Raw genomic sequence first — 57,671 nt, forward strand, 5'->3', positions numbered from 1 at the left:
ACGGATGATGACAACAACAACATCGCCTTTAAAAATATTCAAATAATTGATAATGTATTCAATCAGTTTGACAACATGATATTGGAAATTTCTAATGTTGATGGATTAGTGTTTGAAGAAAACAAGATTACCAACTCAGGCACCTTTCCAATGTTATATCCTGAAAACCCCGCTATACGAGTGAAGGCTTCTAAAAATGTTGTTTTCAAGAAAAATGAATACAAAGGAAAAGCTGAAAACATTCTGGAGAAAGATGACTCCATACCCAAACTAAAGTTTAGATAATACAACATTCCAGTAAACCTAAATTAATAGCATGTCACATTTAAAAGCTGCATCACGATTATTAACAGCAATTCTATTTGTAACCGGATTTTCTTCTTTTGCCCAAGAAAAACCGAATATCATCTATATCCTTACAGATGATTTAGGCTATGGAGATGTTGGTGCGTTTTTTCAAAATCAAAGACAAAAAACAGACGATCGTAGTGAACCTTATGCCTTAACCCCGCAGTTAGACAAAATGGCCTCAGAAGGTGTTATGCTTACCAATCATTACACAGCTGCACCTGTTTGTGCTCCTTCGCGTTCATCAGTTCTTTTAGGAGTTAGCCAAGGACATGCCAATGTACGAGATGGTCAGTTTGACAAGGCTCTAGCCGACAATAACACCCTTGGAAATGTAATGCAGCGCGCAGGATACAAGACGGCAGCAATTGGTAAATGGGGCTTACAAGGGTCTAATAAATGGTCAGAAAATGGAGATTCTTGGCCCGCACACCCAAATAATAGAGGTTTTGATTACTACTACGGTTACATGCGCCACCGTGACGGTCATGAACACTACCCAGTTGAAGGCATTTACAGAGGCAAAAAAGAAGTGTACGAAAATAAGAACGAGGTAAGTGCGGGTCTAGATAAATGTTATACAGGTGATCTTTGGACGGCCGCTGCCAAAAAATGGATTGTAGAACAGGTTCACGACAATGAAAAGAAAGAACCTTTCTTTATGTATTTGGCTTTTGACACGCCACATGCCGTTTTAGAGCTGGCCACACAGGCTTACCCCGAAGGAGGAGGTTTAAATGGCGGATTGCAATGGGTTGGAAAACCAGGAAATATGATTAACACAGCTTCAGGTGAAGTTGATTCTTACATTCACCCTGATTATGCCAATGCTACTTATGACCATGATGAAGACTCAAGTACGCCAGAAGTTGCTTGGCCGGATGTTTACAAACGTTACGCCAGCAGTACAAGGCGAATTGACAATGAAGTGGGCGACGTTCTTCAATTATTGAAAGACTTGAATATTGACGAAAACACGCTTGTCATATTTAATTCCGATAATGGTCCTTCCATGGAGTCCTATTTAAAAGAAGAATATGCAGCCGACTTTTTCAATAGTTTTGGTCCGTTTGACGGAATTAAAAGAGATGTTTTAGAAGGTGGCGAACGCACACCACTTATAGCACGTTGGCCAACAAAAATACCCGCAGGCAAAGTCATTGAGTCGCCAAGCATAGCTTATGATTGGCTACCTACATTTACTGAAGCAGCTGGCTATCCTGCTCCTGTTAACAGTGATGGTGTTTCACTTCTACCTAGCCTAACTGGCAAAGGCAAACAACAGGAAAGCCTTATTTACGTAGAATACAATCAAAGCGGTAATACTCCCGAATACGAAGAATTTGCCATCAATAATCGTGGAAGACTAAGAAAACAAATGCAAATGATTCGTGAAGGGGATATTGTGGGATTGCGTTACAATATCCAAGGAGCAGATGATGACTTTGAATTTTACAATGTAATAGAAGACACGCATCAAACGGCAAACCTTGCTACTTTACCGCATATGGAGGCACTACAAGCACAAATGAAAGAACACGTGCTTAAAGTTCGTATGCCAAATAGTACAGCAGCAAGACCTTATGACAATGCTTCTGTTTCGGCAGTTTCAATACAAGACTTATCTAACGGCTTAAAATGGACTGCTTTTAAAAATAGTGCTCCCTGGGTACCAAAAGCAGAAAACTTAACTCCCATCGCAAACGGAAAATCAAATACACTAACATTAAAAAAAATAGAAAGTCAGGGTGATGTTTTTCTATTTGAAGGTTTTATTAAGATTCCTACGGAGGGTAGTTATACTTTTTCTTTAGCCACTTCTGGCAATGCTTTTGTACGTATTCATGAAGCTAGTGTAATAGATGCTGACTATGGTTATGAATCTGGCACGGTTAGAGAAGGCAAAATGATTTTAAAAGCAGGTTATCATCCTGTTAGGATATACTACATGAAGAAAGCAGGAACAGAAAATACTCTTGATTTACAGTGGAGTGGACCTTCAATTGAAAAAGACCAAATACCTGAATCCGCATTTTTCGCGATCAATTAAAAAGGACTATAATCAAATGAAAAACACCTTTATATTAGCAGCGCTCATAATTAGTATTTTTAGAGGCATAGCACAAGAACAACCCAATATTGTACTGCTTTTTGTAGATGATTACGGTTGGGCCGATGTTGGTTTTAGGAATCCTAAATTCCATACCCCCAATATTGATCAACTTAAAAAAGACGGGGTTAATTTCAACAGAGCCTATATTGCCACTCCTACATGTAGCCCTAGTAGAGCTTCGCTTCTAACGGGTAAAGAACCCGTTCGTTTTCAGATGCCCCGCCATATCATAGACAGTAAAGAAAAGGCTGCTAAAAATAATATAGAAGGAGGGGAATTCAATCTTTGGCCTACGGACCCGGTTCAAATGCCTTCTAGAAACTGGCTACCTTTAGAGGAAGTCACCTATGCCGAACGCTTAAAGGAATTTGGATATTACAATATGTTCATCGGAAAATGGCACTTGGGCAGTGAAAAATACCATCCGGTACATCAAGGTTTTGATGCGCAATATGGAACCGGTGACCACGGTCATCCTGGAAACTATTATGCTCCTTTTTTCAAAACAGGAAATCCACTACCTGATTCGCCAGAAGGCACTTATCTAACCGATGTTCTAACTGATGGCGCAGAGAAATTCATAGGCGAATATGACAAAGACCAACCTTTTATGCTATCCCTTTGGTACTACAATGTTCACGGACCGCATGTAGGTAGAAAAGACTGGGTAGAGCGTTATAAAAAAGAAGGCCTAACCGGTAAAGATGCCGAGTATGCAGCCATGGTAAGTGCTATGGATGAGTCTGTAGGCAGAGTAAGAAAGGCACTTGACGAAAAGGGAATTGCGGACAATACCGTAGTTATTCTGTTATCCGACCAGGGAGGTTATTTCAGTAATGCACCATTATCCGGTGGAAAAACAGGTGGTAACACTTTAGGTGAAGGTGGTGCTAGAGTTCCTTTTATCATCAAGTATCCTGGAGTTACAATGCCCGGCATTTCATGTGACGTTCCCGTACAATCAATTGACGTCTTCCCTACTTTGGTAGAAATTGCATCAGGTAAAAAATCAAAGTCAAAAGATATTCAAGGCAAAAGTTTGATGCCCCTACTACAAGGCAAGAAATTCAAAGAACGTAATCTATTTTTCTTCCGCAGTTATGAAGATCAATATACCGCCATTATGAACGGCGATTGGAAAATGGTTAAATATCACAGTGGTCGTCACGATTTGTTCAATATAAAAAACGATAGAAGCGAATCTAAAAACCTCATTGATATAGAAGTTGATCAAGCCAAGAAAATGAAGAAACAGCTTGAAAAGTGGGAGAAAGAAGCCGTCCCAGAGTTTTAGACCAAATACACAGAGATATAATACATGAAATTGGAAGCAATGAAAAAAATAATAACGACTGGTATTTTTATAATCTTTACCTGTTTGACCTTCGCTCAAGAGAAGCCAAATATTATCTGGCTCATGGCAGAGGACATGAGTATTGATCTTGAGTGTTACGGCATGAAAGGTGTAAAAACTCCCAATCTGAATAAAATGGCAAAGGAAGGCGTTAAATTCGAAAACTGCTTTGTAACCAATCCTATTTGCTCACCTAGTCGTTCTGCTATGTTAACAGGTACACATCAGGTAAAAATCAATGCACATCATCATAGGAGCAATAGAGATGTTCCTCTAGACCCGCAGTTCAAACCTTTTACTTATTGGCTACGAGAGGCAGGTTACACCACTATTCTAGGACACCATGGCGTAATGGGAAAAGGTCGTAAAATAGATGCTAATTTTAAACATGAACCTATAGGTCCGTGGGATGGAAAAACACAGTTCGGGATTTTCGACAAGTACGATACGTTTGAGAAAGAAGACCAACCATTTTTTGCCCAAATTCAACTTGTGGCAAGTCACAGAGGTGATTGGTGGGACGAGGTTCGAGAAAATTCAAAGCACCCTGTTAACCCTGCAGATATAGAATTACCTAAATTTATGGCCGATGACCCAGTAATTCGTTTGGACTGGGCGAAATATCTAGACCAAATAGAATTTTTGGACAATGAGGTAGGAATGATTTTTCAAGAATTGGAAGATAAGGAAATGGCCGACAATACTGTTGTTATCTTTATTGGGGATAACGGCCGGTGCAATATTCGTGGAAAAGGATATCTTCAAGACCCAGGATTGCACATTCCACTTATCGTTTATTACCCAAAAGATTTAAAAGCAGGCCAAATTAGGAAAGATGTAGTTTCTGCCACGGATATTACGGCAACGGTATTAGATTATGCCGATATAAAAGTTCCCGAATACATGACCGGAAAACCGATTTTCGATAAGGATTTTAAACGCGATTATGTGTACGGAGCCCGTGATCTTTGGGACGAGATAGAAGAAAAATCCCGCGCTATTACCTCTGGTGATTGGAAATACATCCGTAATGATATGCCAGAAGTTCCGTATGATGCGCGTCAGGCCTATTTAGAGTTCTACCGCCCTGCAGTTCATAGAATGCGTACGCTAAAAGCAGAAGGAAAACTTAATGAAAGTCAAGAATTATTCTTTGCCCCTAACAAGGATAAAGAAGAATTATATGACCTTAAGAACGACCCACAAGAATTACACAACTTAGCAGAAAACCCTAAGTATGTAGATGTATTGCAAAAAATGCGCGATAAGACCTTGGCGTATGATGAAGAAATGAAGCCGGTAAGTTCTGAGTACCACCCTGATCATGCTATTTCTGTTGATGCTTTAAAATGGCTAAAAGAAGAAAGACCGGAAGAATACCAAAAAATGCTAGAAGGTGAAGAAATAGGTTTTAAAAAGGCCGTTAAAGGATATAAAGAAAGCCTGAAATAAGAAGTTTAATCTAGTCATGTTAGTTAGTTAGTTTGTTTAGAAGTCCTTGGCACTTATAGTGTTGGGGACTTTTTTCGTTAATATACCTAGCTATCCTTTTCTTGGTCTGCTGTTTAGTTTATGCATATAACTAACAATAAAGTAACGACCCAGACTTTCGGAAGTAGTTTCTTCAAAATAGTTAGTGGTACTACGTCTGTAGATGTCAATATTTTTATCCAATAAATCAATAAACAATAACTTTAAAACATGGCTTTTTTGCTTTGAAAAAGAATAGGAAACCGTTGCGTTCCAAAGCGGAATATTCTCATTAGACGCAAAAGCATCATCCGTGTAAATAAAATAATCGAACTGCGTATTAAAGTTCACTTTCTTTCCTAAATCACAATCCAACATTGAGAAATATTGTTGTTTGGTATATTTTCTATCTAAATCGCGTTCAATAGAAAATGAGGTGTTATTCACACTATACATAGCGCCAGCTTTTAAATCTACAAGACTTTTATTGTTATTCTCTAACGTTGCACTGAACAAAAAATCCTTGGAAGTAACCTCATTCAGCTGAAAATTAATAATAGCATTGTTCGTATTAAAAAAGTTTCGGTTTTTGAACGAGTAGCGCACACCTAACCTTTTTATTTTCTGGCTAAAACCTAGAGAAGCGTTCAACCTACGCTTGTAGCCATTATTCTCATAGCTCAGCGTTCTAACATAATCATCATCTACATCAACACTTTTAATAATCGCATCCTTTGAATATTGATACTGTAACCGGGTATTAAAGCTAAACGAGGATTTGAAATCATGAATTACGGCAGATAGGGTAAGTGCGTCCATCTTTTCAGCTACAAGGTCCTGATTCCCTTTTCGGATAGAAAAAGGATTTAAATCGTTAACCACCGTAGAACTCTCAATAGGGCGTGGTCTTCGGATGTTCTTTTTATAATTAAACCTATATTTCTGACCTCTTTTAGGAATATACTGCACGGTTGCCATGGGGTTAACGAACAACCGATCCGTAACTGCTGCCGTCTCATTCACCACACCAAATGAACGTATCACATCTTGCAACTCCATTGCTGCGTAGGTATTGATTTTTCCTGCAGTATAACTATGTGCTAAACGGGTCTGATAATTATTTTCATTATGATCGTAGTCGTATTCTAAAATCTCTTCTTTGTTATTGGCACTTATAGTGGTCTTATTCTGATAGACATTTTCCCTATCTACCTTATTGCTCATGTAAGACTCTATCTTCATGTAATGATTGCCCCCAAGAGGTTCGGTATATTTGAAGTTGAAATTTACAATAGAAGTATTCAGTTTCTGATCACGAATAGTATTGAGTTCTTTTATTGATTCCTTAGGCGTATTTACACGTCTGGTTATTAACGTATTCTGGTCGTTTTTCATGGCAGAACTATTAAAAGAAGTTTTGAGTCCCGTAGCTAGGCTCCTGCCCTTCTTTCTTAGTTTTTGATAAAAATTGATACCCAAATTGGCGCGTTTTCTATCCCTATCAACATTAGAGAGGTTATCATTTTTAGTACTGAGTTCTTCCTCTTTAAAATAGCGCCCCATACGATTAGAGTAGCTTTTTATATCATCGGATATCAACTGCCCTTTAAGAATAAGGCTGTTGTTTGGGTTAGATTTATTCTTGTAATCCAGATTTACATTGTGATTATCTTTTGTATTTATATATTCATTTTCGGCCACATAGTCAAAGTTATTGGCATTTGAAAAAGTGATTCGTTTGGATACTGAAGTACCATCATTCTTAGAATGGTTATAGAAATAATCTCCGTTTAACGATTTTTTCTCCTTAAACTCATGACCCACATTTATTCCCGCCACTCCTGTATTTAAGAATCCGCTTAAGCTTTTTGTTTTTTGGGCCGAGTTCTGTTCTTCTTCTTCATCACCATCGCCATCAACACCATCTGCATTCTTTAAAAAATCTTGGATATTAGACCCTGTTATATTGATATTATTGGTTTTACCGATTATGGCAAACTGTGTTTTTGAAGTGAATTTATTATAGTTGAGATTCCAAAAATATCTATTATCAAGTCCAGCTCCTGCAGACACCTTTCCGAAACCATTATTCTTTTTGGATTCTTTTAAAGTAAAATTTATAACCACTTCTTTGTTTCCATCAGCAACGCCTGTTAGTTCAGATTCATCGCTTTTCTTATCTATAATTTCCACGTTGGATATGGCATCTGCAGATAAATTTTTAAGGACAATAGATGGATCACCTCCAAAGAATTCCTTACCATCGATCATAATTTTGGTGACCTCGTTGCCTTGTGCATTTACCTTGCCATCAGAATCAATTTCCAATCCCGGAATTTTATTCAATAATTCTTCCAGGTTATCATCTGGGTCTACCTTAAAAGAGTTGGTATTGAATGCTATGGTATCCTGTTTTATCTGCACTGGCACAACTGCAGTTAAGGTAACCCCTTCCAATTCATATGTATCTTCTACAAGAGTTAAGTTTCCAAAATCCAGCTTTTCTCCCGTGTACGAAATGTTCTTGTATAATGAGATATAACCCAATGAAGAAATATTCAATATGTAATCTCCCTTCTGCGCATCTGTAATTTTGAAATCTCCATGTACATCTGTAACGGTATAATCTACATAAGTAGAATCCTTCACACTCAACAACACTACCGCCACTGCTTCCAGAGGCTCCGTTTCTTCTGAAACCACTCTTCCCAAAATACCTTCCCCAGATTGGCCCTGTGTTGAGAAGAAACATAAAAAGAATAGCAAGAGCATAAAAACATTCTTCCGCAGACAATTCATCATGAAACCAGTATTGAATTATAGCTCATACGAGCAAAGCATAAATATAATTTGAAGTAAATGAACAGGTGTACATAAGAATACAAGAAATGTATTGTGGAGTACAAATTCTGCCTAACTTATGATCAATTTGCTTTAACTATGCAACATATGGTCAAGGGCATAAACTATACGAGGTAAAATAACTACATTGCCTAGTGCTTTACTTTGTAGGATATTGGACTAACAATACAACTTATTTTAAGTAGTTGTAAAACCCAAAAATTGATCATATCGATTTTAAAATTAAAGAACACCACTATGAAATTACGCTTTACATCTATCTTTTCATTTCTATTTGTCATTACCCTATTCTTATCTTTAGGCTCTTGCAAAGAAGAATCAAAAACGGTAAACAAAAACGACGCAAAAAAAGAACAGAAGCCCAATATCATCTATATTTTAGCCGACGACCTTGGTTATGGCGACCTAAGCTCCTATGGACAGGAAAAGTTTCAAACGCCCCGTATTGATGAATTGGCAAAAAGAGGTATAACCTTTACCCAACACTACAGTGGTGCACCAGTTTGTGCGCCAGCAAGATCATCTCTCATGACGGGACAGCATACCGGTCACACACCAATTAGAGGAAATAAAGAGCTTGAAGGCGAAGGGCAAACGCCTTTACCCGGCAATTCCGTTACCATAGCGGAAATGATGAAAAAAGCAGGCTATACCACAGGAGCTTTTGGGAAATGGGGATTAGGTTTTATTGGTTCCGAAGGAGACCCCGTAGCACAAGGTTTTGATGAGTTTTATGGGTACAACTGCCAGCGTATGGCCCACAGGTATTACCCAACTCATTTATGGCACAATGAAGATAAGATTCTATTGGAAGGCAACGATTGGACAAAAACAGAAACGTATGCACCAGACAAAATCCAAGAAGCCACATTAGAATTTATTGAAAAAAATAAAGAGAAGCCATTTTTTGCTTACGTACCTTTTGTACTACCTCATGCAGAGTTAATTTCACCCAATGATTCTATCTTCAACAAGTTTAAAGATTCATTCGATGAAACTCCCTTTACCGCAGAAAACGATTTCACATCAGATTACGGTCCTGATATTGTTCACATGGAATACGCGCCACAACTTAAGCCACACGCCGCATTTGCTTCTATGGTATATCGTATGGATGTATATGTTGGCCAAATTTTAGACAAACTAGAGGAACTTGGTATTGCAGATAACACCATTGTTATGTTCGCAAGCGATAATGGACCACATGCAGAAGGCGGTGCCGATCCAGCATTTTTTAATAGTTCCGGTGGTTTAAGAGGAATTAAAAGAGACCTGTACGAAGGCGGTATACGCTCTCCGTTCATAGTAACATGGCCTAATAAAATTAAGGCCGGAACAACATCTGATCACGTTTCCGCTTTTTGGGATGTTATGCCTACGCTTGGTGAAATCACTAAGGTAGATGTTCCCGCCAGTAGTGATGGTATCTCATTTTTACCTACTCTTTTGGACAAAGACAATCAAAAAGAACATGACCACCTGTATTGGGAATTTCCAATTCAGCAAGGTCGAAAAGCCGTACGTAAAGGAGATTGGAAAGGAGTTATTTATAACTTCAATAAAAAACCACAAGGTATATTTATGCTTTACAACTTAGCTGATGATGAATCGGAAACTAAAAACGTAGCCAACCAACACCCAGAAATAGTTGATGAAATGAAGCAAATCATGGAAAGTGAGAGTGAGGCATCAGAGCTGTTCCCATTTAAATAATTCTGAATCTCATAATAAACCAACCAGCCATGACCTCTTATAAATTTACTTTACTTTTTATACTTTTCTCGTTTTGCCTTACTGCTCAGGAGATAAACCATATTACTCATGGACCAATTCTTGGGCATGTTACCCAAAATTCGGTTCGGGTTTGGGGCAGAACAGCTTCACCAGGAACGTTTGAAGTGCAATACAAGAAACAAGAAGGTTCAGATAGCTTCAAAAACATTCCGGTCAAAACCCTCTTAGCAGATGATAATACAGGTTGGGTAACCTTAACCAATTTATCTCCTGATACCAAGTACACCTATCATCTTTCTATCAACGGAAAGCAGAGCAAAGAAGGTAGTTTTAGAACATTACCTGCTGCAGCTGACTACGCCAATAAAAAATATAATCCTGAAGGTCTCTTTAATTTTAAATTTGAGTTTGGTTCTTGTGCAAGTCAGAATCCGGCCAATGGCATTGGTCCTAGTCTACCCACCTACACTACCATGTTGGACGAGGTCAAAAACGATATCAACTTTGCGGTTATGAATGGCGATTGGCTGTACGAGGAAAAAAGAGACTACCCTGCTTCCGAGTGGCGCAAAACTCAAAATATTAAAGAAAAAGAACAGCCAGACCTTGTTACCAATGCGCCCACGGTAGTTGGGGTTTGGGAAAATTATAAATCGTATTTAGACAAAGCCGATAATCTAGCGGAATGGCACCGAAATGTCCCTTCTTATTTCACTTTTGATGACCACGAACTTATTAATGACATTTGGGGTGCCGGTACTGCCGGTAGACGAGACAGAAGAACCGTTTTTAGGGATATTGCCACAGCCGCTTGGTATGATTATTTAGGATGGGCAGACCCTGTTCCTTTTAAACAAGATATCCATTTTGGAAAGGCAAAATTCAAAAAAGATTCTGATATTTTAGTAGATTCAAAGGCGGATTTCACTAAACTAGACTTTTCAGAAATGGACAATCTACATGTGCATTGGGGAACACCAACAGCAGGCGTAGATGATATTGTTTTGGACTCCCTTCATTTTGGAAACCCGAATTCAAAAGTATATGACATTGTAGAAGTCATCAACAAAAATAAAATCCGCATTGACCCACCTGCGGTTGCCAATGGCACAGGTAATTATTCCATCGCAAGAAAATCATACTCTAAATTTACGGTAGGAAACAGTGACTTTTTTCTTCTAGACACAAAGACCAACCGCCAATGGCACGATACTCAGAACAGAGATAAACCTGGACTTAGTTTGCTAGGCAAAGACCAATTGGCATGGTTAAAAGAGGAAATGAAAAATAGTAAGGCTGATTTCTTATTCCTATTTTCATCAGTACCTTTTATGATTCCCCATGTAGGTGCCAGTGGGTATGCTATGGCCAGTAACAAAGATGAATCATGGACCGTTTTTCTTGATGAACGCGAGAAACTTATAGATTTCTGGGGAACTTTAGACCAACCGGTATTTGTTCTTACAGGCGATCTTCACAATAGTTTTGCAGTGAAAATTACCGACCAAATTTGGGAGTTCTGCTCAGGGCCTCACAATTCGGTCAACCACAGGTTATCTGATGAAGGAGACCGTCCAAGATCGGGTCTATATCAATTTGATAAAAGAGAAATGGACATTCGCTGGTCCAGCTTTGTGCTAGATGACATTCCTAGACCAGAGCGTCTATACCCACACTATTGCGTGGTACAGCTTAACAATGTATTCAATAACCCTCAAAAATTAGGTGACAAACGTTGGGTTGCCTATGAACATCCGCAGGTAATTTTTCAGTTTTTCGATGGAAGAACCGGAGAACTACGCTATTCAGAAACCGTATCAACCAAAAGAACCAAAAGCTTAAAAAAATGAAAAACCGATTTCAGTATGTATTCTTCTTTTCCTTACTAACATTAGCGTGTTACGCCCAAAAAGCCAACAAAAATGACGGGGACAAACGCCCCAACGTAATTCTAATTATGGTAGATGACTTAGGGTATGAAGGAATTGGCAGTTACGGCGGAACTTCTTACCATACACCAAATATTGACAAGCTTGCCGCAACCGGTATGCAGTTCAACCAAGCGTATGCCCAACCGCTTTGTACGCCTACCAGAGTAAAACTTATGACGGGACAGTACAATTTTAGGAATTGGGAAGCCTTTGGAATTTTGAATCCACAGCAAAAAACATTTGGCCATATCATGCAAGACGCTGGTTATGCTACCTGTATGGTAGGAAAATGGCAACTACAAAGTTATGACCCACCCGGTTATCCCGGAGGTGAACACAGAAGAGGAATAGGTATGAAAGTAGAAGATGCTGGTTTTGATGAATACAGTATGTTCCATGCTTTTCATACGGAAGATAAAGGCTCTCGTTTTGCCAACCCTACCATTTATCAGAATGGGGAATTTCTAACCGAAACGGACGGTAAATACGGTCCTGATATTTTTTCGGAATATTTAAACGATTTTGTTGCCCGCCAGGCGGATAAACCATTTTTTGTGTATTACCCTATGGCTTTGACACACGGTCCTTTCAACCCTACGCCCGAAAGCAAAGACTGGAAATATCCTGAAAAAAGATTGGACGAGGATACTACCTATTTTAAAGATATGGTGGAGTATCTAGATAAAATTATTGGTGACATTGTTTATAATCTTGAGAAGAAAGGGCTTCGTGAAGACACCCTTCTCATGTTATATTCCGATAATGGCACGCACCAAACCATCTTTTCCAAGATGGGAGATCGCACGGTTCAAGGAGGTAAAGGATTAACCACAGAAGCTGGCATTAAAGTTCCGTTTATTGCCAACTGGCCCAATCATATAAAAGCCGGTACTACATCAAACGAATTTATTGATGCTATAGATTTTATGCCAACCATTTTGGAAGCTACAAACACCCCTTCTCCAACTAGTTTTCAACCAGATGGCGAAAGCTTTTTACCGGTCTTAAAAGGAGAACCTGTTGAACGCAGGGATTGGGTATTTATGAGCTATGACCCTAAACCAGGTTGGGACAAAAAGCAATTTGCGCCAGCGGAGTTCGTTCTAAACGAAAACTATAAGTTATATGGTGACGGCAGGTTTTATGATACTAAAAATGATGTTTTAGAAAAGGACTCTCTACCAGAAACTAAGCTAAGCCCAGAGCTCAAGCAATTGAAATCAAAATTTAAAGTCGTATTGGATTCTCTAAGGAAATATCCAACATATGGATGGGTTGAGCGTTTGGCTCCTGAATTTGATTCTCTAGTTTCAAAACATGCCCGTATAGAATTGGTTGCCGAAGGATTTAATTGGTCCGAAGGTCCTGTATGGCTACCAAAAGAGCAGAAACTTATCTTTTCCGATGTTCCGGAAAACAAAATCTATGAATGGGACAATTTAGACGGATTAAGTCTATATATGGCTCCTTCCGGAGATACCGGCATCGAAAAGGGAAGTAACGGCAAAGGTTCAAACGGACTTATTCTTAACCCAGAAGGGGAATTAGTACTATGCCAAGTAGGCGACCGCAGAATTAGTAAACTTACAAGCTTAAAAGATTCGCATCACCCTAAATTTGAACCTGTAATTACTAATTTTAATGGCAAAAAGTTCAATTCACCTAATGATATGGATTATGACAAAAACGGTAATTTATATTTCACGGACCCATCTTTCGGTTTAGGTGATGCCAAAAGTGATATTGGTTTCAATGGTGTTTATTTCTATGGGAAAAATAAAGAATTGGTTCTTTTAGATGACTCCATAAAGGCCCCTAACGGTATTGCCGTATCCAATGACAATAAGACTTTATATGTTGCCGATTCTTTTAAGGAACAACCTAAAATCTTAGCATACGACATTGTTGGGAATGGGAAGGTATCCAACAAAAGACTATTTTTTGATGCCACTAAGCTGCATAAAGCAAGCATCAGCAAGCAATCTCCTGATGGAATGAAGATTGATGAGAAGGGAAACATTTTCTTAGCTGGTCCTGATGGCGTTTTAGTTATTTCTCCAGCAGGCAAACATCTAGGAACCATAAGAACCGATAAAAATACCGGTAATTGTGAATTCAGCGATAATGGAAGATACTTATTCATTACTGCAGATGATTACCTTTTGAGAGTTAACCTAAGACCCTATTCCAAATAAACTGCCATGTTCAAAAACCACACGTTACATTTAGTCCTAATATCCCTTCTATTTGTTTGCTCTTGTGCAGAGAAGAAAAAAGAAGAAACAAAAGTTACCGAAGAACGCCCTAACATAGTTTTTATAATTGCCGATGATATGGCCTGGGACGATAGCGGCGCCTATGGGCATCCAAACATCAAAACTCCTAATATAGACCAATTGGCTGCAGACGGTATGCGTTTTGACAATGCATTCTTAACGGCAAGCTCATGCAGCCCAAGTAGGACGAGCATTATAACCGGCCTATATCCTCATAATACGGATGCAGAGCAGTTGCATTGGCCTTTACCGGCAAGCAAGATAACTTTTGTTGAGGAATTGAAAAAGTCTGGCTACTGGACGGCACAAGCAGGAAAATGGCATTTAGGAGATTCCATTAAAACCCGTTTTGACCTTGTAAAAGATGTGGGAACACATGGTTTTCAATTATCGCCTACAGGCGAAAAAACAAAACAAATGGGTGATGGTAGTGGTTGCGAAGAATGGATACCTGTACTCAAACAAAGACCAGAGAACAAACCTTTCTTTTTATGGTTGGCAGCAGTTGATCCGCACAGACCTTACACAGAAGATATTATAGAAAACCCTCATGCTTTAGAAGATGTAATACTTCCTCCTTATTTTCCTGATACCAAAGAAGTGCGTGAGGATTTCACACATTATTACAATGAAATTACCCGTCTTGACAATTATGTTGGCAAAGTAGTAGCTGAATTGGACAAACAAGGGGTTTCTGAAAATACTATGATACTTTTCATTAGCGATAACGGTAGGCCTTTTCCGCGAGATAAGACTACTCTCTATGATGGAGGTATTAAAACACCTTGGATAGTAAAATGGCCAAAAAAAGTTGCTGCAAATTCGGTTAACACAAACTTGGTAAGTTCCATAGATATTGCAACTACTTTCTTAAAACTAGCAGGCTTAGAGGCCTTATCCAGTTTTGAAGGCGAAGACTTTTCTCCCTTGTTAGCCGATACAAAATCAAAAACAAGAGATTACATATATGCAGAAGACCATTGGCATGATTATGAAGATTACACCAGAGCCGTTCGTACCGAAGAATTCAAATACATTCGCAATTTTTATACGGATTTGCCAAATACACCTTCGGCGGATGCGTTTATTGGCGGCACCTTTAAGTCTATGCAGGAGTTAAAGAAAAAAGGGGAACTGAACGAAGCCCAAATGGCTTGTTTTATCACGCCTAGACAAGAAGAAGAATTGTATGATATTGTCAATGACCCTTACGAGCTTAAAAACCTTGCAAGCGACCCTTCACATGAGCAAACGCTGAAGGAACTACGTGCTGCACTGAATACCATTCGCAAAACATCAAAAGATAGTATACCTAATTTTAGAACACCAGATGAGTTTGACCGTGAAACGGGAAAATCAAATTCGTTCAGAAAGCGGCCTCGACCTTCCAAGGTTGAAATGGAGAAAATCATACGTGCAATGGGTAAATAATGGAAAGCTTCTAAAAGCCGACTACCATTTCAAGGTTTAAATCAGTGTTGACCCTATGCTGTCCTTTTACTTTAAATAGTGCGGTGAAATACTTTTTACCCTTTAGATGTTCGTTTTCAAACTTCTGAAGGCTATCCTTGTTCGTGAAATATTCAACCGTTGCACTTACACCAATATCGTGCTGCGAAAAGAATACAAAATGATCCGAATTACCAATACTTGGATACTTGGATACGATGGCATATTCTTGATCTACCCTCGAACCTCCAAAAGTAAGTAGCGTGTCCTTTAAGATAGGGTGATTTGAAAGTTTCAAAGTTCTTGCGGTTAAGTTAAAATGAGGATTTGCCTCATTAAAAAAGCGGATAAATTGATTCTCATTTTTCACTGGCCCCGCATAGATAGCATTGCCTTCCTTAATTTCTGGCAAAGTGGTTTGTGTAGAAAACCGAATTGAAAACTTACTATTGTGTTCTTGAAAGAACTGTTGCAGTCTTTGGGTGGCCATTGCGGCCATCCGGGTAGTGTAACTATATTTTGAAGGTTGTAACACTCCTTTTAATTCGGGTTTTGCATCCAACCAATCATAAAATTCGTTTACCGTGTTTATCTCAAAGTCCCTAGTCCACCCTTTGCCTCCGGATATCGTTTGGCCCATAGCTCCAAAATGGTCCCCAAGAATTAGGTTTGTAGATTTTCCTGAATTCAAAAAGGAACTCCATAAAGGAGGTGTACTTGAAGGAAGATTAGTAATCACCAATGTTACTATTGCTATAAATAAAAGTATGTACGGTATAATTCGTGACCAGTTTATAGTTTTTTGCTTTACAACAGGGGCTTTCTTTTCTACAAAGCGGACTTTATATTGTCCCTTATCTATTTTTAGATGCCATCCATCCGCACTACCCTCCGTTTCGTAATACGTTGTCAATTTTTTTCTAAGGTTGTAAATATTTACTCTAACTCTGGGATTGTTCTTGTCATCGGTCTGATTGCTTTTAAAGAATTCCAGCTCAATAACTGCTTCTTTTAAGTGCGCACCCTTTCTTGTTGCATCGTAGAGGTATTGCAGCAGACCTCTACTTGTAGGTGCATTCTTAAAGGTGTCACTCTCCTTTATTTTAGAAACGATTTCTTGTTCAATGCTTTCTGTCAATTCCATGTAAAATAGAGTTGGATAATTGATTCTAAGACTACTTTAACCGTTATAGCTACCGTTAAAGAAGGGTTAAAGTACTAAGAATAAAGCGTATATTATACATTTGTTTTGATGATTTAATACCTATTGCTTTTCCAAATTATCCATTTGTATAAAACGTACACAATAAACCAAAAGGTATTAAACTATAACCACTAAACTATCTACCCATGAGTATCCGTAAAATAAGTATTGCCCTAATCCTATGTCTACTTTGTGTATTTGGAGCAAATGCTATGCAGCAGGAAACAACGTTTACTGCAACTGAAAAAGTATATCTCTCCGGCACCGGGAAAGATGACATGGTAGACTGGGATTTCTTTTGTTCCGATGGAATGAACAGTGGTAAATGGACGACAATTGGCGTTCCTTCCTGTTGGGAATTACAAGGCTTTGGAAATTATAATTATGGCAAAGATGATTTTGCAATTCGGAAGAACGAATACGGACTCTATAAATATGAGTTTAATGTTTCAAAAGAATGGAATAACAAAGAAGTGAAAATTGTATTTGAAGGGGTCATGACTGATGCCGAAGTGAAAATAAACGGAAAACTAGCGGGAGAAATTCACCAAGGCGCTTTCTATGAATTCAAATATGACATAAGCAAACTACTGAAGTATGGCGAAAAGAACCTACTGGAAGTTAAAGTTAACAAAGCTTCGGCCAACACCTCTATTAACCATGCAGAACGTCAAGCAGATTTCTGGATTTTCGGAGGAATATTCCGACCAGTATATTTACAGGCCTATCCTAAGGACAATATTGAACGTGTAGCAATCAATGCCAAAGCCAGCGGTGAGTTGGAAGCTGATATTTATACTACATCCAAAAAAGCAGCATCGCTACAGTTATCATTATCAGATATCAACCAAAAGAAAATACAGGATTTACCCGTTGTTAATATATCTAAAGAAAAGGGAAAGTGGCATATTTCTACAAAGGCGGATGATATAAAATCATGGAATCCAGAATCACCTGAACTGTATTTTCTAAATGTAGCACTTCTGAATAAAAAGAGAGAGATTATTCATCAAATTTCTGAACGTATTGGTTTTAGAACAGTAGAAGTTTTAGAAGGAGATGGTATTTTTGTTAATGGGCAACGCATCAAATTTAAAGGTGTAAACAGGCATTCATTTTACCCTAGTTCCGGTCGTACTACATCAAAAGAACTCAGTATAGAACATATTAAAATGATGAAGGATATGAACATGAATGCTGTTCGTATGTCTCACTATCCGCCAGACGCTCATTTCTTAAATGCTGCAGATTCTTTAGGTCTTTTTGTAATAGACGAAGTATGCACCTGGCACTCTCCGCATTTAGATACTAAAGTAGGCCGTAAAATAGTGGAAGAAACCGTGGTTCGTGATGTAAACCATCCTTCTATTCTTCTTTGGGCCAACGGTAATGAAACAGGATGGAACAGAGAGCTAGATGATGATTATGCAAAGTGGGACATTCAGAAACGCGAGGTGATTCACCCTTGGAACATTTTCAGGAAAACCAATACTATGCACTACCCCAGCTATCATATTTTTGCATATGATACCTATGCCAAGGACAAAATTTATTTTCCAACAGAGTTTCTACATGGCCTTTATGACGGTGGCCATGGCGCTGGTCTAGATGATTATTGGAAACAAATGTGGAATATGCCGTTAGCCGCAGGCGGATTTTTATGGGATTTTGCAGATGAAGCTGTTGTTCGTACAGATAAAAACAACATCTTAGATACCGATGGAAACCATGCCGCAGATGGTATTGTAGGCCCTTATGGAGAAAAAGAAGCTAGTTATTTTACAATTAAAGAGGTATGGTCGCCTATTTACATTGAAGACCGTTACATCAAGTCAGATTTCAACGGGATTTTCAGAATTGAAAACAGATTTCACTTTACCAATTTGAATCAGTGTAAAATGACCGCGAAATGGGTTGTCTTTGAAGGTCCTAACGGAAGTAACAAAGCAAAAACTATTTCAGAACAAAATATTGAATTACCGGATTTAGAACCAAGCAAAAAAGGAGAGTTCTTAGTTACTAGACCAGAAAACTGGATAGTAGCCGACGTATTATACATTACAGCAACCGATCCGCTAAACCAGGAAATTTTTACTTGGAGCTATCCTATAAACACTCCTAAAGAAGTAAATAAAAAAAATATATCAACCACTAAAAAAAGTGGTATAACCACGGAAGCTATAAATGGTTCTATAGTGGTCAACGCGAATGGATTTCACTATAAATTTTCAGAAAAAACCGCCCTACTGAACGAAGTTAAGAAAGACGGAAAAATTATTCCTTTAAACAACGGCCCAATAATATTTGACCATAAAGACAAAATCGAATCACAAAACATATATACTTTAAAAGATAGGATTGAAATTGTAACCGTATTTGAGGCTTCGGACAAATCACCTAACTGGGCAAGTCATAAGGAATACAGTTCAGATATTATAAAATGGACTATTTATTCAGATGGATTACTGAACCTCAACGTAGAAATCAAAGGAAAAAAAATAGTGAAAGGTATAAAAGGGATTACTTTCTCTTTTCCTGAATCTGAAGTTTCCGGAATGAAATGGTTAGGTGATGGTCCATACCGTGTCTGGCGCAATAGAATGAAAGGCACCAAATTAAAGGTCTGGGAAAACGATTACAATAATACAGTTACTGGAGAATCCGGCTTTGTGTATCCTGAGTTCAAAGGTTTCTATTCAAGTTTATATTGGGTGAAAGTAAAAGGGAAAAACAATAACGGATTCAATGTGTATTGCAATTCAGAAAACACCTTCTTGCGTATGTTGACACCTCAGCAACCAAAAGAAGACCCTAACCATAGAGTTTCGGTAGACTTTCCCAAGGGGGACATCTCATTTGTAAAAAACATTCCGGCTATTGGCACAAAATTCCAAGAAGGAGATAAAATGGGCCCACAAGGCAATTCAGAAAATTACTTCGGTAATGACGATGAACCAATTAGTATAGACCTGACTTTTGAGTTCTAGGAATAGCAGCTAAAGAGGATCTGGTATAAACTAAAAAGAGTCTTATCGGTTTCGACAAGACTCTTTTACGAGAACACTATATGAAAATGAAAAATTTTATTTCTGTTTGATTAACACTGTAAACTTACGGCAGCAATGTTCATTTTAAAAAAAAATGATGTGAACTAGCCAATTTCTGTTGTGAAAACGCATTTTATCGATTTTTGGGCTAAAAAATTGAAGTGTAACACTTAAAGATAGATGATTAGCCGTTGTAAAAAAGTAGTGCTTTAAATATTGAAGGGAATAAGAATTTATGCTTGTTGAGCAATAAGCATTAATGGTACATACCTGTATGACCTATTTGTTCTTGTTGGTTCTCGCTTTTAATGCCAGATAAACCCCATTACTCCATCCAAATCCATCTTGCACCGGGTATTCACCACCACCTGCATTTAATGTCATATCCTCCACATTGTATTTTTCAACGAATTTTCCTGTATTGGCATATACTTTTTCATTGAGTTTCACCCAACGTTGAGCTATGATATTTGCGAGTTCTTCGTGACCATAATTCTCCAGGCCAATAATAGTCATCCATTGCAATGGTGCCCAACCGTTAGGAGCATCCCACTGCTCACCTGTATTTTTTAAAGTAGTAACAACACCACCGGGTTTCAAAAAGTGATTTTCTATGTATTCCGCAATATTATCTGCTTGTTGTTGAGATGCCATATTGAAAAACAAAGGAAAGGTCATTGCCAGAGAAGGCTCTCCTGTTTGCTTTTGCTTCAGCCAATTGAAATCTTCATAAATTCCATCGGAAGCATTCCAGCAAACTTCATTTAGAAATTTCTTTCGGCCAATCATACTATTTTCTAAGGTTTTCCTAAACATTTTATCTTCGGGGTAGCATCTAAGCAAAACCGCTTCCAAACCGTAAAGTAATGAATTGAGGTCAACAGGAATGATATCTGTAGTTATAATGGTTTCAATTGATCTACCATCTGCAAACCACCGGGAAGAATAATCCCAACCAGATTCCGCTCCGGAACGCAGATCACTATACATTTTTTCGCCACCGCTTACTTTTTGAACCTGGTTGTAGTCTTCACGATAAGACTCTTCACGAGGTGAAACACCACGATCAAAATACCGGTTCATTATTCCGTAGGAAGTAGCAACGCAATGAAAAACAGGGGTATTGACAGCATGCTTGCCATCCATCCAAAAATCATACTCTTTTCTTAGCGCTTCTCTGTACTTTGTATATACAGAATCTCCCTGCTTTTCCGCTAATAACGCAACCATCTGAGAGAAGAAAGGTGGTTGTGATCTTGTAATATAATAAGTTCTATTTCCATTAGGAATATGACCTACTGTTTCAATAAGATGCGCGAAATTTTCAAGCATATCATCAATTAGCTCAAACTCTCCACTTTCTGCTAGTCCCAACATCGTGAAATAACTATCCCAGTAGTAAATTTCTCTGAAACGCCCACCCGGTACAATATAAGGTTGAGGCAAAGGAATAAGTGTGCTGCCCTCATTTTTAGCGTCTAAAACCCTTTTTAATACTGGCCATAAGGATATAACATGCTCTTCTGCAGATTTACTCGTATCTGTCTTAAAATCTGAGCTTATCATATCTGGCAACTCAAAATTATCAAGTACAAAGGTTTTCAAATCAAAATTTGTTTGATTTTTCTTTTGTTCATAGGCCAGTTTAATTTCGCTATATGGCCTTTTGGCCATACAATCAACAAAAGTTTTACTGTCGGGGAAAATATGTGCAAGTTGAACATCAGCAAATAGTGGGCCAAGTAAATCTCCAAGAGTTTCAAAATCTTCACTTTCCTCTACGGTTTCTTGAGCCGAACTTACTGAGTTAACCGTCTTTTTATCCTGTTCAGTCTTACAAGAAAAAATTAGAAGGACAAATAACAAAAAATAATATCGCATAACAACGTGTAATATTGATTACGATTTAAAAGTAAGGCTTTACTATTTAAATGCGGAATGCCCGGTAATATCCATTCCGGTAATCAACAAGTGGATATCATGGGTACCCTCATAAGTTATTACACTCTCAAGATTCATCATATGGCGCATTATACTATATTCACCGGTAATACCCATACCACCTAAAACCTGTCTGGCCTCTCTGGCTATTTTAATGGCCATATCCACATTATTTCGTTTTGCCATAGAAATCTGAGCCGTTGTTGCCCTACCCTCGTTTTTCAATTGTCCTAGACGAAAAGCCAATAGTTGAGCCTTCGTGATTTCCGTAATCATCTCAGCAAGTTTCTTCTGCTGTAATTGGGTCGCTGCAATGGGTTTGCCAAATTGCACGCGCTCTTTTGCATATCTTAGCGCGGTATCATAACAATCCATAGCTGCGCCAATAGCACCCCATGCAATTCCATAACGAGCAGAATCCAGACAACCAAGCGGCGCACCTAGCCCAGACTTGTTTGGTAGTAGATTCTCTTTGGGCACTTTTACATTATCGAATATCAATTCACCCGTAGCGGATGCACGTAAAGACCACTTATTATGAGTTTCTGGCGTAGTAAATCCTTCCATTCCCCTTTCCACAATAAGACCATGAATACGACCTTCTTCATTTTTTGCCCACACCACAGCAATATCAGCAAATGGCGAATTAGAAATCCACAGTTTAGCGCCGTTTAAAAGATAATGATTTCCCATATCCTTAAACTTAGTCTCCATTCCACTAGGGTTTGAACCATGGTTAGGTTCCGTAAGTCCGAAACAGCCCATCATTTCACCTGAAGCCAATTTGGGTAAATATTTCTTTCTTTGTTCTTCGCTACCGTAGGTATAGATAGGATACATCACCAAAGATGATTGAACGGAAGCCGTTGAACGCACACCACTGTCACCACGTTCAATTTCTTGCATTATAAGACCGTAGCTTATTTGATCTAACCCTGCACCACCGTATTCTTCAGGAATATAAGGACCAAAGGCTCCAATTTCTGCTAACCCTTCTAAAATTTGCTTTGGAAATTCAGCTTTTTGGGCGTACTCCTCAATTATGGGAGAGACATCCCTTTTGACCCATTGGCGTGCAGCATCGCGTACCAGTTTATGCTCTTCGGAAAGAAGATCATCAAGATTGTAATAGTCTGGTGCTTCGAACAAATCAGGTTTCATAAAGTCAATTTTAATCAAATATACAGATGAAACGTAACATTATGCGAACTAATTGTTACATTTTTAAATAAAAATCCTTCGTCAATGCAACATAGGCATCCGTGTATTCGTGTCTCGTTATTTCAATGGTAAGTACATTAGTTTTAATCTCAACTTCTACAAAACCAAACTCCAATAAACTACGCTTAACTTCTGAATTTAAATTGCCCTTTACACGGGTAATCCGCTTGGGATATAACTTAAAAAAAGCTGCATATTCTATAAACCTTACTTCTTCTTTAAAAGGAATAATGGTTGCAAAAGAACCTTTTGGAGCCATTAGCTTTGAAACACCTTCCAGCAACTCATTAAAGGGCAGTGATTGATTTTGCCTGGCTTTATCCCGTGATAAATCTCCACTAGAAACTTCTTCAGAATAAAAAGGGGGGTTAGAAACTATTAAATCATAAGGGTCTTCCCATTCTTCAACAAACTCATCAAGACCGGCATGATAGCAAAAAAGCCGGTCTCCCCAATCCGAAGCTTCAAAATTGGAAACACATTGTTCATAAGCATCATCATCAATTTCCAAGGCATCTATAGTATCTGCCATACTACGTTGTGCCATCATCAAGGCAATTAAACCAGTTCCAGCCCCAATATCCAAAATAGATTCAGGATTGTCATCTACAGATGCCCAAGCACCCAACAACACCCCATCTGTACCAACTTTCATGGCACAACGGTCTTGATTTATCTGGAATTGTTTGAATTGGAATGGTTTCATCAAACTTAACTTATTTTTATTTTTTTTGAATTTGCGTTTCTATATTGAATTCAGAAAATAGCTTTTGATTAAAAATCGGAATATGCTGAATAAATAGAAAATACACTGTGTAAAGTTAAGATATGGAAAGCATTTAATGGACTGCACTCTTCAACATTATTTTCTTCTTATCCTAAATAAAAACAAGGTTACCTTCGCAGTAATCTCAACACCTAAATCTAAGAAATTACACACTATGCAATATTTTGTATTTATTTGTACAAAACTTGTCCTGAATATTTAGAATAGTTAATTTTCTAGAGATTTGGGTAACTCCTTAAAATACACTTACAACTTAAACCAAAGACTCATTCAAATGCAAAATAACTCAAAATCCGGAAGGCGTAAATTCTTAAGGAATACCCTTACCCTAGCAGCAGGCTCAACCCTAATAACTCCATCTCTTTTTGGTGCTCCTTCCATCCTAAAACATTATAACAAACCTAACTCCAAATTTAACGGCGTACAAATAGGTGTTATTACCTATTCGTTTAGAAGTATGGAAGATCAAAGTGCTGAAGCCACTCTTCAATACATTCTAGATTGCGGGGTAAATGCCATTGAGCTAATTGGAGACCCAGCTGAAACTTTTGCAGGAAGACCTGAAAACAAATTGGATAGAACCGTATTTTTTGGATTGATGAAAAAGAAACGTAGTGGAAGCATTACCGATGACGAAGCCAAAGAACTTGCAGAAATACAAACCGAACAATCAGCATATAAAAAACAAGTTACAAAGTGGCGGAAGACGGCAGACATGAAAAAGTTTGAGAAATTCCGCAAAATGTATAATGATGCGGGTGTTGACATTTATGCCTTCAAACCAAGAGATACCTTCGGTAAAAAGAATTCAGATGCGGATATAGAATGGGGAATGAAAACAGCAAAAGTACTTGGTGCTAGCCATGTTACCGTAGAACATCCTAGTAATGATGCTACCACGCTTAGGTTAGGGAAATTTGCCAAAAAACATGGAATTTATGTGGCTTACCACGGTCACGAACAACAAACTCCCACCCTATGGGATACGGCTTTAGAGCAATCTAATTATAACGCTTTAAACTTAGACTTAGGTCATTTTGTAGCTGCGGGCAATTCTGCTCCTTTAGACATTATTAAAAACAAGCATGAGCACATCAAAAGCATGCATCTAAAAGACAGACAAACGCCTGCAAATGGCAAAGGCAATTTGGTTTGGGGAAATGGAGACACTCCACTTGCCGGAGCTTTACAACTTATGAGAGATAACAAATATAACTTTCCCGGAACTGTTGAACTAGAATATGATGTTCCTGCTGGATCTAATGCAATAGCAGAAGTTCAAAAATGTATTTCTTTCTGTGAGAAAGCCTTAAAATAGTCTGAATTAAATATACTGGGGTAGACTTGACCAGTAAAGTTTGGTTTACCCTAAATACAGGTCCACAAGACCCTCTGGAGTTCTTACGTGAATCGCTTTGTTTTCGCGATCAACTTTTTTCAGGATTTCATCAATGATAGGCACTAAAATCTCTTTTCCATCTTTTTCTATTTCAAAAATTGCTTGAGACGTAGTATCATTTACTCCAGTAATTTTTCCAATATTACCGTGAACATCATCCAACACATCAAAACCAATGACTTCATGAAAATAGAACTTATCACCTTCCAATTTAGGCAAGGCCGATAAAGGTAAATAAAGCTGATGGCCCATAATACGATTAGCAGCGGCTTCATCCTTCACCTCTTCAAAATCGATTCTTAATAGCGCGGATTTATGCAGACGACATCTATCAATAAAAAATGGAACCAGTATATCGCCTTTCATCAAGACAAACACTGATTCCATATTTTCGTAAATTTCGGGTTCATCGGCATCTAGTTTAACTAGCACCTCACCCTTAAAGCTATATTTAGAAACGATTTTACCGAGGTAGAAACAATCTTCCTTACGCATTCGTTCCTAATTTATTTATTCTTCTTCTTTAGATGCTTCCGCCTCTACAGATGGAGCTTCTTCAACCGCTTCAACCTCAGCAGTTGCATCCTCACCTTCAGGAGCTTCTGGCAATGCAGCAGCGGCAGCTTCAGCAGCACGCTTCTCATTTACTTCTTTCTCTGCTTTTAAAGCAGCAGCTTTAGCATCAGCTTTCTCTTTATCTAAACCACCAACCTTAGCTGCAATCTTACCTTCTTTTTCTTCCAACCAAGCCGTAAATTTTTCTTCTGCTTGCTCTTCGGTTAAGGCACCTTTACGTACACCACCTAATAAGTGATGCTTTAAAAGAACACCTCTGTAAGAAAGAATTGCTTTAGCGGTATCTGTTGGCTGTGCACCATTCTGTAACCACTGCACTGAACTATCAACATTTAATTCAATAGTAGCAGGATTGGTATTAGGATTGTAGATTCCTAATTTTTCCAAGAATTTCCCATCTCTCTTTGAACGTACATCTGCTGCAACGATCCAATAAAATGGTTTTCCTTTTTTACCGTGTCTCTGTAATCTAATTTTAACTGGCATATCACATTAATTTGTAGGGTGCCCGACCCTTGTTATTAATTCATTTTAAATCTTCCCTATTAAGGGGCTGCAAATATAGAATTTCTTTTTGAGGTAATACCACTTGTTTTAAAGAAAAAACAACCTCAATATTGCTTTTTTCAAAGACACATTCAATCCTACCTAACTAACACACTATTAATTTCTTGTTCAAGGCCTACGCTACACCTTTCAATCCGTTAATAACTCTTAACAACTCATTAAGCTATTAAGCGTTCTTTTTACGTAATTTTATAGTCACTTTTTTAAGCTCAAACACGCACTTTTATGTACCTCATTTTCGATACGGAAACCACTGGACTTCCCAAGCGTTGGGATGCCCCTATTACCGACACAGACAACTGGCCTCGTTGTATACAGATAGCTTGGCAGTTGCATGACGATATGGGTAAATGCATTGAGCATGAAGATTATCTAGTTCGCCCAGAGGGGTTTAACATTCCTTATGATGCCGAGCAGATTCATGGTATTTCTACTGAGCTTGCAGAACAAAAAGGTATTTCCCTTGCAGAGGTTTTGGAGAAATTCAACATTGCCATGTCTAAAACAAAATTCATTGTTGGGCAGAATGTAGGGTTCGATTTAAATATTATGGGCGCGGAATTCCACCGTTTGGGTGTTGAAAATCCGTTACAAGAACTTCCTGTTTTAGATACCTGTACAGAGCATACGGCACAATTATGCCAGATCCCTGGCGGTAGAGGTGGTAAATTCAAGTTACCTACATTAACAGAATTGCACCAATATTTATTCGGAGAGCCTTTTGGCGAAGCGCATAATGCAACGGCCGATGTTGAGGCAACTACACGTTGTTTTCTAGAACTTATCCGTAAGCAACAGTATACAAAAGAACAGTTAGATGTTCAACCCGATTATTTCAAGAATTTCTCTGAGGCTAATCCGCAGGAAATTGAACTTATCGGTCTTAAACACATCAACCTTAAAAAAGCATCGAAAAAAATTGCCGATGCACTTTGGGCAAAAGATACGGGCGGCGTTTCTCAAGAAGAGATAGAAGAAAACCTAGCTACCTTAGAGAACGCAAGTTTCTCACATTTACATAATCACACACAATTCTCCATATTACAATCTACCATAAGCGTTCCTGATTTGGTAAAAGCTGCTGCAAAAGCCAAAATGCCTGCGGTGGCCATGACGGATCATGCGAATATGATGGGTGCATTTCATTTCGTAAACGGAGTGTTAAATCATAACAAAGGTGTTGTTTCTAGAAATGAAGCAAATCAGAAAAGATTTGAAGCCACACAAAATGGCACTTTAGAAGAAGGTCAAGAGCCCTTAACCGAACTACCGGAACCTGAACAAGAAATAACTCCTATAATAGGCTGCGAGTTTCAGGTCTGTGAAGATCATACCAACAAATCACAAAAAGACAACGGCTACCAAATAGTAATGCTCGCCAAGAGCAAGAAGGGTTATTTGAACTTAGCCAAGATGTCATCTATTGCCTTCGTTTCGGGTAAATACTATGTACCTCGTATCGATAAAAAAGTAATTGAGCAGTACAAGGAAGATGTCATGGTGCTGACAGGAAACCTATATGGCGAGGTTCCTAGTAAAGTATTGAACGTTGGTGAAAAACAAGCCGAGGAAGCATTAATTTGGTGGAAAGAGACTTTTGGCGATGATTTTTATATAGAAATCATGCGCCACGGTCAAGAAGATGAAGATCGTGTTAATCAAGTCTTGATTCAGTTTGCCAAAAAACACAATGTAAAGCTGGTAGCCACAAATAACACCTACTACGTAGAAAAGGAAAATGCACACGCGCATGACATTCTTTTATGTGTAAAAGATGGTGAAAAACAAGCCACACCAATTGGTCGTGGTCGCGGCTATCGTTACGGATTACCAAACCAAGAATACTACTTTAAGTCATCTGATGAGATGAAAGAGCTTTTTAAGGATATACCTGAAGCTATCATCAATATTCAAGAAATCGTTGACAAGGTAGAGACCTTTACTTTGGCACGTGACGTACTGTTGCCTGCTTTCGATATTCCTGAAGAATTTCAGTTCGAGGAAGACAAGCTGGATGGTGGCAAACGTGGTGAAAATAAATTTCTACGCCACATTACCTATGAAGGCGCAAAGAAAAGATATGGTGAAATTACACCCGCCATTGACGAGCGATTAGATTTTGAGCTTAAAGTAATTGAAAAAACGGGCTATCCTGGTTACTTCTTGATTGTGGAAGATTTTATTAGGGCAGCAAGAACTATGGATGTATCCGTAGGTCCTGGTCGTGGATCTGCCGCAGGATCTGCCGTTGCTTATTGTTTATGGATTACGAATCTAGACCCTATTAAGTACGACCTACTTTTTGAGCGTTTCCTAAATCCGGATCGTGTAAGTATGCCCGATATTGATATTGATTTTGATGATGAAGGGCGTGGTCGTGTAATGGACTATGTAATTGATAAATACGGGGCTAACCAAGTGGCACAGATTATCACTTATGGTACCATGGCTGCTAAATCTGCTATTAGAGATACGGCACGTGCCCTGGATTTGCCTCTGCAAGATTCAGACCGCATGGCAAAGTTGATACCCGATATGTCTAAACTAAAAAAGATTATTGGGGTCGATGAAAAAGTCTTGAGATCAAAATTTAGATCAGAAGATTTAGAAAAGATAAATGAGCTTTTAGCGATTTCCGAGGGTGATGGTCCTGAATCGGAAACTTTAAACCAGGCGTACATTTTAGAAGGTTCGGTTCGTAACACCGGTATTCATGCCTGTGGGGTTATTATTACCCCAGATGACATTACCAAGTTCGTACCCGTGGCACTTGCCAAAGATTCCGAAATGTACTGTACTCAGTTTGACAACTCCGTTGTGGAGGATGCCGGATTGTTAAAGATGGATTTTTTGGGATTGAAAACGCTGACCTTGATTAAGGACACCGTTAAAATCGTAAAAGCAAAACACGGTGTTGAGCTAGACCCAGAGAATTTTCCGTTAGATGATGTAAAAACATACGAGCTCTTCCAAAGAGGAGAAACAGTTGGTGTATTCCAATATGAATCTCCCGGAATGCAGAAACACATGAGATCGCTAAAACCTACCGTTTTTGCGGATCTTATTGCCATGAACGCCTTGTACCGTCCTGGTCCAATGGAATACATACCAAGTTTCATTGCCCGTAAACACGGTACCGAAGAAATTGTATATGACCTTGATGCCTGTGAAGAATACTTAGCGGAGACCTACGGTATTACGGTTTACCAAGAGCAAGTGATGCTCCTTTCACAGAAGTTGGCGGACTTTACAAAAGGTGAAGCCGATGTCTTGCGTAAGGCAATGGGTAAGAAGCAGAAGCACGTACTAGATAAAATGAAGCCAAAGTTCATTGAACAAGCTTCAGCCAAAGGACATGCAGTTGATAAATTGGAGAAAATCTGGAAGGATTGGGAAGCATTCGCAGCCTACGCCTTTAACAAATCTCACTCCACCTGCTATGCATGGATCGCATACCAAACCGCATATTGCAAAGCCCACTACCCTGCTGAATATATGGCGGCGGTATTGAGTAATAACATGAACGATATTAAACAGGTTACCTTCTTCATGGAAGAATGTAAACGTATGGGCTTGGATGTTTTGGGACCAGATGTAAATGAATCTTACTACAAGTTTGCCGTAAACGATGCCGGTGCTGTCCGTTTTGGAATGGGTGCCGTAAAAGGTGTTGGTCGGGGCGCGGTAGAAACCATCGTAGAAAACAGAAAAGAAGAAGGACCCTACAAATCCGTATTCGATTTTGCGAAACGAATAGATCTTCGTGCAGCAAATAAAAAAGCATTTGAAAGTTTAGCCGTTGCAGGAGGATTTGATTCTTTTGGTGATACACACAGAGCACAGTATTTTCATAATGAAGGAGACGGAGTCACCTTTTTAGAAAAGACCATAAAATACGGAGCTAAATTTCAAGAAAGCGAGAACTCTAGCCAAGTAAGCCTATTTGGCGAAGCCAGTGATGTACAAATACCTGAACCCGTTGTTCCTCCTTGCGAGGAGTGGGGAACCATGGAAAAACTGCGCCGCGAGAAAGAAGTTGTAGGTATTTATATATCGGGACACCCGTTAGATGATTTCAAAACAGAGGTAAAAGCATTTTGTAACGCCTCGCTTTCCAACTTAAGCGACCTTCAAACTGTCGTAAATAGAGAACTGGCCTTTGCAGGAGTTATTACAGACGTACAGCATAGGGTATCCAAAAACGGAAAAGGATGGGCATCGTTCTTAGTGGAAGACTATACGGAATCTTATGACTTTCGGATTTTTGGTGAAGAATACCTTAGATTCAGACATTTCTTAATGATCAATTCATTTGCTTACATCAAGATATTTGTAAAAGATGGATGGATGAACCGCGATACTGGCAAGAAAGGTGACCCCCGGATACAATTCAACAGTTTTATGTTACTGCAAGAAGTGATGGAAATGTATGCCAAGAAATTGACCATTAAGTTAAATATTGACGATCTTAAAGAAGAAGATATTCACCAATTACAGGATACCCTTATTTCGTACCCAGGAAATCATCCACTTAACTTTATAGTTTATGAGATGGAAGAAGAGATAAAAGTAAGCCTATCCAGTAGAAAACAAAAAGTACAGATTAGCAGTGAACTTTTGGCAACTCTTACCGAAAATGAAGTCCATTATAAACTGAACTAGGAAAGCAACTTATATACTCATATAAAATTTGAACCCTATAAATAACATTGATAACACAATAGCTAAAACCAATGTGTCGTTAGTAAGGAAACAGTTAGATATTTGACTAACTTTGCATAATATATAAAAACAGAAAATCATGGCATTAGAAATAACAGACGCTACTTTTGACGAAGTAGTTTTAAAAAGTGACAAACCAGTAGTAGTTGATTTCTGGGCAGCATGGTGTGGACCATGTAGAATGGTAGGCCCAATCATTGAAGAAGTTAGCTCTGAATACGAAGGCAAAGCGGTTGTTGGTAAAGTAGATGTTGATGCTAATCAAGAATTTGCGGCTAAATATGGTGTGCGTAACATCCCAACTGTATTGGTATTCAAAAATGGTGAAATCATTAACCGTCAGGTTGGCGTTTCTCCAAAGAAAGTTTACACAGACGCGATTGACGCAGCTTTATAATTTTAATTTCTCCCGAATGGGATATAAAAAAAAATCTCGCTTTTAGCGGGATTTTTTTTATACCCAAAACTGATGCTTCCCCCAATTTTAGTTTTAGGTTTAATGCCTATCTTAGTAATATGAACCTGCAATCCGAATTAAATAAAACTTCACTTTTTTCAAATCTAGAGCTTTTGGCCAACCAAGTAGTGGAAGGTTTCATAAGTGGTATACATAAGAGTCCGTTTCATGGCTTTTCCGCAGAATTTGCAGAGCATAAGATTTATAATGATGGGGAAAGTACAAAGCACATAGACTGGAAGCTTTTTGCGAAGACCGATAAACTGTACACCAAAAGGTATGAAGAAGAGACCAATTTAAGGTGTCATATGATATTGGATAGTTCAGCCTCTATGTATTATCCTGAAGCAAAGGATTTATCAGCTACCAATTTGAATAAAATCGGTTTTGGAGTCTTAGCCATCGCAGCTTTAATGAACATCCTTAAAAGACAGCGAGATGCCGTTGGGTTAAGTGTATATTCGGACAACTACAACTTTTATTCCCCAGAAAAGGGAAGTGAAAGGCACCACCAAATGCTTTTAGCAAAGTTGAGTGAGATCAGTTTGGACACCAAACCGGCCCAGCAAACGGAAACCTATACCTATTTGCATCAAATAGCGGAAAATATAAAAAGAAGAAGTCTCATTTTTCTTTTTACGGATATGTTTCAAAATTCTGAAAATGATGAAAAAATATTTGATGCTCTCAGACATTTAAAATACAACAAGCACGAAGTAGTATTGTTTCACCTTTTAGATAGATCTACAGAGTACCATTTCGATTTTGACAATACCCCCAAACGTTTTCTAGATGTGGAGACCGGTGAACATATAGATTTATATTCCAACAATATAAAAGAAGCTTACGAGCGTAGTGTAACCGCTTATTTTGACGATTTAAAACTAAAGTGTGCCCAGTATAAGATTAAATATGTGGAAGTTGATGTAAAGGGAGACTTCTCCAAAATACTTAATACCTATTTGGTAGAAAGAAAGAAATTTATCTAATGATGAAATATTTTATTGAAAATTGTTTGTGCAATTGAAAATGCGGTGTATATTTGCACTCGCTAAACGCCACGGTCTGGTAGTTCAGTTGGTTAGAATACCTGCCTGTCACGCAGGGGGTCGCGGGTTCGAGTCCCGTCCAGACCGCGAAAAGCCTTCAACGCAAGTTGGAGGCTTTTTTAGTTTGCGCAAATTTAGTTGAAAACTAAAAAATAGGGACGAGAAGCCTGCCTATAGGCAGACAAGTTTATCCGCCTTAGCAGGAAGTCTTGTCCAGACCGCAACAAAGCCTCTCATGAAAATGGGAGGCTTTTTGAGTTTTGAAAGGTTCTCGTCTAAAAAATTTAGGGATAAGAAGTCTCATGCAGACGGTAGAAAGCCTCAAAATATGTTAGGGCTTTTTTCATTTGTGAAGATTTTTTCATAGGCTAAAGGAAACAGACGATAGCAGAGAGAACACTCATGGGTATTTTGACCGCGCATAATATAGACACTTAAATAAGTGTATGCAACATAGATTTTAGATGCTAATTAAAAATTAAGGAAGAATGAATTGCTGTTTTTTAGCGTGTTTCAACAAAACCGTCAGAGAAAACGCATTAGATGTCTATATTTTTTGGAACATCCAAGCGAAGAGGTGGCACACCAGGTCGAAGGGCTTAGGGAGGATTATAACAAATATCAGCCCATAAATCGTTGGTGACAAAGATTACCAACCAAATAGTCAAATCATTTTCATTGAGGCTAGCCCCAATGGAAAAAAAGATCTTTTGATTTAGGGCTGTATGAAATTGGGTAAGTCTTCAGGTATATCGAAATGATGGGATGAAGATTATTATTTTTCCCTCAAAAATCTTATGTGCTTAATTTTAAACTCTGTAAATCTATTTTAAGTAGGACTTATAATTTTTACTCTTCCTTCATTAGTTTTAGATAAGAAGTATTACCCTTATTATCTGAAAGGTGAACAATGTAGATTCCTGTATTCACATTTTCAACCAAAATGGAAAGATCACTTTGATTGGGTTCAATTTTTCCTTTTTTAATCAAAGCACCATTTACACTAAATAAAGAATAGGTGTTGTATTCAGTACCTGCTAATAATTTAATGTGTAATACATTACGTGTTGGATTTGGATAAACAGATATGACGGCATCAGAATTGCTATTGACCTCATTCGGATCATAATTTCCCTTGGCCGATTGGCTGGGCATATTGTTGTTAACTATTCTGACCTCGGTGATACTATTCCAATTATTGCTACCTGAATTTCCTTTTCCAATATATTTTAGGTATTTGGCATTTTGGGATCCTAGATTTATATTTTGTAGCTTATCGGTTCTTTCACTAATTCCATTTGAGACGATATCAGTCCAAAAAGATCCGTCATCAGAAATTTGTATGGCGTAAAAAAACTCTTTTGTGTTTCCGTAGCTATAAGCTATTTGAAATTGGTCAAACTCTTGATTCTCATTTAATTCAAATATAATATCTTCCGCTGTTCCCTCGACGCTCCATTGTGTAGCAAAATCGTTGTCCATAAGGTTGCATGGTGAATCAGTATAGGAATCCCACCCAACGAATATTTGGTTAGGCCGTATACCCGTATTGGGCAGAGGAGAATTACAAACATCTTCATGAGGAATAACGTCTAAAGTTGCTAAATTTTCAAAAGCACCGATATCAATAGTAATACCCTGTGGTCTAACAGTATCATAGTAATCATTAGTTACAAGGTCGATTACAGCGCCATCATCTCTGCCTGCATCAATTGCCGGACTTAAGCTACTTTTAATGATTTTTTCACCTGGAATGTACTTTGGGTCAGAAATTAATCCATTAATATCATGACCAAAGTTTCTCCATGCTGTCAAATCGTTAACCGAAATATCTTCCGCTCTCCATTTGTACTCGCCATTGGCATTATAATAAAGATTATTATCAAAAATATTAATTTCTATGCCGTTGGTAGGATTGTTCTTAAAAACATCTACATCAAACCAACAAGCACTATTATCGAAAAAAACATTATTAAATATGTAATTATTACTTAATGTAGTTGGAAAATTTGAAGGATCTCTTATAATTCTTAGGCCTGCAACTGCTTCAATTTGGGTTCCTAAGTCGAGGTCTTGACCACCTGTGGTATTCATTATTTCATTATTAAATACATTGATATGATCCGATGCTGCAATTTCAATACCTAAACGGCTGTTATGATCAATAATATTGTTATAAATATCAATGTTTCTACTTACCTCTATAAAAATACCTGCATGTTTCGGGCCATTGTCATGAATGTAGTTGTTTCTTATAATTGATTTTCTTCCTATATCGCAATGGTCGAACCACACCCCGGAACCATAGTTGTTGGCTATTTCACTATTTTCCAAAATACCCCACGAATCGCCTCCCGCTTTGATGCCACCTGCATGCCAAAGGAAATTGAAATGGCGATAATTATTATTATTAATTTGACAATTTTTAATTAAAAAATTTGATGTTCTAGTTGCTGAAACACCAACACTTCCATTATTCTTAATAACACAATTAATTAATTGCGAGCCAGTTTTTTCAAAACCAATATCAACACCTGAAATGTCACCATACTGAATATTACAATTTTCAACTTTACAATAATCACCTAATTCAATCATTGCTCCTCCACCACTTTTAAAAGTTGAGGAGTTACTATGTCTGAAATTAATATCTTTAATGTGAACATATGCGGAGGCCCCGGCCATAATAATCCTAGTGATCGTTGAGGCTTCAATGAGATGCCCTTCAGGATCTGCATCATCTCTCAATCGTACGTATAGTGTTTCACTATTCTTATCATAAAAGAATCTACCATCATTCCCATCATCATCAAGGTCGCTAAGATTCATATTATATGGGCTGTTTGGAAGGTCAGGATTTTCAATTCTCCAAAAGCCATCTGCGGCTACTCCTCCAATCGAATTAGCTACCGCACCCGTTTGAATTAATGGTACCCCATCTACAAAAACTTGTTGAGACTCATAAGACCATCCTGCTTTTCGATAAACATTGTTTGAACCTGGAAGTGGTGTCCAATCTCTAATAATTTGAGAACCTTTAATGGTAACATCCTCATTAGGATATGCCATAATGGTAATGGGGTTGCTTTCTGTTCCTTTACGGCTAATTACAGCTCCATCATTGGCTGAGAATTCATCTAGACCCTCAAGTCGATATGTTCCACCCATTATATATAGGGTGTCACCAGCATGCAACATAGCTATCCCTTTTTCTAAGGTTAGGAAAGGACTCCCTATTGTTGTACCCGTACTATTATCATCCCCATTGGTTGCAACATAATAATCAGTTGCTTTGCAAATTTGAATTCCTATTAAAAGGAATACAATAATAGATAAATGTGTTTTTAGATTCATAAGAGTATAGTATCCAAATACCTAGAGCCCTGGTATTCAATATTAAAGTAGGTGTTTCAAATAGTTAGTGTATGCAGGTAACGCAATTACAGAAAAGGATATATACTAGACTTTAAAAAAGAAAGAGAAGTATAATATCGTGAATTTTTATAGCTGGGGATATAGAGAATCATCATAAGGATTTTCACAAATATAAGAAAATGCCTATTACTATGTAATTATATATTTTGGATGTAATACCACCTATAGGCCCGGCCAGACCGCGAAAAGCCTTCAACGCAAGTTGAAGGCTTTTTTGGTTTTAGAAACTGTGGCGCATTCTTTCACTAGTAACTGAATCATTATAAGCTTATGTACTTTCAAAAATTACTTTAGCTACAGCTTTCCAAAACCATTACTGCAATTATAGAATAATCCACCTCCAACTAAAAACCTATGTATCTTGCCATAAATATGTAAAAGCGCAAAGTTCATCGGTTTTATTTGGCAAAAAAACCAAAACCATCTACTTTTCAATTTGAAATTGAAAACACTAACACTAGAATTAATCATTAAAAAGAACATTATGAAATTTCATTTAGGAATAAAACATTTTTTTAAAATGTATGTCATATTAAAGCCAGAAAGAAGGTTTTTACTGTTCTCTTTAAACACAATATTTGTCCTATTTTTTTTAGTATCCTGTGGTAGTGCAAAAAACGCAACTTATTTTAATAAGGACACCAATATTGCTTTTACAAATCGTTCCGAGAATCTAGAACCAATAATTCAAAAAAATGATTTACTTAGCATTATAGTAAGTAGTATAAATCCTGAGGCTGCGGAAATGTTTAACGTATCTAATAATGTTGCCGCCCAATCATCAACCAATGCCGGTAACACTACTAGAGTTTCCGGATATTTAGTAGGCCAAGATGGATCTATACGTTTACCTATATTAGGTAAAGTTGAAGCCGTTGGTAAATCAAAAAGCGTACTAAGTGAGGAAATAACAGCACTATTAGTAGACAGAAAATTATTGCTTGATCCAATTGTTGATATTCGCTACTTAAACTACAAGGTTTCTATTCTGGGAGAAGTGAAAAATCCGTCTGTACTCACAATACCTAGTGAAAAAATTTCCTTATTGGAAGCTTTAGGTGCAGCTGGAGACATTACAATATTTGGTAGACGAGATAATATTACACTTATTAGAGAGGAAAACGGGGTTAAAAGAATGCGAATATTAGATTTGACTTCTAATGAAATTTTTAGTTCACCATATTATTACCTTAAGTCAAACGATATTATATATGTTCAACCAAATAGCGCTAAAGTATCTAGTTCCACCGGTTTCAAAGACTGGATTCCTGTTGTTTTAAGTGGTATTTCATTAGCCATCATAGCTATCGTAAATTTAAAATAAAAACACCACACCAATTTAAGAGGCAGCCGCAACCTTAAGTATAAAGGTTGAAAACAAAGGATTCAATTGTAAGCTTCCCTTAAAACCGAACTGTTTAAAAGTAGAATAATAATCTTAATTTTAAACGGTATTATGAGGAAGAGTAGATTTTCACCCACGCAGATCGCAAAGATTTTAAAAGAGTTCGATAATGGCAAGACCGTTGCGGATATAACCCGTGAACACGGTGTGAGTTCGGCCGCTTTCTACAAGTGGCGTTCGAAGTACGCCGGAATGAGCGGTCAGGAGCTCGGGCGCTTAAAGGAACTGGAAGAAGAGAACCGAAAGCTCAAGCAGATGTACGCCAACTTGGCTTTGGACCATCAAATGGCGAAGGAGATCATCGAAAAAAAGCTCTGAAGCCTTGCCGTAAGCGCAGTATCGCCAAAGAACTTGTTCATTACGGTATCAGCAGGGCGTGCCGTGTCCTAAATATGAGCAAGAGCGTCTATTATTATAAACCTTTGCCGAAGGACGACACCGAAATAGAGGATGCCTTGAGGCAAAAGGCAAAAGAACATTCGGAGGAAGGCTTCTGGAAGGCCTACGACCATTTGCGCAATGAAGGGAAGCCATGGAACCATAAACCGGGTCCACCGTGTGTACAAGGTCCTTGGACTGCCTTTGAGAAGAAAAGTAAAGAAACGTTTGCCCGCAAGGGTGAAAGAGCCCTTAGAGGTGCCTGATAGACTTAACCACACATGGAGTATGGACTTTGTGACCGATATCCTGGAAAACAAGAGACGCTTCAGGTCGTTCAACGTCATCGATGATTTTAATCGAGAAGCACTTCATATAGAAGTCGACTTTTCCTTGACCAGCAATCGCGTTGTCTGGGTACTCAACCATCTCATCAATAGGAAAGGGAAGCCTAAGAAGATAAGAATGGACAACGGCCCTGAGTTCATTGCCCACATAACCAATGATTGGAGCCAGATGCACGGGATAGAGTTCAAATATATCCAACCGGGCAAGCCGACCCAAAATGCTTTTGTGGAAAGGTTCAACGGAAGCTACAGACGTGGGGTGCTGAACAAATATATCTTTGAAAACCTAGACCAAGTAAGGGAACGGACACAGATCTGGATCAACGATTATAACCATCATAGGCCCCACGATGCCTTAGGTAGAATACCGCCCGTAAAATACGCGGAACTTAATTCTTTTGGGGCTAGCCCCAAAAGAATTAAAAACAATAACTTTAATGAAGTTTTAGAAAACTAAGCAGTTCTATCTAGGGGGGCTTACAGTACATCAAATCATTCCTGTAAACAAGGATTAAATCATAAAAATAGACTTTGTTATTTATTTTGATTTCCAAATAGACCTAAGTAATAGGCGCTCTAAATGGCATACTACTACTTTAAGAAAATTACTCCAATAGAAACATCTAACCTTTCAATAAAATATTAGTCTCTTCTTTTTAATATTTTTGATAAAATTTCCGAAACTTTTATTTTAATATAATCAACTGTAGACCTTCCTATAATCATAAGGTTTTCAAAACTCTTATTAAACCCATTTTTCACAGGACCTTGGTCATAACCATAACCATACTCATAGCCATAATTATAATTGTTTTTATCTCCCAACCCTGCACTATTTAACACGTAACACATTTGATTTAATCTACCAGTATCAAATAAATCTTTAGAATACTCTATTAACTTTTTATTAGTAAAACCTGCTCTAACAACAAATAAAGTCATGTCGGCATATTTAGATATTAATGCGGTATCAGATACTAGAATACTAGGTGCCGTGTCTACTATTACATAATCAAACTCATTTTTGGCACTCGAGATAAATTGCTCAAAACGAACACTTGATAATAATTCTGTAGGATTAGATACTATAGTTCCCGCTAAGCAAACTTTAAATAATGAATTGTTCTTCTCCACATTAATAAGGTTACCCTCCCAATCAGTAACAGTACCGTTCAAATAATCAGATAATCCTAAGGCTTTATTCGTGTTTTTAAAATATCGGTGTAATTGGGGGTTTCGTAAATCTCCTCCAACAAGTAAAACTTTCTTATTTAAATTAGAATATGCTATAGCCAAATTCATAGCAACTAGTGTTTTCCCTTCTCCTTTCACTGCGGAAGTGACGTAAATTATTTGTGACTTCTCTTTTGTTTTATTAGCAGAATAATAATTAACATTCGCGCATAATAATCTAAAGGATTCTGCAAGAATAGAGCGATTTCTCGATGACAGTAAATTTTCTGTTTCTGTAAAAAAAGGTATCTCTCCTAGTATAGGAGTTTTAGAGTTTAATTTTGTTATCTCTAGTCTATTATAAATTTTATCATCTAAAAAGAACTTAATAAATAGAAATATAAACGGAATTAATACTCCTAAAAGAATAGAAAAAGGATAAACCAAAGATGTTTTAGGAAAAATTGCACCGTTACCGGTTAATGCATAATCAACTATTTTTAATGATGAGGATGTTACTGCATGGTTTATTGCAGCTTCTTCTCTTTTTTGTAATAATAATAAAAAAAGATTTTCCTTAATACTCTGTTGTCTTTCTATAGACCTCAAAACTTTTTCCTTTTCCGGTAATGTAGAATATTTATTACCGGCTCTGTTCTTTTCTTGGTTTAATTGATATAAAGAAGTTCTTAATTGTTTTTGATAAACATCTACGGTTTTTAAAATATTACCCTTACCTCTTTCTAATTGTCCATTTAATAATTGAAGTGAGGGGTGACTTTCTCCTACACTGTTTAATAATTTTGCTCTTTTTAACGATTTATCATTATAATCTGAAACTAAAGCATTTAAACTGCTATTTTCTAAACCTACATCTGCAGGAAGTAAACTATATTGATCCTCTTTTTTAACTGTTTTTTTTAAAAGATTAGACAACGATATTTGAGTTTCCAAATCAAATAATTCTTCTTCAATGTTAGACTTCGCACTTAAAGCACTCGTTGCATCATTTTCAATATAAGACAAGTCATTTTGCTGCTTGTAATTTTGTTTTCCAATCTCTATAGAATCTAATTCTGTAGTTAAGTATAAAAAACGTTCATCAATAAAATCAAGAGTTCTTTTAGACACTAATTGACGATCTAATATAACATCCTGATTATATTTCTCGATCAAAGTATTTATTATGACTTCGGATTGTTTCGCGTTCTCACCATTAAGCCAAATCGCAATAATGTCCCCTTTCTTCTTAATTGGTTCAATCCTAAGCATATTAGATAGCTGCATTGCTACAGCCTTTTTAGGAAATAGCATCACTTTATAAGAAATGTTTTCAAATTCCTTGACATCAATATTATCTAAAAGTTGAATACTGAATGGCAAACCTGAAACTAATGTGTTTTGAAGATTTAGAGGTGCCGTAAATACTTCTCCTACTATATTTTTTATAACAAAACCATCTTTCTCTAATTCTATATCATATATTAATGGAGAAATTATACTATCCTCTGAAATATGTTTTTTTATTTTAAAAGGAGCGTCCCATATTTCATTTGTCTTTATCGTTCCTTTATAAAAATAATTGACATCTAATTGCAACTCACTAACCACCTGACTAGTGATCCTATAAGATTTTAATACCTCGATTTCATTATCTAAATTTATGCTGGATAACCCCCACATGTTAGAAACGGCCTCCGAGGCAATATCTGTCTGAGCAGAATCATCAATTATTCTAATTTTAGCTACAGAAGCATATATCTTAGTAGTATATCTTAAATATATAAAACCAAAAAATAAGCCTACAATAGCCATGACTAAAAACCATTTCCAGTATTTTAAATATTTTAGAAATATTTCCTTTATAAGAAAGGAATCTTCATCATCATTAGGCTCTAACATATAAGAAGCTTCTTTCATTTTTGCATTCAATTAAAAAATTGAGAAATAATAATTAATAAAATTACTTAATATATCTTAATTATTATATTAACCTTATTCCTTTACGTTAAAACACCTATTATAAAGGGTTAAAGAGTATAATTCTTTATTAATTATTTGTAAGTTCAAGTAATAAGTGCGAAATAAATATTTAAAACTCATGGAGCTAGCCCCATGAGTTTTAGGGTCAATTATCATATTAGTCTTGCATGAATAAATACAAACAGTTAACTTCTGAACAAAGGTATTAAATACAAGCTTTATTAAAAGCAGAAATCGGTAAAACTGAAATTGCCGGTATTACAGGAGTCCATCCCGCTACTATTTACAAAGAGCTCAACAGGAACACGGCCAAGCGTGGGAGGATATTGGTAATTATGTTGCAAAATGCACAGAGGCATGCAGTCTCACGTCATAAATGCAAGTTTAAGCGTGTTTTAATGACCGAAGTGATGAAAGAGCGAATTGCAGGATTACTCCGTTTTGAGAAGTGGAATCCAGAACTCATTATCAAACGTTTAGAACTTGAGGTTGAGAGTTTTATTAGCCATGAAACAATTTACCAATGGATATGGAATGTTAAGAAAAGTAAGAAAAAGATTGACGCTAAATATTCTAATATATTCAAGAGCCTCAGGCACGGAAGTAGAAGGTGGAAAAGGAGTAATATAAAAGATGTAAGATGAGTAATTAAACTACGTATTAATATAGATGAGCACCCAAATATTGTAAATCATGGCGAACGCATCGGACATATCAAAGTCGATTTAATTATGGGAAGTGAGCATAAATTAGCCCTATTTGGTAATGACGCATAGAGCTACTTTAACACCAATGATAGAGAAGTTGAAAGATTATTCAATTACAGACTAATCAGAAAATTTAATTACCATAATCCAATTGAAAGCCTAAAGGATAAATGTGTTGCACTTATGGGTTGAACTCAGCATTTATATAAACCTATAGCATTTTTATAAATATTTCTTTTAATTGTAGTTCAAATTGCTTTAAGGTAAAATTTTCTTTATAACGCATGCGTCCTTTTTCTCCCATAGCAATCCTTTTTACTGGGTTTACTATTAATTCTTCCAATTTTATTGCTAGCTCTTCTGCATTTAAAGGTGATACAATACAGCCCGTACTACTATCGTCTACAATCTCTCTTATTCCTCCTTCAGTTGTCGTTACTACAGGCAAAGAAAACTGCATAGCCTCTAGTAAAACTAAAGGAAAACACTCATTATCATAATAGGTCGGTAAAACGAAAATATCCGAATTAAAATAAATCTCTTCCTTCTCTTTTCCGTATTTTTTACCTACATATTGTACATGATTTTGCAAATTTAATACACTCCTTTTTTCATTAAACTCCACTGCATTGATATCCCCTTCTCCCCCAACAAATGTGCAATTAAAACGAATACTTTTATCCACTAAAATTTTACAAGCATCTAAAAGCACAAATACGCCCTTAGACTCTATTAAATTAGATAAAAAAAGAAGTTCTACTTTATTATTATTTCTAACTTCTCTTTTTTCTAAATTTTTTATTTGAGGTATCCCATTTGGGCAATAACTTACATTATTTGGTGTAACATATTTTTCTATATCATAATACAAATAATCGGATAACAATATTACTTTAGCATTCTTAAAAACTATCTTATTCACAAAGTGTTTAATAGGGCTATTTTTTTTTGACACACCTTTATTATGAAAGTGATACACCACTTTTTTCCCCATGAGTTTTGCCAAAACAGCAATGGTTGCATCTTTATAAAAGCCAAGACCCGAAGATGTTAGTGTTAAATATACTAGGTTTGGTTTAAAATTGTAAATAGCACGTAAAGAAGTCCAAAGTATTTTAAAATATCTGCTCCATTTCTGAAATCCATTTTTACCTATTTCTTCTACAGAAATAGAAAGACTTAAATTAACATATTTAGCATCAAAAGTTTCATTAATAATATCGCTTTCACGAATATATTGCCCTACCATAGCCGCACCATGAACAGGGGGCGGGTAATGTAAAATAAACAGTATTCTTTTCTTCATTTATATTTATCTATACAGAGGCGCTAGTGCTTTTTGACTTCTCTTTTAAAAATTGCAACAATTCCGTTTCTAATTTAAAAGATTCGTTATAGGTGAATTTATTAAGTATTTCCTTCATTAAAAAAACTTGAAAAATTAAGTTAAATTCTTCAAGTTTTATTTTTTCAGACAAAGCTTTTATTAAAACCAATCCTTCCTTTTTATTCAGCAAATTTTCGATTTGAAAATGATACTTAATTTTGTCTAAATACTCTAAGCCTTTCTCTTCAAAGTACTCAAAATCAAAGGGAGTTAATCCCTCTTTCGTCTGTATTAAATTCCATGGAGCAAAATCACCATGTTCATAAACCTCCAAATAATTTAAAGTAGACCTTGCTATTATTTTCTCTAAGTTCTTACTTAAATCTTTAAAATCATTCTTAGCCAAGCTTTCCTTTAAAGTAATAATTCTAGGATGGTTAGATAATTTATAACTAGTATCCTTTTTAAAACTATTCAGAATTTTCTGGTATTCATCAGTATCAAAAAGCTGCACATTTCCTTCGAGCTTCTTAAGAATAATATAATTACTATCTTCAAAAACCCCCTCTAACATTAATTTTGGAACTATATTATTTCTTGATAAAATAGTTATTCCTTTTTTTTCATTTAAAAGTTTTTTTTCCCCTCTAGCATTAATAGCATATTTAACATAGCCAACAACACCTGAAGCATCTTGTAATTGCAATACCACTTTATCCTTATCGGTCGCAATATATACGGAACAAGTTAAATCTTTATGAAACTGCTGTTCTAAAAAACTAATAAAACTAGATTTCACTAATTTCTTGGATACTATTTTTCTTGCAAAAAAGTTGAAATTTATAAAAGCAATTTTAGCAATTGCCTTCAAGAATCTAGTTTTAAAAGAAAATGGGGTATATAACTCAAATGCCACCTTGGCTTTTCTAGAATTTGTTACGGCTAAAAAAACTTTCGGATTCGCTTTTGTTGGCAAAACCAAATACTTGTCTAATGAAAAAAAACTATCTGTATTCATTAGTGTGTTCTATTATGATTTTAACAATATCTTTTACAATATCTTTTGGTTCCCTATTAACATCCATAGAGAAATAACGTTTCCCATCGGCCAAAGCCCTATAGCCTTTTACTTGCCTTTCTAGCTCCGTAAAGGGAACTTCCTGTTTACGGGAATAAATAACACTTGGTGCAGCCGTTAAGATAAAGTATAGTTCTGGCCTAGGTATTAAAACTCTAAAAAACTTAGCAAGCTTTATACTAGCACCATATCTGTATCTTTTATTATCGACTAATAAATCGTCATAATATCTATCAAAAATAATAAGAGATTTCTTTTTCTTTAACTCTTTTATATTCTTAACCCAACCACTATTGTATTGGTACATAAAAAAGAATAATTTAAGAATCGATTTAATCGTAGAATACTCTTTTTCCTCATGAGGATTGGTTACGACATTTTCGCTATTACCTTTAGAAACAATAGGCTTTAAGTGAAAATAATCATGTTGCTTAAATGGTAGCTTCTCTTTTATTAATTGATCTATAATAGTAGATTTACCAGAGCCATCCGGCCCCAGAAAAGCAATAGTAATGCCTTTACTTATAACAACTTTGGAAGGTAATATTGGCTCATTTTTTTCAATCATTAAATTCTAATATTTGAAATAAAATATAACTACTAATCTTTTGTAAACGTAAATATCTATAATTCGTATACAATTGTTACTCTTTTATTCTTCAATTTTTGATTTAACTCAAAGTTAAAGCATATTAATAATTGTTTTCTATTAAATTTCAATGAAAAAAATCATTATCTTTAAACCAGACACTTTACTTTAATTATGGAAAACAACTGTAAACCTTTTTATGTTTCTTTCTAAGAGAAAATAAGAACACAGATGTTTTTATTAAATCGGGAAACATACGCTTTAAGTTTTTTTATTACCATAATTAACAGCATTTTGTAAAATAGGTTTTCGTAAAAATTCTGCTTTCTATTTAAGGACATATTTTTACAAGTTTGGAGTATGTCTTAAGTAAAACAAAATAACTATTATATTGCAACCAAATAATACTAATAATAATAATATGTTATTTCTCTTTAATTTGAATATAACATGAATCATATAAAACTAAGTACTTTCTTATTTATTGGTATTTTGATGTTATCATTCTCTGGATGTAGCAATTCTGATAACGAGAACGAGACAAGTGAATTAATTAGAACAGAAGTTGCTGTTCCCAACCTAGAAAATGCAGATGTAAATTCCCCTACTTTTTGGGATAATACGGAATTGGCTTGGAGTGATGAATTTAACGGGACTTCTATTGAAAGTGACAAATGGTATTTTGAATCTTATTTAGGTAGTCAAGGGAATACCGAACTACAGAATTATACGGATGATAATACTGAAGTTAGTAATGGCACGTTAAAAATACAAGCAAAAAAAATAGGATCTGGTCAGAAAGTTGGTGATTATACATCTGCCAGAATGGTAAGTAAATTTGCATTTACTTATGGTAAATTAGAGATTAGAGCTAAACTTCCTCCTGAAAAAGGCAATGGTTTATGGTCAAAAATATGGATGCTCGGTAATAATATAGACACGGTTGGTTATCCTCAGTGTGGTGAATTAATATTTATGACATACGCTAGTTACAACCCCGGTATTGTTAATGCTACTGTCCATACTGGAGAGAATTTTTATGGTAATGGCCCTGTTGGGACTTCTCTTGATTATAATCTAGACACTGCAGAAGAAGAATTTCATATTTATGGCCTACTATGGACACCGGAATATTTAAAATTCTATATTGACACTACAGATAATATTTATTTTACATTTACTAGACCAGATACCCCAAATGACACAAACTGGTCTTTTACCAAATCATTTTATTTTGGTATGGACATGGCTGTTGGTGGTGCTGTTGGTGGCGCAAAAGGAGTAGATGATAGTATTTTCCCTACTACATTAGAAATAGATTATATTAGAGTTTATCACCCCGAATAAATACTTTACATTTAAAATTTTTATTTAAAAATTCGTATCGTTAATCTAAGAATATAAGAGAACGTATTTTTGAATATATTTAACTCTGCATTCTTTCTAGCCAAAAAACCCTCTTTTAAAATTTGTTTGGTATTCATAGTACCACTCAAACCATCTAATCTATAATTCACATAGCTATCATTAATATAAAAGAAAACACTAGGTGTTTTTACTAAATGTTTTAGCACAAATTCATAATCAGACAAAGCCTTTAACTCTGTATTATATTTTGATTTTAGATACACCTCTCTATGTACAAACATGGATGGGTGATTATAAGTCATACCGTAATATATGAATTTAAACTTTGAAGGATGAAAAGGTTTAGTTCTTTTTGTTCCGTCCTCCAGAACATCAAATCGGTCTCCATGAAATATTTTTTTAGTGGGATTTTCCTGTGCTGCATGTACTATTAGCTCTACTGCATTGAGCTCAAACCAATCATCACTATTAATCATTCCTATTAACTCCCCAGATGCCATTGCAATACCTTTATTCATAGCGTCATACAACCCTTTGTCTGGCTCACTAACCCATTTAGAAACATAATTCTCATACTTCTTTACAAGATCAATTGTACCATCTGTAGAGCCGCCATCTATGATAATGTATTCAATATTAGTGTAAGTTTGGTTAATAACACTAGTAATGGTTTGCTCTAAATATTTTTCCCCATTATACACTACAGTAATTATACTTACTAATGGTTTAGACTTTATATTCATTATATCTTGCTATTATATTTTTATTGGATGCTCTACAATCTTAAAACAACAATTTTTAAAAAAAAATATTGTTTGCATAAGCCCTTTTAAGCAAAAAGGCTATTTTTCAATTTAATTATATTGTATTATTTTAAAAATTTATTCAAAAGAATTCTTGCTTTTAAATAAATATTGACCATGTACCAAAAAATAAAAGCAAATAATCGTTGCATAAAATTAAAACCTGCAGCTTTTCTGGCAATAAAACCCTCTTTATTAATTTTTTCTAATGAACTAAGACCGTCTAACCTATAATTAACTATGGGTTGGTCTACATAAAAAAAAGTGTTTGGACTTTTAATCCTTGCCTCTAATACAAACTGATAATCTGATAAAACCTTGAGTGCACAATTATAGTTATGTTTTTTATATTCTGATGGTGTGATAAACATACTTGGATGGTTATAGGTCATGCCATAATACTTTAATTTAAAAAGTGAAGGGTTGAATTTCCTTATTACTCTACCCTCTTTTTTTATATCATAACGATCCGCATGAAAAATAGTTTTTTTGGGGTTTTCTAAGTACGCTTTAACCATAATTTCTAAAGCATTCAGCTCGTACCAATCATCACTATTAATCATTCCAATTAATTCCCCTGATGCCATAGCTATACCCTTATTCATAGCATCATAGAGCCCCTTATCTGGCTCGCTAATCCATTTTGAAATATAATTATCATACCTTTTTATGATCTCAACTGAATTATCCGTAGAGCCTCCATCTACAATAATGTATTCTATATTACTATAGGTTTGTTGAATTACACTATTAATGGTTTGTTCCAGATACTTTTCTCCATTAAATACGACTGTAATAATAGATACATTAATAGACGGCGTCATCGTATTCTAATTTTACCTTGCAAAAACATTCTTATTTCAGTATCACTCATGTTTCTTATACTTTTAGATAAACAAACACCAGTAAAAAACCAAATTGCAAAGTTATATTCTGAGTAAACTATATAATTCTCTAAAAATAATAAGACCGTATGTATTAATAACATATAACCAAGACCTATGGTATATAAATTTTTAGACTTAAAAAAAGCAACATATATTGCTATAAATAATATTCCAAAATTAAAAAAAACTGCGATTAAACCTCCTTTTAATAGCATTCCAAGAATTCCAACTTCTATATTATTCCTTATATCTGTTTCATCTTCACCAAGACTGTTAAAATAGTCACTGTAATAACTACCGTTGGCTCCTTTACCAATTAGTATTGTATTTGTATTTTGTAAATCTTCGAATAATTCTGTATATAGAAATGTACGTGTATCTACATTTAAATCAGAGTCTGAAGATCCTCCCAAATAAATATCAAAAGCACTTTCTCCTGTAACATAACTCTGTTGCAAGAGTATAAATGGAGCCAATAAAACTAAACAAGAGAGCGAGAGAATCCAACGTTTTTTAAACTTGCTATATATAAAAACTGCCAGTAATGCTATAAATAATAAAACCTCCCTTATGACAATTGTACGTACACTATACAAAGAAGCTACATAAACCAATAAAAGAGCACTCACCATAATGAGCAATTGGTTCTTTTTAGAATAGTATGGCAAACCTGTTATTAAAAAATTCACGGGAAGAAATAAAACCAAAAAAGATCGTTGTTGTATAGAACTTAACGATCCATTATATAGAATAAGAAGTACAACAAATAACGGGATACTAAACTTTAATATTTTAAAAAAAAGTTGATGTATGTTTTTTAAATTTCTAATCTCAAAAGAAAAAATTATCACAAAAGGAACTAAAACGGAAAGAGCTCCTGCAACATTACCTAAAATAGTAGTAATAGTCCCAGTACCGTTAACTAAACTTCTAAAAACATTAAATACATTCCAAATAAAAAGAATTGTCAAAAAAATATATGCCGAATATGGAATATTCTTTTTTATATTTTTATTATTCTTAACATACTCATATCCAGCAATAAAAAAAGAAACCCAAACCAAACTTGTAAAAAAGAGTTTAGAAAGAGATAAGCCATTTAAAGCTAAAACAATTAATGCTACTTCGTATACTAGAAGCGCAATTAAAGATACATTAAACCTTACATCCTTATTTTTCAATACTTACTTTTTTTAACAAGAATCACAGCTTCTTTGATTTTTTTAGTTATAATTGAGCTTTGTTTGGCATATTACTAACAATCCATTCAATGTCTTTATCCCACCACTTTAAGTCTGATAGTTCATTTCTTTTATTTTTATCAAATCGATACTTAATGTGCTTTGCAGGTACTCCACCTACAATAGAATAGGCCTCTATATCTTTTGTCACTACAGCTCCAGCTGCTATAACTGCGCCATCACCCACGGAAATATCGCTCAAAATAGTAACATTTTCGCCAATCCAAACATCATTACCTATAATATTTTCCCCACTCTCTTTAAAATGATTTTTATCTGTAAAAAAAACTTGACATTGCTTCTGTATAGAGTAAAAAGCAGGGAAAGTAGTAAAGTAATTAGTAGGATGTAATGCTAATCCTATTTTTACATCTGCACCTATAGAACAAAATTTACCTATTTTAGTCCTAGAAATTTTAGTATTATTTGCTATATATACGTAATCATCGATTGTTGATTTAATAATCGTAACATTTTCATACAAAGTATTGAACTGTCCAAAAGTAGAATCTATAACCTTAGACATATACCCTATTTTCAAGCTTTTTCTCCTATTCTTATATTCTAATATTCTGGACTCAAAATACCAATGAACCCATAGAGTGAATGGGTTTTTTAAAAATGATTTCATAATATATCTCTAAAGTATCTTATTAGACTGTTAACGTGAATTCTTTGCTATTTATTTCTATTTTTAATCATTATTGCAGGGTTCCCTCCCCAGACTTCATTTGCTGGTATATCTTTTACCACTAAAGAACAAGCCCCGATAATAGCATTATCTCCTATACTAACACCTTTTAAGATTGTACTATGACCACCAATAAAAACATTATCACCAATAGAAACTCCTTTATTTACAGTGTTTTTTCTATCTATTTCAGGACTTAATCTATCATTAGCATCTAGACTATGAAAATCCGTATCATATATAACTACATTCCCACCAATATTAACGTTATCACCTATTTTTATACTCTTATAACACACAATTGCTGTGCTACTAATACCAACATTTTTTCCAATAACCAGTTCTGCCTTCTTCTCTACAACTAAACTACAAGCTTTAAAACGGCCTATAGGGTTTGAAGACTCTCTATTATTCATTCTGAAATTTTCACCTACAATTAACCTCCCTCCTAAACTTACATTAACTTTTGGTATACCATAACTAAGGAACGTACTAAATTTAACCCCATTTAAATAAAGCACTAAAAAAGTACATAATCTATCTATAGGCATTAAAACCCGAGCAATAAAATATTTAAAAACTTTATAAATATATACTAACAATTTTTGCATAATGTAAGTTCAAGTAATAAGTGCGAAATTAATATTTAAAACTCTTGGGTCTAGCCCCAAGAGTTTTAGGGTCAATTATTATATTAGTCTTGCATGAATAAATACAAACAGTTGACCCCTGACCAAAGGTATCAAATACAAGCTTTATTAAAAGCAGAAATCGGTAAAACTAAAATTGCCGGTATTATAGGAGTGCATCCTGCTACTATTTACAGAGAGCTCAGCAGGAACACGGCCACGCGTGGGAGGACAGCTGGTAATTATGTTGAAAAAAATGCACAGAGACGGTCAGTCTCACGTCATAAATGCAGGTTAAGCGGGTTTTATTGACCGAAGTGATGAAAGAGCGAATTGCAGGATTACTCCGTTTTGAGAAGTGGAATCCAGAACTCATTAGCAAACGTTTAGAACTTGAGGGTGAGAGTTGTGTTAGCCATGAAACAATTTACCAATGGATATGGGATGTTAAGAAAAGTAAGAAAAAGATTGGCGCCAAATATTCTAAGATATTCAAGAGCCTCAGTCACGGAAGTAGAAGGCGGAAAAGGGCTAATATAAAAGATAGAAGAGGAGTTATTAAAGGGCGTGTTGGTATAGATGAGCGCCCAAATGTTGTAAATCATCGCGAACGCATTAGGGATCTAATGATGGGAAGTTAGTATAAATCAGCACTTTTGGTAATGACGGATAGAGCTATCTTAATAACAATGATAGAGAAGTTGAAAATTAAAAGATAGTGAAGTCTATGATAAAATGGAGCCAAGACTTACTAATTTCAAATCTTCCTGGATTAAGACATTGACCTTTTGATAACGGAAAAAAAATTGCGCAGCATCCGAAAACAGGGAGACTTTTAAATGCTAAAACATATTTTACAAGACCTTATACATCACAGTATAAAGGAACCGTGGAAAATGGAATAGATGTAATAAGAAGATTTTTTTTAAGAAAACAGACTTAAGAAAAGTAACGAATAAAAGAAGTTGAAAGATTACCAATTTACAGACCAATCAGAAAATTTAATTATCATAATCCAATTGAAACTCTAAAGGATAAATGTTTCGCGCTTGTGGGTTGAACTCAGCTAAAAATTAATTCATTCAAATTTACTTTTAAAAAGTAGCTATTTTATTATTTATTCCAAAACCCGTTTAATTTTTCAAAAAAATTAAAGTAATTTCAAATAACTAAAAATACCTATCACCCATACTAGCATCTAATTTCTCCGAGTACAACTTACCACTATAAATTATGTCAAACCTATTAATTCCTTCCATTTTGCAAAAATAATCAATAAATTTTTTTCCTTTATACTATCCCTGAATAATGGGAGAAATAAGTGTAGCACACTACTTAAACTAATAGGTATTTTATTAAATTTAATCCTATATTATTCTTTCACTGAGCACAATAATAACCAAAACAATATGTTAAGAATACATCCTTATATTTGTTCTATTTTCTAAATAAGAATTTAACTTTCTCTTGATCTCCTCCCGTCAAACCGGACAGTTTAAGACTAGAGAAAAGCGGGCGAATAAATGTTTAACTTTAAACAAGTATTTGCTTATAAAACGATCAAAGTATTCCGAATCGTAGACCGTATTTGGGATCAAACAGGTAGAGACCGGCACCCGTATCCAGGAGGTGTGCCGTAAGATGGATATCAGTGAGGCCACATTCTATAATCGGAAGAAGAAATATGGGGGTCTGGGCATAACGGAACTTCGTAGGCTCAAGAACCTCGAGGAGGAGAACTCACAGTTGAAGAATCTGGTCGCGGACCTTGGCCTTGACAAACAGATACTACAGGACGTGCAGAAAAAAATTTCTGAGACCGTCCCGAAAGCGCGGGATGGTCGATAACATCAGGATGGAGTACAATATTTCCATTCAGCGTCGCTGCAAGCTCGTATTGTTGCATAAAAGTGTTTTCTATTATAAGGCCAAGGGACGGCGTAGGGATCAGCTACTCCGGATGCCTATGAACGAGATAGCCTCGGTAAGGGCACGTTGTGGGTTCTGGCGCATCCATATCCTTTTGCGTACGGTAGGCTTCATGGACAATCACAAGCGCATGTACAGGGTCTATTGCAAGGAAGGTCCGAACTTAAGGAGTAAGCGCCCAAAACGTAGCCGACCCGCCGCACATAGAAAGCCGAGCGAGGGCAACGTCTCTAGTTTAAATGAATGTTGGAGCATGGATTTTGTCTATGACCAGTTCTATAACGGCAATCGTTTCAGGGCTTTAACTGTAGTGGATAACTATAGTCGAAAGTGCCTGTCCATCCATGCCGGGAAATCTCTCAAAGGAAGCGATGTCGTGCAAGTGATGGAAGCCATTACTTTTAGTAACGAAGTGCTGTTAAAGCGTGTCAAAGTAGATAATGGAAGTGAGTTCATCAGTAAAGTATTGGACAAATGGGCCTATAAAAACAATGTAGAACTTGGCTTCTCAAGGCCTGAAAAACCTACTGTCAACCCATTTAACGAAAGCTTCAACGGTTCGTTCAGGGACGAATGCCTGAAAGCCAATTGGTTCTTTTCCTTGGAAGATGTACAGGAAAAGTTCGATATTTGGAGGAAGGACTATAACAGCTTTAGACCGCACAGCTCGTTGGGGGACATATGTCCCCCAACGAGTACATCGAAATGAATGAAAATAGCCCGGATTTTCTAATTATGACCGATACCTAAATATGGGAGGAGGTCACTTTAACATATAAAAAAACACAAATAAAAGATGATTTTAGATTTTGTAAAATATCTTTCAGAGCAAGAGATTGCATATAAGTTCACAAATGGTTATAATGAGATTTTTGAAAAAAAACAGAGTGATTCAGATTTTGACATATTATTCAAAAAATCTGATTTTTCCAGAATTGATATAATTATTAAAGATTTTTGTTTTCAATATAATTTTAAACAAGTTCAGGTATATGATCAGGACCTTTGGGCTAAAAACTTTTTTGTTTATGATGAAATTCAAAATGAATTTTTAAACCTAGATCTCTATGGAGAAATTTCACGTAGACAAATTAAAATATTAAATGAAACTGATGTATTCCATGAAGACGTAACATTTAGAGATGTTTCTATACTCAGCCCTCAGTTAGAATTTATACAATATTTTATAAAAAAACTCGATAAAAACCAACTATCTAAGGACACATACAATTATTTATTAAAATTGTATTCAAAAGAAGTAGATGGTTGCAACATTCAGATTAGGAAATTCTTTAGGAGCACCTCTGATAAAGTGATTCATGCTTTTGAATCTAACGATTTTGAGTTTTTATCAGAAAAAACGAATTCAATTATCTCGGAATTTAAGTTGATGCCTAAAAACGCATCATCTTCAAGATACAAGACTTTGAATCGCCTAATCAAAAGAATTATAAAACCAACCGGTATTACTATTGCTTTCCTAGGCCCTGATGGTTCTGGCAAATCCACAGTCATTGACAAATTAAAACAACAACATTTACCGTATAGAAAAAACACATACTTTCACTTAAAACCTATATATAAAGATTCCACTGCTAAAAACATTGTAATCTCTAACCCGCATGAACTACCCTTATACTCATTTCTAAAGTCTTATGTGAAAATTATTTATTTTCTTATACAATATAATTTTTATTGGATTAAGAACGTTCTTCCACTTAAAATAAGATCTTCTCTTGTAATCTTTGACCGATACTATGAAGATTTACTTGTTGATAACAAACGCTATCGTTTTGGAGGAAATATTAAGATTGCAACATACCTAAGAAGCCTGTTGTTTAAACCCGAAATTTACTTCGTATTAATTGCTGATGCACAAATTATACATAATAGAAAAAAAGAGGTTTCTTTAGATGAACTAGAAACTCAATTACTAAAATACCGAAAGCTTTCTGAATTAAGACAATTTCATTTAATTAACGTAAATAGACCTCCTGATGATATAGTTAAAGAGATTACTACAATTATGATGAAATACATGAACAAACGATACAAATAGCTGCAATAATTCTTTATAAAAGAATTAACTCCTGAAGAAGGAGTAAAATAACCTATTCAATGAAAAAATTAAAAATTTTAATCTCAGCGTATGCATGTGGTCCTAACTCTGGTTCTGAGCCAGGCATGGGTTGGAACTTTGTAACTGGTATAAGCAAACATCATGAACTTCATGTAATCGTTGAAAAGAGAAAATGGGAAAAACCTATTTTAGATTATTTAAACGAAAATCCTACGTTTAATAACAACATAAATTTTCACTTCATTGAAAAACAACGTAATAAAAAACTAAGAAAAATTTGGCCACCCTCCTACTATTGGTTTTACCGTAAATGGCAAAAAAAAGCACTTGCTTTGGGTATTGAGCTTAACAATAAAGAGAATTTTGATATAATCCATCATTTAAATATGGTTGGCTATAGAGAACCAGGATATTTATGGAAAATAAACAAGCCATTTGTTTGGGGCCCAATTGGTGCATTAGAGAACTCTCCATGGAGCTTTTTACCTAGTTTAGGAATACAAGGTATGGCCTATTATGCAAGTCGAAATTTATTGAATTCGTGGCAACAGAACTTTAAAAACAGGTTAAAGAAAGTAGTGGAAACTAAAAATTCTAGACTCATTGCCGCAACACCTCAGGACGCAATAAAAATTAGACGGCTTTGGGGGAAAGATGCTGTAATTATCTGTGAGGTAGGCCAGGAAAAAAAGCAACCATTGCATTTGGTTAGAAGAAAAAAAGATAGTCCCCTAGCCATAGTATGGAGTGGTCAACATACTGCAGGAAAAAACTTAAGTTTACTTTTAAAATCTTTAAAGAATATATCTATTCCTTACGAGCTACACATTCTTGGGAAAGGCCCCATGACTGAGGCATGGATAAAAATGGCGCAAAAATTAGAGGTGGACAAAAATTGTATTTGGCACGGTTGGGTAGACAGGGTAAAAGCACTGAATGTTATGAAAATGGGGCATGTTTTTTGCATAACTAGCATTAAGGACCTAACAGCTAGCGTCACTTTAGAAGCATTATCTAATGGTTTACCCATAGTTTGCTTAAACCACATGGGATTTGCGCATGTAGTTAATGAGAAATGTGGTATTAAAATTCCTGTAGACAACCCTAAAAATGCACAACGCAATATAGCGCTTGCTTTAACTAATTTGTACCAAGATGAAGAATACCGTTATCAATTATCTCACGGAGCTATTGAGCGAGCCGCTGATTTTAAATGGGAAAATAAAATCCAAAAAATCAATGATATATATTCTTCTGTAACTAACCCCTAAAATAGATTAGAACACTTTACAGTAGCTCCGCTGTTACACCAAAAAATATTTTGTATATCAAAACAGGTATACTAATAAAAACAAAACAGTATTATCATTAAAAAAACAACTAAAATTTATATATACAATTATATTCGCATTTTAGGTTTCTTTAATAAAGAATATTTACGAAGTATAAATAGCAGTAGTTAATTAAACCTTACTGTGTAATTAACACATAAAATACCTTATGTTATTAGCTTTTACATTTTTTCATAATAGATACTCAATCAATCTAGAATTACCAAATTATCAACAGCAAAAGATTTTCCTATCTCTCTTGGTTAGATTTAAAAATGTCGATATAGCTAAATTTAGTTCTTAAGCCAGACATTTTTTTATTTATCCCAGATACCAATAGCTCTATTGTTTATTATTTTAAAATATTGAATAGGTAACAAAATTAAATTTGGAAAAACACAAATAGACGTTGCTATAATTACACCTTCTACTCCAAATGAAGTGTATTTGACCAAAAAAATTGATAATGGAACGTTTAAAAGAGCTCCTATAGCTACAGAATACATTTGTAATTTTATCTTACCAATACCGTTTATAAAAAAAACAAAAGGGGAATAACATAAACTGATTATAAAATATAAAGCCATACTTACAGTTAATTTCATAGGAACTTCTACAAGTTCTCCTATCCACAATTTATAAGCAGAAGGAGCTACGAAAACTAAAAATATAACAAGCATAACTGTTACTAGAGAAATTTTTAATAAATTTTTCATCGCATTTTTTATCCAACCTAATTCTCCTTTTGTGTATGCATCAGTAATACTAGACCAATATGGTGTTAATATAATAACGGATATCATTTGAGATATACCTATATACTTATAGGCAATATTATACGGAACAACCTCTTCAGGACCGAGTAGTTGTGTTATAATAAAATTATCTGTTGTAAACATTATTAGCCCTGCAATTTGTATTATAAAAAACACGATTCCTAAGCTAAAAATATCCTTAAAATACGCTTTCTTCCAAAACGAAAATTGTGGCTTAAATTCTTTATATGTTGTAGAAAATGCGTAAATATTAAGACTTAAAAGTACAACAATTGGGAATACAGAAAATATAACTCCAAAAAGCAATAAAGAGCTTGTTGTTGTTTGCGTTAATACCCAAATTAAGAACAAAGAACTCGCTGCAATTATAAATTGAATTTTACCTTGCATGGAATGATTTTGGTTTCCTATATAAATAGATGTAATTAATTTAAAAATTAATTGTAAACTAAAGCAACCAAAAACCACAGGCATTAATATTCTTAATTGTTGTTGTAATTCTTGGGAAGTATTAAACACACTAGCCCAATCTACGAAGTAACTAACTAATAATGACAAAATAAAAAACACTGCACATATTGCCCCTATTGTATAATAAGCTGTGCTAACATATCCTTTTGCCAGATCTAAATCTCCTTTAGCTTTAGCTTCTGCAAATTTATTTCGCAATCCGTTTCCAAGACCAATATCAAAAAAAGCAAACCAACCTATAAATGAACTCAAAGTTAACCAAACACCATAATTTTCTGTATCTAAAAAATTAATAGTCAAAGGCACTAACAAAAAAGTAGCTATAATACTTCCTCCTTTATATATTGCTGACCACAAAACATGTTTAGTAATATTTTTAGTTCGATCACTTTGAACGCCTACTTTAGAAAGTATTTTGGATATAAAACTCTTCAATATTTTTTTTAAGTTAATAGTTATCTATTTCTATTTTTTTAGTTTCCAAATTGCCTTATTGTTACAACTTGCAATACTTAACAATCCAGGATGCTATTTCT

At 35.7% G+C, this 57,671-nt stretch carries 37 protein-coding genes, 1 tRNA gene and 2 pseudogenes (1 of these 40 cut by a window edge); 22 read left to right on the plus strand and 18 right to left on the minus strand.

Annotated elements, in window-relative coordinates; translation table 11 throughout:
* The 4 genes in view from KO521_RS13885 to KO521_RS13900 are tightly spaced (at most 39 nt apart) and all read left to right on the plus strand, a layout consistent with a single transcriptional unit that may run on beyond the window.
* Window positions 1–285, plus strand: the 3' portion of a protein-coding gene (locus KO521_RS13885) for an alpha-1,3-galactosidase-related protein (RefSeq protein ID WP_252730069.1). 1,599 nt of this gene lie to the left of the window's left edge; only the last 285 of its 1,884 coding nucleotides appear in the window; its start codon lies beyond the left edge, outside the window; it ends in the stop codon at window positions 283–285.
* 31 nt (window positions 286–316) lie between these two features.
* Window positions 317–2,398: a sulfatase-like hydrolase/transferase gene (locus tag KO521_RS13890; protein WP_215940488.1), complete on the plus strand. Its 2,082-nt coding sequence runs from the start codon at window positions 317–319 to the stop codon at window positions 2,396–2,398.
* A gap of 16 nt (window positions 2,399–2,414) precedes the next feature.
* Window positions 2,415–3,755: a sulfatase gene (locus KO521_RS13895; protein WP_215940489.1), complete on the plus strand. Its 1,341-nt coding sequence runs from the start codon at window positions 2,415–2,417 to the stop codon at window positions 3,753–3,755.
* Window positions 3,756–3,794: 39 nt separating this feature from the next.
* Window positions 3,795–5,267: a sulfatase-like hydrolase/transferase gene (locus KO521_RS13900; protein WP_215940490.1), complete on the plus strand. Its 1,473-nt coding sequence runs from the start codon at window positions 3,795–3,797 to the stop codon at window positions 5,265–5,267.
* Window positions 5,268–5,357: 90 nt separating this feature from the next.
* Here the strand turns inward: KO521_RS13900 and KO521_RS13905 are convergent, their stop codons facing one another.
* Window positions 5,358–8,087 (minus strand): outer membrane beta-barrel protein, encoded by a 2,730-nt coding sequence (locus KO521_RS13905; RefSeq protein ID WP_215940491.1) that lies wholly within the window; start codon window positions 8,085–8,087, stop codon window positions 5,358–5,360.
* 297 nt (window positions 8,088–8,384) lie between these two features.
* Between KO521_RS13905 and KO521_RS13910 the strand changes: the two genes are divergently transcribed.
* From KO521_RS13910 to KO521_RS13925, 4 genes are read left to right on the plus strand one after another with little or no spacing between them, the layout of a single operon-like run.
* Window positions 8,385–9,860: an arylsulfatase gene (locus KO521_RS13910; RefSeq protein WP_215940492.1), complete on the plus strand. Its 1,476-nt coding sequence runs from the start codon at window positions 8,385–8,387 to the stop codon at window positions 9,858–9,860.
* Between the two features lie 29 nt (window positions 9,861–9,889).
* The gene (locus tag KO521_RS13915; protein ID WP_215940493.1) at window positions 9,890–11,731 is read left to right on the plus strand and encodes an alkaline phosphatase D family protein; all 1,842 of its coding nucleotides are present in this window, start codon (window positions 9,890–9,892) and stop codon (window positions 11,729–11,731) included.
* Window positions 11,728–14,007, plus strand: coding sequence for a sulfatase-like hydrolase/transferase (locus tag KO521_RS13920; protein ID WP_215940494.1), 2,280 nt, complete (start codon window positions 11,728–11,730; stop codon window positions 14,005–14,007). Before KO521_RS13915 ends, KO521_RS13920 begins: the two co-directional genes overlap by 4 nt.
* Before the next feature lie 6 nt (window positions 14,008–14,013).
* The gene (locus KO521_RS13925) at window positions 14,014–15,519 is read left to right on the plus strand and encodes a sulfatase family protein (RefSeq protein WP_215940495.1); all 1,506 of its coding nucleotides are present in this window, start codon (window positions 14,014–14,016) and stop codon (window positions 15,517–15,519) included.
* Between the two features lie 10 nt (window positions 15,520–15,529).
* Here KO521_RS13925 and KO521_RS13930 read toward each other — a convergent pair whose 3' ends face one another.
* On the minus strand, window positions 15,530–16,681 hold the full coding sequence (locus KO521_RS13930) for a hypothetical protein (protein WP_215940496.1): 1,152 nt from the start codon (window positions 16,679–16,681) through the stop codon (window positions 15,530–15,532).
* Between the two features lie 206 nt (window positions 16,682–16,887).
* Here KO521_RS13930 and KO521_RS13935 point away from each other — a divergent pair, with 206 nt between their 5' ends.
* Window positions 16,888–19,728 carry a glycoside hydrolase family 2 protein gene (locus KO521_RS13935; protein WP_252730070.1) on the plus strand — a complete coding sequence of 947 codons (2,841 nt, stop codon included), beginning with the start codon at window positions 16,888–16,890 and terminating at the stop codon, window positions 19,726–19,728.
* A 339-nt stretch (window positions 19,729–20,067) separates the two neighbouring features.
* Here the strand turns inward: KO521_RS13935 and treF are convergent, their stop codons facing one another.
* From treF to KO521_RS13950, 3 genes are read right to left on the minus strand one after another with little or no spacing between them, the layout of a single operon-like run.
* The gene (gene treF / locus KO521_RS13940) at window positions 20,068–21,669 is read right to left on the minus strand and encodes an alpha,alpha-trehalase TreF (protein ID WP_215940497.1); all 1,602 of its coding nucleotides are present in this window, start codon (window positions 21,667–21,669) and stop codon (window positions 20,068–20,070) included.
* A 42-nt stretch (window positions 21,670–21,711) separates the two neighbouring features.
* Window positions 21,712–22,890: an acyl-CoA dehydrogenase family protein gene (locus tag KO521_RS13945; protein WP_215940498.1), complete on the minus strand. Its 1,179-nt coding sequence runs from the start codon at window positions 22,888–22,890 to the stop codon at window positions 21,712–21,714.
* Between the two features lie 55 nt (window positions 22,891–22,945).
* Window positions 22,946–23,656, minus strand: a complete 711-nt coding sequence (locus KO521_RS13950) for a tRNA1(Val) (adenine(37)-N6)-methyltransferase (RefSeq protein WP_215940499.1) — start codon at window positions 23,654–23,656, stop codon at window positions 22,946–22,948.
* 355 nt (window positions 23,657–24,011) lie between these two features.
* Between KO521_RS13950 and KO521_RS13955 the strand changes: the two genes are divergently transcribed.
* On the plus strand, window positions 24,012–25,055 hold the full coding sequence (locus tag KO521_RS13955) for a sugar phosphate isomerase/epimerase family protein (RefSeq protein WP_215940500.1): 1,044 nt from the start codon (window positions 24,012–24,014) through the stop codon (window positions 25,053–25,055).
* Window positions 25,056–25,100: 45 nt separating this feature from the next.
* Here the strand turns inward: KO521_RS13955 and rimM are convergent, their stop codons facing one another.
* Window positions 25,101–25,631 (minus strand): ribosome maturation factor RimM, encoded by a 531-nt coding sequence (rimM, locus tag KO521_RS13960; RefSeq protein ID WP_215940501.1) that lies wholly within the window; start codon window positions 25,629–25,631, stop codon window positions 25,101–25,103.
* 15 nt (window positions 25,632–25,646) lie between these two features.
* Window positions 25,647–26,198 (minus strand): 30S ribosomal protein S16, encoded by a 552-nt coding sequence (locus tag KO521_RS13965; protein ID WP_215940502.1) that lies wholly within the window; start codon window positions 26,196–26,198, stop codon window positions 25,647–25,649.
* 306 nt (window positions 26,199–26,504) lie between these two features.
* On the opposite strand from KO521_RS13965, the gene dnaE reads away from it, so the two are divergent.
* The 4 genes from dnaE to KO521_RS13985 all read left to right on the plus strand — a co-directional run bounded on the left by dnaE (window position 26,505) and on the right by KO521_RS13985 (window position 32,594).
* A complete protein-coding gene (dnaE, locus tag KO521_RS13970) occupies window positions 26,505–30,941 on the plus strand; it encodes a DNA polymerase III subunit alpha (RefSeq protein ID WP_215940503.1) in 4,437 nt (1,478 codons plus the stop codon).
* Between the two features lie 139 nt (window positions 30,942–31,080).
* Window positions 31,081–31,398, plus strand: coding sequence for a thioredoxin (gene trxA / locus KO521_RS13975; RefSeq protein WP_038237640.1), 318 nt, complete (start codon window positions 31,081–31,083; stop codon window positions 31,396–31,398).
* 119 nt (window positions 31,399–31,517) lie between these two features.
* A complete protein-coding gene (locus KO521_RS13980; RefSeq protein ID WP_215940504.1) occupies window positions 31,518–32,447 on the plus strand; it encodes a DUF58 domain-containing protein in 930 nt (309 codons plus the stop codon).
* A 73-nt stretch (window positions 32,448–32,520) separates the two neighbouring features.
* Window positions 32,521–32,594 (plus strand) — tRNA-Asp (locus tag KO521_RS13985).
* A gap of 762 nt (window positions 32,595–33,356) precedes the next feature.
* On the opposite strand, the gene KO521_RS13990 is transcribed toward KO521_RS13985, so the two are convergent.
* Complete coding sequence (locus KO521_RS13990) at window positions 33,357–35,861, minus strand: right-handed parallel beta-helix repeat-containing protein (protein ID WP_215940505.1); 2,505 nt, start codon at window positions 35,859–35,861, stop codon at window positions 33,357–33,359.
* A gap of 565 nt (window positions 35,862–36,426) precedes the next feature.
* On the opposite strand from KO521_RS13990, the gene KO521_RS13995 reads away from it, so the two are divergent.
* Together KO521_RS13995 and KO521_RS14000 are read left to right on the plus strand one after the other, a co-directional pair.
* Window positions 36,427–37,266 carry a polysaccharide biosynthesis/export family protein gene (locus KO521_RS13995; protein ID WP_215940506.1) on the plus strand — a complete coding sequence of 280 codons (840 nt, stop codon included), beginning with the start codon at window positions 36,427–36,429 and terminating at the stop codon, window positions 37,264–37,266.
* 132 nt (window positions 37,267–37,398) lie between these two features.
* Window positions 37,399–38,529, plus strand: a pseudogene (locus KO521_RS14000) (IS3 family transposase).
* A gap of 185 nt (window positions 38,530–38,714) precedes the next feature.
* Here the strand turns inward: KO521_RS14000 and KO521_RS14005 are convergent.
* Window positions 38,715–41,165, minus strand: coding sequence for a GumC family protein (locus KO521_RS14005; protein ID WP_215940507.1), 2,451 nt, complete (start codon window positions 41,163–41,165; stop codon window positions 38,715–38,717).
* 461 nt (window positions 41,166–41,626) lie between these two features.
* Between KO521_RS14005 and KO521_RS14010 the strand changes: the two genes are divergently transcribed.
* A complete protein-coding gene (locus tag KO521_RS14010; protein WP_215940508.1) occupies window positions 41,627–41,872 on the plus strand; it encodes a hypothetical protein in 246 nt (81 codons plus the stop codon).
* A 274-nt stretch (window positions 41,873–42,146) separates the two neighbouring features.
* On the opposite strand, the gene KO521_RS14015 is transcribed toward KO521_RS14010, so the two are convergent.
* The 3 genes from KO521_RS14015 to KO521_RS14025 are packed head-to-tail and all read right to left on the minus strand — an operon-like array spanning window position 42,147 to window position 44,908.
* A complete protein-coding gene (locus KO521_RS14015; protein ID WP_215940509.1) occupies window positions 42,147–43,241 on the minus strand; it encodes a glycosyltransferase family 4 protein in 1,095 nt (364 codons plus the stop codon).
* A gap of 10 nt (window positions 43,242–43,251) precedes the next feature.
* Window positions 43,252–44,280 (minus strand): hypothetical protein, encoded by a 1,029-nt coding sequence (locus tag KO521_RS14020; protein WP_215940510.1) that lies wholly within the window; start codon window positions 44,278–44,280, stop codon window positions 43,252–43,254.
* The gene (locus KO521_RS14025; RefSeq protein WP_215940511.1) at window positions 44,267–44,908 is read right to left on the minus strand and encodes a hypothetical protein; all 642 of its coding nucleotides are present in this window, start codon (window positions 44,906–44,908) and stop codon (window positions 44,267–44,269) included. The genes KO521_RS14020 and KO521_RS14025 overlap by 14 nt, the downstream gene beginning before the upstream one ends.
* Window positions 44,909–45,379: 471 nt before the next feature.
* Between KO521_RS14025 and KO521_RS14030 the strand changes: the two genes are divergently transcribed.
* Window positions 45,380–46,276, plus strand: a complete 897-nt coding sequence (locus KO521_RS14030; protein ID WP_215940512.1) for a glycoside hydrolase family 16 protein — start codon at window positions 45,380–45,382, stop codon at window positions 46,274–46,276.
* A gap of 20 nt (window positions 46,277–46,296) precedes the next feature.
* On the opposite strand, the gene KO521_RS14035 is transcribed toward KO521_RS14030, so the two are convergent.
* The 5 genes from KO521_RS14035 to KO521_RS14055 form a co-directional block, all read right to left on the minus strand.
* Entirely contained in the window at window positions 46,297–47,040 is a 744-nt protein-coding gene (locus tag KO521_RS14035) for a glycosyltransferase family 2 protein (protein ID WP_215940513.1), read from the minus strand.
* Window positions 47,041–47,165: 125 nt separating this feature from the next.
* Window positions 47,166–47,924 (minus strand): glycosyltransferase family 2 protein, encoded by a 759-nt coding sequence (locus tag KO521_RS14040; protein WP_215940514.1) that lies wholly within the window; start codon window positions 47,922–47,924, stop codon window positions 47,166–47,168.
* Complete coding sequence (locus tag KO521_RS14045; RefSeq protein WP_215940515.1) at window positions 47,921–49,168, minus strand: hypothetical protein; 1,248 nt, start codon at window positions 49,166–49,168, stop codon at window positions 47,921–47,923. Before KO521_RS14045 ends, KO521_RS14040 begins: the two co-directional genes overlap by 4 nt.
* Window positions 49,169–49,214: 46 nt before the next feature.
* On the minus strand, window positions 49,215–49,754 hold the full coding sequence (locus tag KO521_RS14050; protein ID WP_215940516.1) for a CatB-related O-acetyltransferase: 540 nt from the start codon (window positions 49,752–49,754) through the stop codon (window positions 49,215–49,217).
* A gap of 152 nt (window positions 49,755–49,906) precedes the next feature.
* Window positions 49,907–50,530: an acyltransferase gene (locus KO521_RS14055; RefSeq protein WP_215940517.1), complete on the minus strand. Its 624-nt coding sequence runs from the start codon at window positions 50,528–50,530 to the stop codon at window positions 49,907–49,909.
* A 93-nt stretch (window positions 50,531–50,623) separates the two neighbouring features.
* On the opposite strand from KO521_RS14055, the pseudogene KO521_RS20670 reads away from it, so the two are divergent.
* The 4 genes and pseudogenes from KO521_RS20670 to KO521_RS14080 all read left to right on the plus strand — a co-directional run bounded on the left by KO521_RS20670 (window position 50,624) and on the right by KO521_RS14080 (window position 55,828).
* Window positions 50,624–51,608: pseudogene (locus tag KO521_RS20670) on the plus strand (IS30 family transposase).
* Between the two features lie 533 nt (window positions 51,609–52,141).
* Window positions 52,142–53,186, plus strand: a protein-coding gene (locus KO521_RS14070) for an IS3 family transposase (RefSeq protein WP_436801491.1) whose coding sequence is annotated in 2 segments (ribosomal slippage) — window positions 52,142–52,350 and window positions 52,349–53,186 — 1,047 coding nt in all. Because the reading frame shifts where the segments join, the coding sequence is not laid out codon by codon here.
* 87 nt (window positions 53,187–53,273) lie between these two features.
* The gene (locus KO521_RS14075; protein ID WP_215940520.1) at window positions 53,274–54,536 is read left to right on the plus strand and encodes a hypothetical protein; all 1,263 of its coding nucleotides are present in this window, start codon (window positions 53,274–53,276) and stop codon (window positions 54,534–54,536) included.
* Window positions 54,537–54,595: 59 nt separating this feature from the next.
* A complete protein-coding gene (locus KO521_RS14080; RefSeq protein WP_215940521.1) occupies window positions 54,596–55,828 on the plus strand; it encodes a glycosyltransferase in 1,233 nt (410 codons plus the stop codon).
* 377 nt (window positions 55,829–56,205) lie between these two features.
* Here the strand turns inward: KO521_RS14080 and KO521_RS14085 are convergent, their stop codons facing one another.
* A complete protein-coding gene (locus tag KO521_RS14085) occupies window positions 56,206–57,570 on the minus strand; it encodes a lipopolysaccharide biosynthesis protein (RefSeq protein WP_215940522.1) in 1,365 nt (454 codons plus the stop codon).
* Window positions 57,571–57,671 lie beyond the last annotated feature (101 nt).

It is taken from the genome of Zobellia uliginosa, assembly GCF_018860745.1.
GTDB lineage: Bacteria > Bacteroidota > Bacteroidia > Flavobacteriales > Flavobacteriaceae > Zobellia > Zobellia uliginosa_B.

Coding starts and splice junctions, on each gene's coding strand:
- KO521_RS13890 (WP_215940488.1), top strand. CDS start 317: ATGTCACATTTAAAAGCTGCATCACGATTATTAACAGCAATTCTATTT.
- KO521_RS13895 (WP_215940489.1), top strand. CDS start 2,415: ATGAAAAACACCTTTATATTAGCAGCGCTCATAATTAGTATTTTTAGA.
- KO521_RS13900 (WP_215940490.1), top strand. CDS start 3,795: ATGAAAAAAATAATAACGACTGGTATTTTTATAATCTTTACCTGTTTG.
- KO521_RS13905 (WP_215940491.1), bottom strand. CDS start 8,087: ATGATGAATTGTCTGCGGAAGAATGTTTTTATGCTCTTGCTATTCTTT.
- KO521_RS13910 (WP_215940492.1), top strand. CDS start 8,385: ATGAAATTACGCTTTACATCTATCTTTTCATTTCTATTTGTCATTACC.
- KO521_RS13915 (WP_215940493.1), top strand. CDS start 9,890: ATGACCTCTTATAAATTTACTTTACTTTTTATACTTTTCTCGTTTTGC.
- KO521_RS13920 (WP_215940494.1), top strand. CDS start 11,728: ATGAAAAACCGATTTCAGTATGTATTCTTCTTTTCCTTACTAACATTA.
- KO521_RS13925 (WP_215940495.1), top strand. CDS start 14,014: ATGTTCAAAAACCACACGTTACATTTAGTCCTAATATCCCTTCTATTT.
- KO521_RS13930 (WP_215940496.1), bottom strand. CDS start 16,681: ATGGAATTGACAGAAAGCATTGAACAAGAAATCGTTTCTAAAATAAAG.
- KO521_RS13935 (WP_252730070.1), top strand. CDS start 16,888: ATGAGTATCCGTAAAATAAGTATTGCCCTAATCCTATGTCTACTTTGT.
- treF (WP_215940497.1), bottom strand. CDS start 21,669: ATGCGATATTATTTTTTGTTATTTGTCCTTCTAATTTTTTCTTGTAAG.
- KO521_RS13945 (WP_215940498.1), bottom strand. CDS start 22,890: ATGAAACCTGATTTGTTCGAAGCACCAGACTATTACAATCTTGATGAT.
- KO521_RS13950 (WP_215940499.1), bottom strand. CDS start 23,656: ATGAAACCATTCCAATTCAAACAATTCCAGATAAATCAAGACCGTTGT.
- KO521_RS13955 (WP_215940500.1), top strand. CDS start 24,012: ATGCAAAATAACTCAAAATCCGGAAGGCGTAAATTCTTAAGGAATACC.
- rimM (WP_215940501.1), bottom strand. CDS start 25,631: ATGCGTAAGGAAGATTGTTTCTACCTCGGTAAAATCGTTTCTAAATAT.
- KO521_RS13965 (WP_215940502.1), bottom strand. CDS start 26,198: ATGCCAGTTAAAATTAGATTACAGAGACACGGTAAAAAAGGAAAACCA.
- dnaE (WP_215940503.1), top strand. CDS start 26,505: ATGTACCTCATTTTCGATACGGAAACCACTGGACTTCCCAAGCGTTGG.
- trxA (WP_038237640.1), top strand. CDS start 31,081: ATGGCATTAGAAATAACAGACGCTACTTTTGACGAAGTAGTTTTAAAA.
- KO521_RS13980 (WP_215940504.1), top strand. CDS start 31,518: ATGAACCTGCAATCCGAATTAAATAAAACTTCACTTTTTTCAAATCTA.
- KO521_RS13990 (WP_215940505.1), bottom strand. CDS start 35,861: ATGAATCTAAAAACACATTTATCTATTATTGTATTCCTTTTAATAGGA.
- KO521_RS13995 (WP_215940506.1), top strand. CDS start 36,427: ATGAAATTTCATTTAGGAATAAAACATTTTTTTAAAATGTATGTCATA.
- KO521_RS14005 (WP_215940507.1), bottom strand. CDS start 41,165: ATGAAAGAAGCTTCTTATATGTTAGAGCCTAATGATGATGAAGATTCC.
- KO521_RS14010 (WP_215940508.1), top strand. CDS start 41,627: ATGACCGAAGTGATGAAAGAGCGAATTGCAGGATTACTCCGTTTTGAG.
- KO521_RS14015 (WP_215940509.1), bottom strand. CDS start 43,241: ATGAAGAAAAGAATACTGTTTATTTTACATTACCCGCCCCCTGTTCAT.
- KO521_RS14020 (WP_215940510.1), bottom strand. CDS start 44,280: ATGAATACAGATAGTTTTTTTTCATTAGACAAGTATTTGGTTTTGCCA.
- KO521_RS14025 (WP_215940511.1), bottom strand. CDS start 44,908: ATGATTGAAAAAAATGAGCCAATATTACCTTCCAAAGTTGTTATAAGT.
- KO521_RS14030 (WP_215940512.1), top strand. CDS start 45,380: ATGAATCATATAAAACTAAGTACTTTCTTATTTATTGGTATTTTGATG.
- KO521_RS14035 (WP_215940513.1), bottom strand. CDS start 47,040: ATGAATATAAAGTCTAAACCATTAGTAAGTATAATTACTGTAGTGTAT.
- KO521_RS14040 (WP_215940514.1), bottom strand. CDS start 47,924: ATGACGCCGTCTATTAATGTATCTATTATTACAGTCGTATTTAATGGA.
- KO521_RS14050 (WP_215940516.1), bottom strand. CDS start 49,754: ATGTCTAAGGTTATAGATTCTACTTTTGGACAGTTCAATACTTTGTAT.
- KO521_RS14055 (WP_215940517.1), bottom strand. CDS start 50,530: ATGCAAAAATTGTTAGTATATATTTATAAAGTTTTTAAATATTTTATT.
- KO521_RS14075 (WP_215940520.1), top strand. CDS start 53,274: ATGATTTTAGATTTTGTAAAATATCTTTCAGAGCAAGAGATTGCATAT.
- KO521_RS14080 (WP_215940521.1), top strand. CDS start 54,596: ATGAAAAAATTAAAAATTTTAATCTCAGCGTATGCATGTGGTCCTAAC.